Consider the following 57,671-nt stretch of genomic DNA (forward strand, 5'->3'; position numbering starts at 1 on the left):
TTATCCCAGTCTTACAGGCAGGTTACCCACGTGTTACTCACCCGTCCGCCGCTGACTTCCGGGAGCAAGCTCCCTTCTGTCCGCTCGACTTGCATGTATTAGGCACGCCGCCAGCGTTCGTCCTGAGCCAGGATCAAACTCTCCAAAAAAGTTTGACTTGCTCATTTGTTTCCATTAAAACACGGGGTGTTTTTAATGGAAGATAAAAATTTAAAACGTTGACGTTTATTTTGTTCAGTTTTCAAAGATCAATATCCTTCACTGTCGTTTCCGACAGCTGAATAATCATATCATGCAGAAAGTTTTAAGTCAACAACTTTTTATCAAAAATATTATCTCAATAAATCATCATTTAACTAAGTAAACTCATCTTTTTCCGCTGCGTTCTCTTGCAACAGAGATTAAATATAACAACATCCAAACGAAAAGTCAATACCATTCCTTGAAAATAATTATCTTAAAATAGTAATTATCTTTCTTTTGCTTTACCGCTTCGTAAGCGACGTTTAAAAATATACCATAATGTTTTATTTATATCAATGCTCTTTTTATTGTTTTTTGCTTCCTGAACTGGATTTTTACACCTGTAAGCATCCAGGATAAGCTTGCGGATTGGTGGCATTCTAATTCAGCATGCAGTGCTTAAAAATGATGGACAGGAACTTTAATAAAGATGATGCACTTCTTTCATTGTACATAAACAGAAAAGGCGCTATTTCTTCTTCAAAAAGAAGCAGCGCCTCACATCTTTTTATGATTGATGATATTCCAAACAACTTTGCTCATTTATATAACAATTTTCATGCGTGATGAAAAACCTTTTTCTTCATTATTCTTTTGCATGGCCCGCTGAATGCTCATGCATATGCCCTGACTTCATTTCAACGGCCAGCCAGTCCACCCGATAAAAGCGGATCAAAACGGCAATGCCGATAACTGTAGTAAATCCATAAAGCGCCAGCCAGGCACCGATACTTTCCCAGTGAAGAAGGTTTGTACATATATACGTCAGCGGCACAAAAAACAGCCAGGACAAGACGAGCGAAATTTTCAGCAAAAACGTTGTGTCGCCGATACCCCGCAGGCCGCCTGCGTAAAAGTTAAACCACGCATCAAACAACTGGAGGAAAGCAGAAATTTGAATCAACTGCACGGCGAGCCCGTGTACATCCGGGTCGTTTGTATACATCCTAATAATGGAATCTGCAAATATAAATTCAAGAAGCCCCAGAACCAAAATAAATATACTGCCGATAATAGCCGTCTCTGTCCCCATCCGCCTTGCCGATAATGGGTTTCCGCGGCCAATATCCTGGCCGACTAAAATGGTAGCCGTTGTACCAAAAGCAAAAGCCGGCATGAATCCAAAGCTCATGACACTTAAAGCTACTTCATTAGATGCCAGCGCATTAGTGCCCAGCTGTGTCACAAAAATCGTAAAAACAAACATCGCCATACTTTTTGAAAATTCCTCTGCCCCTAATTTTCCGCTTTCCGAGGCAATTAACATAGAATCCGTACGGTCCAGCTTCGCTTTTGAGCGTGTTCGATAGCGTTTATGCAGGACAATAAAATAAACATAGGCAGAAAAAAGAAAAATTGTACATTCTCCGATTAATACAGCCCATGCAGCCCCGATCAAGCCTATTTCAGGAAACCCTGCATTTCCATAAGTTAACGCGTACGTAAAAAACACCATGATGCCGTTCCCAATGAGAGATGTAATCATAGGTGTTCTTGTATCGCCGATCCCCCGGAAAAAGCCATGCAGCACAAAAGTAAACACTGTTGCGGTCATCGCCAGAAAGCGGACCGTTAAATAGCCGGTTCCTTCCCTGATCAGATCCTCTGAAGAACCCATTAAGGATAAAATGGCTTCTGAGGCAAACAAACCAGTGAGAATGACGAGTATGTTGGCGATCACACATAAATAAAGAGCAAGTGCTGTCTGCTTTACGCCTCGCTTCATGTTATTGGATCCATAGTGCTGGGCTACGAGATAATTTACAGTATGGCCAATCCCGGAAAACAATGCCCATACGTTGTACATAATGATATTAGAGACACCAACAATCGCAATGGCTAAAGCACCCAGGTTTCCAACCATAATTAAATTGATCGTACCGGTCGCGGTCATGGCCGCGAAAGAAGCAATCGATGGAAGGGCAAGAACCAATATTTTTTTGTAATTCATGAAAGCAGCTCTCCTGTTCAAACATTTGATAATTTCAATGAGTATCTAGCAACGTGATTGCTGCTTATCTCCGTTTCTCAATTTTACACTACTTTTTATATTTAAAGCGATTTCAAAAAAGCTGTAGTCATTAGAAATGAAGAAAATAGGAATTCAGTTATTAGGCAGCCCAAAAATGTTTACAAGAATGGTCCAACTCTATTATACAAAAAGCTTGCAGACTTTGTCCTCTTTATAAAAATCGTGCCTGCAAGCTGAATCTTGGTTAGTTTTTTATGTGAAGAGAAGCATATTCGAAGGATGAGAAGGTTTTATACTTTCTATAATAGGGGGCATTACTGGAAAAAGGATTTTTTGCTTTTCGTACTTAAAATGTCGCCCATCCAGCCCTTTCTTCTTAAGTAAAAAAAGATTGCCAGCGTACTGGTGACCATTAAGCCGCCTGCAAACAGGTAGCCCAGCTTCCATTCCAGCTCGGGCATATGTTTAAAGTTCATCCCCCACACCGCTCCAAGTACTGTGGCTGGAGCAAATAAGGTCGTAATAACAGTCAATGTTTTCGTAATTTCGTTGCCCCGGTGAGCAGAAACAAGATTTTCAAAGTCAAGCAGAGAATCAATTTCTTCTTCGTACGCTCTCACGAGAAACATCGCCCGTTCAAGCCGGTTTTTGGCCAGTTTATATTGTTTCCCTTCTGTCACTTCTTCTCCAAACGCTTCTTTTAAAGCCATACGGATCTCCACGGCCGGAACAATGAGATTTTTCCAGATGAGCAGCTCCTGATCCGCACGGGCAACCCGGTCCAGTATTTTGATATTATTCCGTTTTTTTATTTTCCAAAATAAATCATGAAGCTCTAATTCAAAAGCATCTATTTTCTTTAAAAAATGAGAAGTAATATGGCTGACCAAAACAAGAAACCCTTCAACGGGATTTTGAGCTCCATGCATTTTTTCCCTCATCGCTTTAACGTTCACATGGTCCAGCTCAAGAAAATCAATATTAGCCGTGATCAGCTGTTCCCTCGTCAAATAAAAGTGAAAAACCGATTTATCTTCTTCTTCCTTGGCGCTCTGCATATATACGAGAGATCCCCAGAAAGCTTCTTTGCCTTCTGTACCCGTGTCCATATCGATAGTGTTTGTTTGATCTTTCGAGAGATTTTTCAGCCATTCCTTACATATATTGTCCGTATTAGGAACCTTTTCTTCTATATTTCCATCATCCAGATTCAATTCGTACCATTTCCATTGTGAAGAATGAAATGTGTGTTTCATTTTAATTTGTGCCCCCCTAGAGAAAAATTTCTGTTCGTTTTATTTGTTTTGCCCCCTCGCTTTCATGCTGATGACTGTCAACTTTTATGTGAAAATTTCCTGCCTTGTTAAACTAGCTTAATCGTTTAAAGGCTGAACATTACGCGGCAGAGATATTACAATTCCATGAGAAGCCGTTAAAGTAAAAAATGCCATTCTTATTGGGTTTTTCCCTCGTATCTTTAAAAATACCCTTAATCCTTTGTCAAAAAACAAGGTTTTATGAATCAGTCTTTTCCTTTGACTAAGTAAAATTTTTTAAAGATTAAACCATCCATCAATAATTTTTTGGCAATTAGAGGTTTAAGTGTCTGCTAAACGGGAGAGTAAGAAAAAAAGGGTGAGGTGATAAGATGATCTATGCAGAAATAGCCCTTAAAATCGTTATCGGGCTGATTGGCTTAATTGTCGTAACCCGGCTCCTCGGAAAAAAAGAGATGTCTCAGGTGACACCTCTTGATTTTGTATATGCCCTTGTCCTTGGCGGCATTTTAGAAGAGGGTATTTACGATGAGCAGGTGTCCATCTGGCAGATTCTTTTTGCAGTTGCTGTATGGGGGATGTCGATCTATGCCATCGAAGTATTTGGGCAGAAAAGAGATGGTGTGAAAGAACTGCTCAAAGGGAAACCTTCTCTTATTATCCGCAATGGCAAGCTGGATCACAAACAACTCAAAAAGAATCATCTAGATTTAGAGCAGCTGCGAACCATGCTTCGAAAACAAGGCGTTTTCACATTACGAGAAGTACGTGACCTTTATCTAGAGCCCGGCGGAGACATCAGTGTAAAACTACATACAAAATCCGACAGTGTCACTCCAGATATACTTGGCCTTATCCCTGAAGACGATGCTCCTTCTACATTAGTGATTGAAGAAGGAGAAATTAAAGTGAAAGAACTTCAATCGATCGGCAAAACAAAAGAATGGCTTCTTCGTGAATTAAAGAAAGAAAACTATGACAGAATTAAAGATATCTTTTACGGAGAATGGTCAGAAACAAATGGCTTTTATATTCAAACCTATTCCCGCTCTAAATAATACTGGCCAAACAAAACACTTTTTAACACACGTTTAGAAGATATGGACATTTGCTTTTAAGACCTTTTCCTTCACGTCTGGCGAGTGTTAGTCGATGGCTTAACAGGATCAAAACAAGCGGCTGTCTGTTTTTAGACAGCCGCTTTCTCTTTGTTTAAGCTTTTCCCCTATGCAGGGAAATAAAAGTATATACTTGATTGAATAAAAAACGCTGCAGGAAGACGTTCTGCTCGATAAGAATTTAACTTCCATTATCAATTTTTCTTAAAAGGTACCGCTTTTTGCTCCTTTATACAAATCATGTAGAAGCTTTTTTTAAAATGATTTAGTATAGTTTTTCAAGCTAAAAGAAAGGGTGAACCGATGACCCGTTTACAGCATTCTAGAACGGTGGTTTTACTGGTTTTTATGATTGGCACATTCGCAATTGGCATGACGGAATATGTAGTTACCGGACTGCTCACTCAATTTGCAAAAGATTTACACGTAGAAGTAGCCACGACCGGGCTGTTGTTAAGTGTGTATGCGATCAGCGTGGCCATATTTGGTCCTCTTGTCAGAATCATCACGATTAAAATGACCCCAAAGCCTTTATTGATAGGCATGATGGCCATCTTTGTAATCAGCAATATCATTGCGGCTACGGCCCCAACGTTTGAGGTACTGCTCGCCTCCCGGCTTCTGTCTGCCTCGATGCACGCACCGTTTTTCGGTCTTTGCATGTCGGTGGCTTTTTACATTTCCGAACCGGAAAAACAGCCGAGTGCGATTGCAGCGGTGCAAGGCGGCCTGACCATTGCGATTATGCTCGGTGTTCCGGCCGGCTCATATATCGGCGGCATTTTTGAATGGCGCTATGTGTTCTGGTTTATTACGCTGCTTGGTGTAGTGTCACTGCTTGGCATTATGCTCACCACACCGAACCAGAAGCATGTGGTCGTGCCAAAACTGAAGGAAGAGCTGAAAATTTTTAAAAACAAAAATGTACTGCTTGTTCTCGCTATTATTGTATTTGGCTTTTCTGGTGTGTTTACAGCCTATACGTTCCTGGAACCAATGCTAAGAGAACTATCCGGATTTGGCGTTAACAGCATTACGATTGGGTTCTTTTTCTTTGGATTAGGTGCCGTAATCGGCAACTTTGTTTCCGGCAGAATTCCAGCAGTCCGTTTAACAGAGCGGCTTATTTTAGCCCTCGTGATTTTAGCGGCTGTTTTAGCGCTGTTCACATTCCTGATTCCGTATTACGTGCTTGCTTTCGCCATGTGCTTTTTGTTTGGCGCCGGAACGTTCGGTACAACACCGCTTTTAAATTCAAAAATCATTATCGCCGGCCGGGAAGCCCCTTCCTTATCAGGAACCATTGCGGCCTCCGTGTTTAACCTGGCCAACTGCATTGGCGCCACACTTGGGACGATTTTCCTAAACAGCGGCCTAAGCTATACGTGGATTACACTGATTGCGGCCGGAATGATCTTATTCGGTACAGTGATTGCGATTGTAACGCACAAAATAGAAGATAAATCTCTTTATATGCCCAGCAGGCAGCCAATAGAATCTTGATCATGCAAAACAACCATCCGCATTTTCTAGCAGGAGACTCGGATGGTTGTTTTTTTGCTTTTTTGTTTTTGAAGAACGCACCTTTTTTCTTCGGATCGCGCACGCTCCTATAAAGCTTCAGCAGGCAGGCCATTTCTCATAAATACACGCATCATGGCTATTTTGGCTTTTTCTTCATCCGGTCCATGTATTTCCAACTTGAAGGTTTTAGAGCTCAGCACACTATAAGTTAAGCCAAGGATACTTTTGGCATCTATATGCTTATCATCTGTACAAATCACAATACTCGACCGAAATGTATTGGCAGTTTGATTAATTTCAACTACCGCTTTTGCCAGAGATTTGTCTAAGTTCATATGCACGGATGCTCCTGTCTTTATTTAATCAAGTGTGCAGCTAGTCGCTGCTCAACTCAAATTCTTTCTAAGTACACAGATGCCCCTTATAACTCCAGAATGCTTCCCGTTTTACGACGCAAAGCATGGATCATTGTAATAAATCACATGTGATAAAACTGCATGGCCGGTCATGTTTTTATAAGCTTCTACTGCCTCTTCTTCCGTATTAAATTCAAACATTTTAATTGCTTCTTTAGAATAAAGCGTAATCACCCACATCGGCGTATTCCTCCTGAATGTTTAGTTAAGAATCAACCAGCTTTCCTCCTGCTTGCTGTTTTTTTCACTTGTAAAGGCTTTAAACTGAAGTTACGCCAGCTGATGAGAAAGCGCATAATTCTTTTTTGTAAACACATTGCCTTCTAAAATCGTTCTTGCTGTGCGAACTACTTTGATGGCACTGATATGGCCAGCAACAAAATCTACTTTCGTTTCCATAATCCCTGCTGGATGAGCCAGCCGGAATACTTCATGTTTAATATCTATCAAGTCTGACAGAATAGTGTCCTCAAGAAAGGCAGCGGCTGTTGTACAAATCGCACCCGTGATAGCCAGCGCCTGATGCGGCTTTTGCATGGACATCATCCGAATTACAATATCTATGTCTGCGGACTGTCTTTGCACCCCTGTACGGTCTGTATAATTTGCAGGTGAAGCCACGATCGTCATTTTAGGGACAGCCGGAGACTTCAAAGCCGCTTCTTTTCGATCTGCGAACCCGCACATCTCAGCTGCGATGGAACGGATCTCTTCCAGCTCTTTTAGCTTGTCAGGGGTGTACTCCATAGGCAGCTCGGTTCCTTTGAGACCAACGTCTTTCGCTCGAACAAAAACAAGCGGATTGGCCACATCTACAATGGAAACCGGAATCAGGCGATCCGCTGTCCGGATCATATCCACCGGCTTCCCTGTTGGAAACAGCTTTCCGGTCACAGCGCCTTCCGCCTGCGTAAACGATAAATAAATCGGAGAGCCTGTACCAGGCACGCCAGGAATGGAACAATTCCCCTCTGCTTTTACCTGCCCATTTTCCACTTCTACTTCAGCAATGATTAATTTTTTCGTATTTGTATTATAAATCCGAACCTTTGTAACCGGCTCTTTTATTGGAACCATGCCTTGCTCAATCGCATACGGTCCAACAGCCGATGAAATGTTTCCACAGTTGCCTTTGAAATCCACCATTTGATGATCAATACTGACCTGTGCAAATGTATACTCCACATCAAACGCTGGAGAATCTGATTTTTTAATAATAGCTGCTTTGCTTGTTAAAGAGTTAGCGCCGCCTAATCCATCAATCTGGCGCTGGTCCGGGCTTCCCATCACATCAAGCAGGAATTCTTCCCAAAGCGCTGGATTTGTCGGCATGTGTTGATGATTCAGAAAAACACCCTTGCTTGTACCGCCTCTCATGATCACTACAGGCACTTTCATCGTCATTACCACCTTTTCACATTCGATAAGTGTATAGTATAATAAAGACACTGATAAATGAAATACATATTTTTTTCGGAAAAAGTAAAAAAAAATTTATAACTAAAAATGGAGGCGGACGGGAATGGATGAAAAAGACTGGGTGGCTCTTCGGGTATTATATGAAGAAAAAAATTTCAGCCGTGCTGCTGAACGTTTATATATTTCACAGCCCGCTCTCACTTATCGTTTGAAAAATCTAGAAAAAGAATTTGGTACAAGCTTGTTTTTTAAAATTAAAAGCGGCATTGAATTTACATCCGAAGGTATTTATTTAGCCGATTACGCAGAAGAAATGATCAAAAAACTGCAAAAAACAAAAGATTACATGCTGAATATGCAAAATGAAGTAAGAGGCACCCTTCGCCTTGGCGTTTCCAGCAATTTTGCCCAGTATAAGCTGCCGAGGATTTTAAAAAATTTCTCCGCCCAGTATCCAAATGTTCAGTTCAGTGTAAACACAGGATGGAGTACGGACATTATGCACCTTTTAAATTCCTCCAGTGTGCAGCTGGGCATTTTACGCGGAAACTATGAGTGGTACGGCATCAAAACACTGCTGCATAAAGAGAGGCTTTGTTTGATTTCAAAAGAAGAGGTTGATTTGGAAGACCTGCCTGAACTTCCTTTTATCAATTATAAAACGGACAGTTCCCTGAAAAACTTAATGAATGGCTGGTGGCATGACCGCTTTCCGGATCCGCCTAGAGTAACGATGGAAAACGACCGGCAGGAAACCTGCAAAGAAATGGTCAAGCAGGGGCTTGGGGTGTCGATCCTGCCGGAAATCTGCCTTCAGCCTTCAGACAACCTCCATACGTATGGATTGTCTTTTAAAAACGGAGAGCCTGTTTTAAGAAATACCTGGCTTATGTACAGCCAGGATGCGTTGCGGCTTTCTACCGTCAAAACCTTTATCGACTTTTTAAACAAAAAAGAAAATATATAATCGTATTGGAAACGCAGGAACACTTCCTGCGTTTTAGATTATAAATAATTTTTATCAAAAAACAAAAAAATAATGTATTTCCTTTATCTCTTTCCTTGTATTACGCTGAATACAGAGCATATCTTACACGGCCTTTTAACTTGTAAGCGATTACTTTATTAGGAGGGATTTTTATTCTTACACTGCTCGGTATATCCATGGTGGTTGTGTTCACGTATTTGATTATGGCTAAACGTTTAACTCCGGTTGCGGCTCTTACTATTGTACCTATCCTCTTTGCGGTGATCGCCGGGTTCGGTTCCAAACTTGGGGATATGATGATGGAGGGATTGAAAACGGTTGCACCATCAGCCGCCCTGCTCCTATTCGCTATCCTGTTTTTCGGTGTTTTAATTGATGCGGGTTTGTTTGATCCTCTTATTCAGAAAATGCTGAAGATCGTAAAAGGGGATCCGGTTAAAATCGCGATTGGAACCGCAGTATTAGCACTAACGGTTGCACTGGATGGAGATGGGACAACGACTCATATGATTACCATCTCCGCTATGTTTCCGCTTTATAAACGTTTAGGGATGAAGCCGCTTGTTCTGGCGACGATTTCCCTGCTTTCTTTAAGCATTATGAGTGGCATGACACCATGGGGCGGTCCTGCCACAAGAGCCATTACCTCGTTAGGCCTTGATGCAGGAGACTTTTTCATTCCACTTCTTCCAACGATGTTTGGCGGCATGGTTTGTGTGATCGGCATTGCTTTTCTTCTAGGCAAAAAGGAACGTGAACGTATTGGAATAATTGAAATTGATCTTGCTGCGCAGAATCAGGCTTCTCTTTCAGAAGCAGCAGCAGCCTATGCTTTGCAGGAAGATATTAAACGCCCGAAATTAGTGTGGATAAACCTGCTGCTGGTTCTTTCGGTTATGGTGATCTTAGTGATGGGGCTTCTTCCGGTACCTGTACTGTTCTTAATTGGTTTTGTACTTGCTTCCATGATCAATTATCCGAATTTAGAACAGCAGAAAGAACGGATGCTGTCACATGCCGGAAATGCTTTAACGGTAGTAACGCTCGTATTTGCTGCAGGCATCTTCACTGGTATTTTTGAAGGAACCAAAATGGTCGATGCCATTGCCAATTCACTTGTAGCCATCATTCCTGAATCATTAGGATCTTTCTTCCCGCTTGTTGTGGCATTAACCAGCATGCCATTTACATTTGTACTGTCAAATGATGCTTACTATTTTGGTGTGCTGCCCATTTTAGCAGAAGCCGCATCCGCTTATGGAATCGATCCTGTTGAAGTAGCGCGGGCTTCCGTTCTTGGCCAGCCGGTTCATTTTTTAAGCCCGCTTGTGGCTTCTACCCTTCTGCTAGTTGGCATGGTGAAAACAGACCTTGGAGAATTTCAGCGGTATGCCATTAAATGGTCAATTCTTTGTTCTATTTTTGTCATTATTGTTGCAGTGCTGACCGGAGCAATTTCCATTTTTTAATATATAAATAAGGGCCGCTCATCCAGAGCGGCCCTTATTGTATGTGATGACACGTACGATTGTTTTAGCGAGCTTCATCACCGTATGCAGGCGGGTATCATTTAAAAACTGCGCGGCTGGCAGCGGATCAAGGTAATTGACAACTCCGGTCAGATGATAATCTCCTACCGCCGGGAGTACTTTTTTTAGCGCCTGACCCGGCAGTAGAGGCCCTTCTTTCAATAAAACGGCCCCTACCTGCTCTTTTTCTCCGAGTCCCGCATCTATACTAATGATCAACGGCTGTCGAAACCGCCTTTTTACGGCTTTTAATGTACTTTCTAAATTAAACGCATGAATGGGGTCTTCGAGTGTACCGTATATACAGTAAGAAACACCTTCTTCTTTTAACATCGTTCCTACTAAGGGGCCCAGCGCATCGCCAATCGACCGATCCGAACCAACACACAAGAAAATAATCTCTCTGCCTTCGTTCAATGACTGCAGAAGAAGATCGTTTAGGATATGAGACATTGCTTCAATCTCCTGGTCCATCGTTCGTGTATGATCGTAAACAGTGCATAGCACTTTCTGCTTTACTTCTTTGTTCTTTTGGCCTCCGAAAAATCCCATCGTCTTCCCCCTTTGTCTCCATTATAAAACGCTTCGAGTCTGAAGGCACCTTCAAACCAGGCGTGGAATGCATTTAAAAACAGAAAAGAACTATGTTTTTTGTATATACTCATATACAAGTCTACATATATTTTTGTATACAAGTATATATGTATATATTCGAGATGATGAACACAAACATAAATAGATATATTTGACAGTCTTTGGACTTCGCTAAAAGTTTAAAAAAGGAACAAAAAAAGAGCTTTTACAAAAGCTCTATTCTTGCTTAGATAAGATTCATGCTTTTCAATAATGTCTTAAATTCTTCTTGTCTTTCCTCATTTTTAAAAGATCGTTTTGGAATAATGTAAGCCTCCACTATGCTGGTAAAAAGAAAAAAATACGCTTCATCTTCGTCTACTCGTTCAATACCAGACCAGTTCGTTTTTTTCTCGCCTGCACGGTTTTTCTCGGTAAAACCTTTTTTATCCATTACAAACGTATGCAGTCCGAACATGTTATCATTTCTGCTCTCATTCAACATTTTGTTTACGTTTCTCTTTATATGCTCATAAAAGTACTTCGGATACAAAGTGACCCATAAGACCGAAGCAGCCGCAAACGTAATGAAAAGCCCTGGCAGCCACTCTTCTGTCACCCAGGAAACAACTAGCGTAAACAGTAAAAAAAGAACAGGTCCCATCAGACGCTGCATTATTAAAGCATGTTTTACCGTTTCCGATTGCTTGGCAACATGTATCTGGAAGGCTAGGTAATCCTCTTTTGTCAGATCGTATTTCAGTTCCATTCTTCTCTCCTTTTAACCCTTTTAAACTATTTATTAGAAAGCTATATTTAATATTTTTAAATAAAATGCCAGTTAGCTCATTTTCCCTCTCCCAGTATGATAAAAACAATGACCGATTTATTTTAACACGGTGAAGCCAACTTTCCTAAAATCTTTTAAGCAGACTGTGATGAACCTATTCCTAACCGCTTTGTATATTCAATGGCTAGTTAATATATTACTTATTTAACGCGATAAAGCTTGAAAGGATCAAAACAGCAAAGCGGTTATGCAGTTCATTGCATGAAAATGAATTTGTCTCTATAATGACCGAAGTGAAAGGAGACGAATTACGTTGTATCAAGTTAAGCAATATTCATTTTTAGTATTAGGTACCTTTATCATTGCAGTATGTTTTAATTTACTGCAAAGTCCGAACCAGATTGCTTCTGGCGGATTAACCGGTGCATCTCTTGTTTTAGGTGATGTATTTCATATTTCTTCAGCTATCATTCTATGGGCAGCCACATTAGTGCTGCTGGTTGGCGGCAGCTGTTTTCTAGGCCTCCATACCATTTTAAAAAATATTATTGGTTCTCTTTTAATTCCTTTTTTCGTTTATGTCACAAAAGAAATTCCTCCGCTTACACATGATCCGCTGCTTGCCGCTATCTACGGTGGATTAGGAGTAGGACTTGGCCTGTCCGTTGTGTTCCGGGCAGAAGGAAATACGGGCGGGTTCACCTTAATTGCGCAAATTCTGCATAAGAAAAAAGCAATCAAACACAGCACTTCCATTATGGTGATGGATGCAGCGGTTATGATTGCAGGAGGCATCGTTTTTTCTCCGGAGAAAGCGTTGTACGCATTAGTCGGCACATTTATCACCCGATTAACGATGGATTATGCAGTGCGGGTTCAACAGAAAAACTCTAAAGTAGCGTACATTATTTCTTCGGCAGAATTTGAAAAGCAGATCAGTGAATCTATTTTAACGGAACTGGATCGAGGATTAACAAAGCTCTCTGGATCAGGCGGCTACACCAATAACGAAAGAATCATGATGGTGACAGTGCTGGCTCCGTCAAAGATCACGACATTAAGAGCTTTGGTTCAAGATATTGATCCGCATGCCTTTATTATTTTATGCGAGGCGACGGAAGTATTCGGTGAAGGATTTACCCAGCCGGTTTCTCCTCCTCCTAAGAAGCTTGTTTCTTCCAATGCCATCTAACTACCTGCGCATGCTTCCTTCCCTCCTCTTTCCTGCTTGAATAAAGCAGGTTACGGCAAAAACGTGGTTGATCGTTATGTTAGTTTGAATACTAAACGGGTAACGAAAACTATTGATGTCTGAACACAATGGGAGGAATGGAATATGGCAGATAAGAAAGCTCGCGATGGATTAACAGTTGTTATAGCCGGCGCTTCGAGCGGACTTGGAAAAGGCACCGTACGCCGGCTTGCTTCCGAAGGAGCAAACCTTGTACTGGGTGCACGCCGTGCGCAGCTGCTTGAAGAACTTGTGGAAGAATGCGGTCCAAACGCAGCCGCTGTTCAGATGGATATTGGAAAAGAAGAAGATGTGAAGAAACTGTTCGATACGGCTATGGAGAAGTTTGGCCGTATTGATGTGTGGATTAACATGGCCGGCGTCGGATTAATTGGCCCTTATACGGAGCTTCCAACCAAGGATCTGCAGCAGATTGTCCAAACGAATATCCTCGGCACTATGTATGGAAGCCATTATGCTCTGCGCCAATTTAAAAAGCAAAAGTCCGGTACGCTTATTAACCTTGGCTCCGTCGCCAGCAAAATCGCTTTTCCATACTATACTGCCTACACGGCGACGAAATACGCCGTAGCCGGGTTGAGCGCGGGTCTGTATCAGGAAATGGAGCTCGAAAACTTTGAGGACATCCATATATGTATGGTCCATCCATGGGCGACCGATACGCCTTGGTTTGACCATGCCGGAAATTACTCTGGCCATGAGGCGCAAATGAAGCCGATGGATGATGCTGAAAATGTAGTAGATGCCATCGTCGAATTGCTTGATAACCCGCAGGAAAGCGTCGAAGTGGGCGTGAAGACAAAAGGATCTTCGATTTCGAGCAACTTAATGCCGGGATTGACTGAAACCCTGAATGCCAAGTATTTAAATAAGGTAATTCAAGATGCTCCTCCTGCCCCTCCAAGCTCAGGCTCTCTGCATGAGCCGATGGAAAGCGGCACTGGCGTTTCAGCCGGCCTCCGAGAGCGGATGAAAAAAGAATAATAAAAGGTTTGTTTATGCGTAAGCATATATGTATATATGTATCATCTTAAGCTCTTGTAAATAGGAAAAGAGAACTTCTTCCTTTTTTAAACATAAAGACGAAGCCCCGCCTGCTTTATGCCGGCGGGGTTTTCTTCTTCCATCTATTTGCTAACCATTTTTAGCACGATCGATAATGTCCTGCAATTCCGGTGTAAAGCCTTTGATGGCCCGGTTCTCCCATACAGTCACCGGCACGCCTAAAAAGCCGAATTCCTCTACTTCCTGCTGGTACTTCTCACTTGCCCTTACGTCTCTTACTTCAAACGGCACTTTTTCTTCAGTCAGCACTCGTTTTACAAATTCACACTCCACACAGTCATCCATTGAGTAGACAATTACTTGTTTGATCATAGTGCGGCCGCTTCCTTTGGTCCATTCACACTTGCTTGCTTTTTCATTTTCTCTTTATCCCTCTATCTTGGCTAAATTTTTTCTTATTGCTTTTATTTTATCATATATGAATGCTGTGTTTTGGTTTGTATTTTCTTCATTATAAATACGCTTTGGTCTTATAAGCACATTCACTATCAGGGAATAGTTCTAATGTTTCTAACGAACAAAAAAAGCCGCTCTGTTTTGCAGAGCGGCTTTTCACGCTTTATACCGTATATCTTTTTGAACTGTTAAGCGATGCTGGCAAAATCAATTTTAAACGGTTCTTTTCTTCAGTTTAATATGTTGAGCTGGCAACTGACTGCTTTTGTCATTTTTAAGAGTAAAAACAGACAAAATCGTTACCACCAACACAACAGCACTTAGAATATAATACGTTTGCTGATAACCAATCTCTGTGTACAGGCTGCCTGCAACGCTTGAAAAAACCATAATGGAAAGCTGCTTAGCAAAATTGAATGCTAATAAATAAATCGTGGCAGATAATCGAAGGTCGAACACACCTGTAATGTATTTAAAAATAGAGATAAGTAATAACGGCATTTCAACGGCTGCAATCAAACGGACAAATGACAAAGAGATCGGGCCAACAGCGACAGCGCTTCCAAATATACGTACAAATGTGAGTATACCAAACAAAATTAATCCATTTTTTGCTCCAATTTTGTTAATCAGAACAGGCATGAAGATCATCACAACGGCTTCCAGTGCCGTTTGAAGGGAAACAAGTTTACTAAATACACTTGTACCTTCTTCAGGAGTATCAAAAAAGTGCTTGTAATAATTCGGAAATTGCTGGTCAAATACATCATATATACAGGCCGTACCAATAATAAAGATCCCCAGCATCCAAAAGTTTTTAATTTTGAATATAGATAAAATAGTTTCTTTGGTTAAAGGTTCGGCGTGTTCATGTTGAATAGTTGTAAGATGATCCTGATTGATTCTTGCCGTATATAACAACAGCCCTAATACAACAGCAGAGCCTGAAGCGAGCCAAAAAATGCTTCCTGGATTTATAACAAAAATGATTCCACCAATAAACGTGGCTGTAGCACCCGCAATGGAGCCAAACAACCGGGCACGTCCATATTCAAAGTGATTGGCCCTGCTGGCTCTTTCAATATAGGATTCCACAACCCCTACACCACCGAAAAATACATAGCTTAAATACACGCTTCCCAGTAAGGCTCCAACATAAATATTGATGTTTAGCAAAGGAATAAAAACAAAGCTGAAAAACGGTCCCATCAGCATTGCCATAAAAACAACACTAGAAAATAAGTGTTTCTTGTAAACTAATTTATCAGAGATGACTCCAAAGAAAGGCTGATAACACAGTGCAACAAGAGACATGGCTGAAAAAACAAACCCAGATTCTTTCGCTGTTAACCCCGCTTGTTCTTCTAACCAAATAGGTAAAAATGTTAAAACGGTCGCCCAGACGAAAAAGTAAAAGAAAAATAAACCGCCGAAGTTCCAGAAATTCTTTTTTGCTGCTTGCATTGTCGTCACTCCTATGATGTCTTTTTAAATGTTTGAATAAGAGACCGGCTTCCCAAAATTCGGCGTCCCATCTTCATTCCACTGGATTACTTGTGCTTTTGTATGACGGTTTGGGTCATAAAGCGGGTCTCCAGTAATCTCTGTATAATCCCGGCAGTGATAAATTAAAATATCTTCTTTTCCATCTTCACTGACAGTAAACGAATTATGACCAGGCCCAAATTGTTTCGTTTCCGCATCACTTTTGAATACAGGCAGAGGAGATTTTCCCCAGGAACGGCTGTCTAACAAATTTGAATCTTGGTTAGCCGTAAGCATGCCCATACAATAATTTTCGTCGGTAGCGCTCGCAGAATACGTCAAGAAAATTTTACCGTTCTTTTTTAAAACTGCCGGTCCTTCATTTACCCAAAAGCCTTTTGTTTCCCAATCAAACTCCGGTTTTGAAAGGAGGACAGGTTCGCCTTTAATGGTCCATGGATTTTCCATTGGTGCGATATACAAATTAGAGTTCCCGCGGATTGCTGGATCCTTCTGTGCCCACACATAATATAGCTCTCCATTATGCTCAAAAGTGGTCGCATCTAAAGAGAACGTATCCATTGTTGTTTTCACCTGGCCTTTTTCAATCCAGTTTGAATCCATAGGATTATCCGAATCATTTTCTATAACATACATACGGTGGGTAAACAGCCCGTCAATAATTTCTTCTGTGTGCGTTGCAGCAAAATAGATGTACCATTTCCCTTGAATAAAATGCAGTTCAGGAGCCCAAATTAATTTGCTCATTTCACCTGATTCATGCTTGTGCCAAACGGTACGCGGCAATGCGTGATTAAGCCCTTGTATAGTTTTTGCCCGGCGAATTTCAATTCGATTGTAAGCCGGAACGGAAGCAACAAAATAGTAGTATCCGTCTGTATGCTTATAAATCCATGGGTCGGCTCGTTGAATCACAATCGGGTTAATAAACTCATAACTGTTTTTAGACATATGTAAAATCCTCCACTATTTCAATATAACTGTTAGAGAAAACGTTTTCTAAAAACAGGATATTACTTATACGTACAAATGTCAACAAACAAAACTAAATTAATAAATATGTACGTACAAAGAATAAAAAAATAGTTTGTAATCGTTCTTTTAAATCAGCACAGGTAAGTCTTTGTACTACATGTTGATTTAGAGACTACAGCCTGAAAAGTTGTGTAGTTTACGTTTTCATTAAAATAAATATCGCTTTAACTATGTTTCTTAATTTCATTTCTATAAGCTTCACGAATTTTTGCGCACTTGTCATTCAGCCTAACAAAGTCTGTTACTACTATTTATGTCTGGCTGGACAGAAAAAAAGGAGATTTTAATACTCGTACTTACAAACCTCATCTTATGGTAAAATTTAGAGGTGTTTTTCATAGGCTGCTAGAAGAACAATAATCATGCTAAAAGATCAGCAGCCCCGGACCAACCAGCCAATCTTTATTTACTGTTTGTTTCCAAAGCCACTTTTATATGAAAGGACGAAATACACAATGCACACAGCGGCAAAACCACAGCAAATACAGCCTGTCACGATGTACCGTATTTTGTTTGCCATTAGTTTAGGGCATTTTTTAAATGACTGTATGCAGTCGGTTGTACCGGCACTATTCCCGATTCTTGAAAAGTCGATGAATCTCAACTATACACAGATCGGCTGGATCGCTTTTGCACTGAATATGACTTCATCCCTTATGCAGCCCGTGTTTGGCGTCGTGGCAGATAAACGGCCGTCTCCCTTTCTGCTGCCCATCTCGATGTGTTTGAGTATGATCGGCATGGTCGGTTTGGCCGTGGCACCAAATTTTTATTTCGTGCTGGCTTCGGTGCTGTTTATTGGATTTGGATCTGCTATTTTTCACCCGGAGGGTTCCCGTGTAGCGTACATGGCTGCAGGAGCAAAAAGAGGACTGGCCCAATCTATTTACCAGGTAGGCGGCAATACCGGCCAATCTATGGCACCCCTTTTTACCGCGTTTATTTTTATTGGGCTTGGCCAGTTTGGAACGATCTGGTTCGTTCTATTGGCGGGTCTTGGTGTTTTGATTTTATATGGCGTATCCAAGTGGTACAAAGGAGAAGTAGCTGTCCGAAAGCATGTTAACAAAAAGCAAGCGTCTGATCCTCTTACCATAAACAAAGAAATTGTGTTTGCGATAAGCCTTCTGATCTTTCTAGTATTCGCCCGCTCATGGTATAGTGCCGGCATTTTAAACTACTTTCAGTTTTACGCCATTGAAAAATTTGATTTATCAATCAAAAGTGCGCAGCTGTATGTATTTTTATTTATGATAATGGGCGTGTTTGGCACATTTTTTGGAGGTCCGTTAGCCGATCGTTTCGGAAAGCGAAATATTTTGCTTTTTTCTATGCTCGGCGCCGTGCCGTTCACTCTATTACTGCCTCATGCTTCTATTGTATTTACTGCGCCGCTGCTTATTCTGGCTGGCTTTATCATTCAATCGAGCTTTAGTGTGACCGTTGTGTATGCGCAGGAACTGCTTCCGGGTAAGATTGGCCTTGTTTCAGGATTAATTGTGGGGCTCGCTTTTGGCATGGGAGCCATCGGCGCAGTGGTTTTTGGCAAGTTAGCTGATGTATATAGCCTTCAGTTTGTGATGCTGTTTTGCAGTTTTTTACCGCTGCTCGGCCTATTAACGTGGCTGCTTCCGAGCGATAAGCGCGTAAAAGAAATCCATGAGATATCTTGAAACGCCCCCGCTCAGCAGGACGGAATTGAGGAATGAGCCGTAGAACATAATAAAAAAGCTGGACAAAAGTCCAGCTTTTTTTAATTATACTTCACTTTCAGCCCTAGAATAATTAAGGCAAAAAATAAGGTAATGGAATTGGCCAGTATAACTGGCAGATCGTTCGTGAAAATCCCGTACACTACCCAAAGAGCCAGGCCTGCTGCAAACATGCTGTACATCAGCAGGGAAATGCCTTCTGTATTTTTTTCTTTGAGCGTTTTAATCGTTTGAGGCAAAAAGGATAAAGTGGTCAGGCTGGCACCTAAAATACCAATGATTGTGAAAAGACTCATCGTTCATCTCTTTTCCTGGCAATTATTTTTTCACCTGGCTTACAGGTTCTAACTGTTTGCCGTTTGTCGCAATGACATTTTTGTACCATTCAAATGAATCTTTCTTGAAACGCTTCATTGAACCGTTTCCTTCATTATCACGATCCACATAAATCATGCCGTAGCGCTTCTTCATTTCACCTGTTGTGAAAGATACGATATCGATAATTCCCCATGGTGTGTAGCCCATCAAGTCAACGCCATCGTATGTCACTGCTTTTTCTAATGCTTCGATATGTGATTTCAGGTAATCGATTCTTTGTGTGTCATGGATAGATCCATCTTCTACTGTATCAATCGCACCAAATCCATTTTCGACGATAAAGAGCGGAACTTGATAACGGTCATAGAAACGGTTCAATGTGTAGCGCAGTCCCGTTGGATCAATGGCCCAGCCCCAGTCGCTTGATTTGATGTAAGGATTTTCTACGCCATTCGGCAGCCCGCCGTTTACGATATCTCCTGCATTATCCTGTTCTACATCGCTTTTAACTGTTGTCGACATATAATAGCTGAAACCTAGGTAATCAACTTTACCGTTGCGCAAGATTTCTTCATCTCCGTCTTCAAACGGAATGTTGTAGCCTTCTCTTTCAAATTCTTTTAGCGCATAGCTTGGGTAATAGCCGCGCACTTGTACATCCGCGAAGAAATAACGCTGTCTCATTTCTTCTTCCGCCAGCATCACATCTTCTGGATTAGATGAGTAAGGATAAATCGGTACGTGAGACACCATCGCGCCGATTTGGAACTCTGGGTTAATTTCTTTCCCTTTTGCGACCGCTAATGCACTGGCAACCAGCTCATGATGCCCAGCCTGATACATGACTTCTTTTGCGTTTTCGCCTTCTTTAACCATCACGCCAGAGTTTGTCCATAAGAACAACGGGTTGTGGACATCCATTTTATTGTTGATTTCGTTAAACGTCATCCAGTATTTCACTTTGTTTTTATAACGCTTAAAGCACACTTCTGCAAACTTAGCAAAGAACTCAACCACTTTCCGGCTTCTGAATCCGCCGTATTCCCGTGCCAGATGAAGCGGCATTTCAAAGTGAGACAGGGTAATCACCGGTTCAATGCCATGCTTTAGAAGTTCATCAAATACATCATCATAAAATTGCAGCCCTTCTTCGTTTGGTTCCGCTTCATCGCCTTTCGGGAAAATGCGGCTCCAGCCAATTGATGTACGCAGGCATTTCAACCCCATCTCCGCAAACAGAGCAATATCTTCTTTGTAGTGATGGTAGAAATCAATCGCTTCATGATTTGGGTAAAATTCGTTTTCTTCAATCGTGTCGGTGATTTTTCTTGGCACTCCATGCGCGCCTGCTGTCATTACGTCTACGACACTTGGCCCTTTACCGGCTTGATCCCATCCGCCTTCGAATTGGTGGGCGGCTAGTGCGCCGCCCCATAAAAAGTCTTTTGGCATGTTTGTCATTGTTTTTCCTCCTTATTTTACGACCGTAAACAGTCTGTCACTTAATTTACTTGTTTGGATGTTTTCAACGATTACTTCTTGATAAGCACTTGAGTTTGTAATGATGATTGGTGTGATCGTTGTCAGCCCTTTACTGTGAACGAAGTCTTTGTCAAATTGGATCAGGATATCACCTTTTTTGAATTTATCGCCATCAGCTACCTTCAGCTCAAACGGCTCTCCATTTAAGTTAACCGTATCAAGGCCAATATGGACAAGCAATTCAACTCCTGACTCTGAACGAAGACCGATTGCATGCTTTGTTGGTGCTACCATTACGACCGTTCCATCAAATGGAGCATGCAGCTTATTTTCTGTCGGCTCAATCGCCAGCCCCTGCCCCATAGCACCTGAACTAAATACTTCATCTGGCACTTCAGAAAGCGGGATCACTTTGCCGTTAAATGGAGCGTATATTGCTTCTTCATTGTTATCAGGGTTAGTTGATTGTGCCAAAACCTCTTTTTGTCCCTCTTCTGTTGCAAGTTCATTGTCTGCTTTTTTGGCTGTATCTTCACCGTAACCAAAGATTTGAATCAATACGATAGGAAGTACGATCGCAATCGCAACACCCAGTAAAATCCCCCAGATAGACATTGGGTACTCTGGATTGATTCCGTTTACAATAGTAAGCGGTCCTGGAAGTCCTGCATAAGCAAAGTAATATGGATTAAAGAAACTTGCTGCAACCGCACCGATCGCACCGGAAACACATCCAAAAATAAATGGCTTTTTAAATCGTAATGTTACCCCGTAAATGGCTGGCTCTGTAATACCAAATAGTCCTGTTACACCAGCTGAAATGCCGACTTTGCGTGTTTCCTGGCTTTTTGCTTTTAAGATTACACCCAGTACTGCACCGACTTGGGCAATAACGGCAATAGTTTGGTACGCCTGGAACGAATCGCGGCCATATAAATCATAGTTTGCCAGTACCATTGGCGTAATACCCCAGTGAACGCCGAAGATCACGATCACCTGCCAGAATCCGCCGATGATGGCTCCCGCTACAGCCGGTGCATTTTCAGCTAAGAAGTTGTATCCGTTTGCAATCCCAGTCGCACCCGCTGTTGTAACAGGGCCGATTAAAAGAATTGTTAGCGGGACCATAATAACTAAACTTAAAAATGGAACAAGCAATGGTCTAACAACTTCGTTAATGTTCTTGTTTAAAAATCTTTCAAGGTAAGACAAAATCCATACTAAAAATAGCGGCGGCAGTACAGACGATGTATACGTCGTTGGAGACAGCGCAAGTCCTAAGAAATTCATGCTGTTTCCTTCTGTGATCTGTGCCGCGATTTCTGCCCATGTTGGACTTACTAATGCCGCACAGCAGGCAACTGCGATGTACAAATTGGTTTTAAAATGATTTGCCGCTGTAATCGCGATAAAAATCGGCAAGAACGTAAACGGTGCCCATGAAATAAAACTGAATACTTGATAAGTCGCTGTTTCAGCAAAGCCGGGAAACAATAAATTAATGATGATGAGTGCACCCTGCAAAATACCCGCTGCAGCCAAAATATAGATAAATGGTGCAAATACGGCTGACATCGTTGCAATAATACGGTTTACAACCGTTCCTTTATTTTCACTTTGTACATCTGTTGTATCGAGCTTTACCAGCCCCGCAAACTTCTCGTACACTTCCCCTACGTGCTGGCCAATGACGACTTGAAACTGGCCGCCGTTTTCTACCACAGTAATAACGCCTGGCATGGATGCTACTTTATCTTTTGCTTTTGGATTTGACCGCTTCAGCACCAGTCTTAGCCGTGTCGCACAGCGTGTCGCTCCAATTACATTTTCTTCTCCGCCAACTGCTTCTAAAATATCTTTTGCAAGCTGAGAATAATCTCTCACTTTTCCGGACATTTAAAACCCTCCTTTAATTGCGTTTTGTTTTTTTAATACGCTTTCATTATAATTGTACCGGTCTAATTTATCAATACCCAAATAAAAATTTTATTTGTAAATAATTTAAAAGAAGGGTCGTTCATCAGTTTATGCTATAATGCTGTTATAAATAAAGTGAATAACACCAATACATAAATGAGGACGGATTATGTTAAAATACCAGCAAATCGCAGCAGAAATTGAAAAATACATCGAAGATCATGCGCTTCAGCAGGGAGATAAACTGCCTGTTTTAGAAACATTAATGGCACAGTTTGAAGTAAGTAAAAGCACAATTACGAAATCATTAGATCTGTTAGAAAGAAAAGGCGTTGTCTTTCAAGTTCGGGGCAGCGGTATTTTTGTCAGAAGGCATAAAAGAAAAGGCTATATCAGCCTGCTTTCTAACCAGGGTTTTAAAAAGGATTTAGAGGATTACAAAATCACGTCTAAAGTGATTGAACTAGAGGTTAGAACACCTACCCAGGAAGCAGCCCATAATTTAAATATTGGACTCGATGAGGAAGTGTATTACGTTAAGCGGGTTCGCTATATTCAGGAGCAGACCCTATGTTTAGAAGAATCCTACTATAATAAATCCATCATTACTTATTTAAATAATGAAATTGTGACCGAATCGATCTTTAACTACATTAAAGAAGGATTGGGATTAAAGGTCGGCTTTTCAGATGTGTACCTTCATGTAGATAAGCTGAACGGGGAAGAAGCGGAATATTTAGGCTTAAAAAATGGAGACCCGAAGCTTTTAGTGGAAAGTGTTTTTCATTTAACGAACGGACAGCCATTTAACTTCTCAAAAGTGACCTATAACTACCAGCAGTCACAGTTCTTCATCCAGGCAAACAGTCATTTTTCTTAAAATGGCTGTTCGCTTTTTTTAATCTGCTGGGTTACATAGCGATAGGGTAAGCTATCTCGACCAAGCATTCTTTCTCTGTCTGGTATGACTATTATACATTCAGAATTTTCAAAAAACTGAACCTCCTATTGGTTGAAGCAACTTGCTTCAAGACAGAGGTCACCCAAATCGTTTTTTAAAATGACATTAGTGGATGAAGTTGCTGCCGATCTAATGAAGTGCAAATTAATGGATGCTTAATCTTATTTGAAATCAAGCCGGTATGATAATTCTTGATACGGCTTGTTGGGAACTCTTTATTTGAATTTTGCACAGTTTGAAATATGTTAATACATTACTGACAGCAGGTCACTTATATATAGATTGGCCACTCATGGATAAAATTAACATTTGTAAATACAGTTTGTTTCAGCAATTAGCCCCTAGAAGTTATAAATTCTTATGGTCAAAACCGAATGAACCCAATCATAAATATAAGGTGTACGTATTTAAACAAACGGATGCACCCGAAAGAGATTTAGCCGCAATTACCGGTCACGACTATGAGAAGGATCGGAGTGAAGCGAATGAAGAAATTGAAGAAAGTTAAAGCTATTCTTGCTTCTGAAACGGCACATGTGATTTATATGACCATTGTTTCAGTTATTATGGTTGTAATAATCATTTATCAACTTAAAATCGGAGCATACCCAGTGAATACGGAATAAACGTAACAAGGATTTAAAACAAACGCCCTTCGTAGGGTTTTTATTTTGTGCCGGTGTTTAGTTCATGTTTATACAGAAAGCGTAATTGTAAAGTATGGCTGTCTTTTATTTCAACCTTTTCAGCCCCTCCCTTTCGCTTAACAAAGTTACATTCGCCCTGTCCCAGCAACAACATGTATATTTGGTATTTGATAGCAGGCAATGACTTTGAGATGGTGTCCGCACCCTGTCAAAGCATCTGGTACCCTTCGCTTTCTCATTAAACCGCCCTTTATTTCTAACAGTTGGCATAACAACGCTTGAAACCATGGTTTATGTTTAATTGCCCCCAATTAAACATAAAAGAGACAGTCGAATAAAAGGCTGCCTCAGTGTGTTGACGAAGGTTGAGAAAGTCTTTCGCTTTTAAAAAAGAGCCGATAAGGGAAGCTTGCCGGCCTTTGTGCATCCTAAGGCCGTGCAGAAGCTTCCCTGGCTGCGCCTGCTGGGTCTTCTGACTCCCTGTGCTTTCCGCAGGAGTCTTCGTCCGGCAGGCTTCATGTAGTGGTGTTGAAGATCGATAAGCAAGGATTGAATACAAATGTACTCTTTTTTTAACAGAAAAATACGACCTTATTAGCTCAGCTCCATACAATCTTGTCGCAAGCCACTTGCTGTTTAAAAAATGAAAGTAAATTACTTGTAATAGTTCCTATATCTACATTTTCGGTCTCACTTGCAAAATTTTTTAATCCGTCATTAGCTGTCAATTATTCATTTGGATTTTCGTAAAGAGACTGTACTTCTTCTGCCGGAAGAGCTACTCCATCATAAACACGCACCTCGTCCATTAACCCTTTGAAAGGAGTATCCCAGTAGTTAACACCTAAGCCAAACACGGCATCCAGGGAGGTAAATACATTTGGAAAGCTTCCTCCTGTATATTTTGCTTCACCATTCATATAAAGAACAGCGTTTCCTTCATTGACCGTGAAAGCCAGATGTGTCCACTCACCTGCCGGGATAGTCTTATCTGTAACGGCATCATACCAAGTGTCGCCATTATGTGACCAAACCATTGTATTTCCCCAAGAGGTTTTTGGTACAATACTGATCCAATTATTAGAGGTTTCTGCGCCAAAGAACGCCGTTGTAAATTCAGTGATTTGATCTGGTTTCACCCATAATGATACAGTGTACGTGTCACCTGTAATTAAACCGTCAGCTAAACGCAGTCCAGAGCTTCCGTTAAACTTAGCGGCTTGTCCCACCCTACCTTCGGCAAATGTAATTTGTCCGCCTGTATTATTAAGACGATCTCCCGTCACGGCTGCTTCTCCTTTATTTCCGGAACGATCTTTAAGCTCATCATTAAAGTCGTAGAAAGCTGATAAACCGCCTTCTGCTTTTGCGATTACTGTTACACTTATTGTGAATGTTTCTATTGCATCCCCCATTTTAATTGTAGCGGTTAAGTCTACCACCGCGTCTTCAGAACCGAAATTTGGCCGTGTGACCACTCCTTCAGTAGAAATGATCTCTGGATTGGAAGATTCCCACGTAATCAGAGCTCCTCTGGCTGCCACTTTTGGAAGTGTAAAGCTGCTAATCACCGTTGATGGCAAACTAGTACTTAACTCTTGTTTAACAGCCTTTACTAATTCTTGATCAGAAGAAGCTTCTACATGACTTCCCCAAACGACAATTCCTTCATCTGACATGGCACTAAACGTCATAACCCAGCTTTGAGAAACAGGGTCATATTGGCGAATAAATACACCATCATACGTACCTTCGTTATCAATCGTTACTTTTGCCCGGTAGTTCCCATAAAGTTCCCATGTACCTGTTGCAGCACCTGAAATAGTATGATCCCTGTTGAATGTTATCCACGTTGATTCTGTCAGTTCGCCTGTAATTTCTTTTCCATGGTTGATGTATTTATAGTCACCTGTTACATCTGTTTCTGAAACTTTTTTAATGGTTTCGCCAGCATAACGATATGGTGTTGGCACCGGCCAGTCGTCTTTGTTTTTAAACGTTTGGTGTACACGTACCTCATGCATCTCCCCTTGCTCCGGGAAACGAGCATGGGTTACGATAAATTCCTTGCTCAGCTCTTGGTCAATTAAATAAGAGTTATGACCCGGAGAAAGATATCCGATACCGTTTCCTGTTCCCGGCTCACCAAGATCTCTTTTAAACAAGAAGTTGCCCATCATTTTGTTACCGATATCTTTATGGTCGTCATTGCCCGGGAAGTTTCCAACTCCAATATCAAATGATTCTGGAAAAACGGCAGGATTTCCTTTTGCATCGACATATGGGCCGGCAGGATTCTTTGATCTAAACTGCCTCATTTGATAGCCGCCATCAGATGCTAAACCACCATACGTGATATAGAGATAATAATAGTCTGTTTCTTTGTCATAAACGGCATATGTTCCCTCTGCAGATCTTCCATAGCCAGAAGCAATTTTTGTACCGAAATATCTGTCAACCATTCTTCCATCTTTTGTTTTCCGATCTTTTCCTGGATACTTTGGCAGCCCTGTTTTCTTATCTAATTCTAAAATAAAGGTCCCGCCAGACCAGGAGCCGTAAGTCATATATAACTTATTGTTTTCAGCCTGGAGGATATTGGCATCAATGGCATTGGTATAAAGTTTATTGTTGTACTCCCCACTTTCAGTAAACCAATTTGGATTTACTCCATCGATACTGCCATCTTCAACAAGATCTTCGATATTTGTATTCTCCCAGTGCTTATTTACCTCACTATTTCGGTCATACGCATCCTTATTGGTAAACCCTGAGTACATAATCGTATCTACATATTTAAACGGGCCTTCAATATTCTTCGACACCGCTATACCGATTGCAGAGCGGATATAAGTAGAAGACACACTGTAGTAGATCATATAAGCACCCTTAGTACCATCCTCATTTACATAGTGTTTATTCCAAAAAATATCTGGAGCCCAAACTGCATAGCCGCCTTTGCTGTCTGCATCATTTTCTCCAGCCCATTCAAACGACTCGGAAAGATTTGCTGACAAATCGCCATATACTTTATTATTTGGCGTCGTATATCCATTCGTAAATTTGTCCCAATTTACTAAATCCGTTGATTTAGCCCCGTCAATGTGTGATCCAAATACATAATAAGTTCCCGTTTTAGGGTCCTTAATGATAGATGGATCATGGACAGAAGCATTTCTCAACTCAATCGGTTCAGCATTACTTGTCTGTTCACTGCCAAGAGCGCTGCCTGGTATTAACAATGGCATTACAAGAAAAGCAGATAGGAACCTTTTAACATACCCTTTCGTCTTCAATCTTTCTCCTCCTTCGTTAACGCACACGAAAATGGATCCACTTCTTCAACTCCCGTTCCACCAAACATATTGACAATGCGAATAAGCTTTGACCTATTAGGTTTTGGTAGTGAATCGTACATAATTTTCCGAACGAACAGAATATTCCTGTGTATCAAAACCAGAGCAGAAAAGGATATTTTCAGATGTGCATATACAAAATTAAGCGGATACATAAATGTACGTACCAATTTAATCACTTACTTAAGGTTATCTTTATAGATACCTCCAATCTCTAAAAGTTATACTTACGATAATAAATCGCTTACATTGAGATTTTATCAGGTTATCCATCATTAAACAATACCGAAAAGTCGGAAAATTTCCGAAATTAACTTCATAACTTGATCGCACAAGTTTACCTTCTAATGAAAAATAAACATACCATTTTTAACAACTTGTCTTATTATAGATGGTATTAAATATACCCCTTATGTAAGGGATTTCATTCTTTAAATACAGTTTGAACTCGGGTTCATGTTTAATTATCTATAATGAAACACAAAAAAGACAGCCAAATAAACGGCTGTCTTTTTTAAAAAATACTATTAACAAGGATATGTTATTGTATCCTTTCACTCACAAGTCTATCGTCAAAAAACAAAACATATTCTGGTTATTTGACTTCTATCAGGTAAAGAGCCTCCCTGCAATCCGGTCCATTCACTGTTTTTTTAAGGTTTCGCATGTCTCCATAATAAGTGAGCGGCGGTTTGTCATTGGCATTGTCGGTAAATGCATATTTCTTTTTCTTTTTTTTAATTTCCGAATAGCCATCCTTTTTCTCATAGCGAACAATAGCTCCCTCATTTACCGCTTTAATGGCTTCTGTCGGGGTGATAAACTTTTTCCTCATATTCTCCATAGCATCCTCCTGTTGTGCAAAATAGGTCCCAGCTGCCTCTGTCACAACACACGTCACGCTACTAAACTTCTCTTTAACTTATTTTTTACCCACCCGCAGACTATATAAACAAAAATATTTTAAATTAGGTACAAAGCGAAATTAATTTTAAGGGTCCAGTTGAACCTCCGCCTACTTATTTAACGGTTGAAGTGGGGTACTCTCTCCAGAAATAAGATTAAACCGGTTAAGAACATAAGTCTTAACCGGTTTAATCTTATTTCATTTAAAGTTAATTCGATTTAAAATTTTTGCTTTTTGATAATGAAAAATGGATTGGGACCATTCAAAAATGGTGCCGTTCGTTAAGCACACTGTATTTTCAACAATCAGGGCTGGATCTTGTGGATTCACCTGAAGTAATTCCCCACTTGCTTCATCAATTTTTCCACAGTTGATGACTTTGTCCGCAAAGCCGATGTTTAATTTTAAGTCGTCTATCAGGTAACTATAAATAGACCTTGCAGCGATCTCTTCATTCAAGTACGGCACAATATCTTTTTTAAAGTAACTGATTTCAATGGAGAAGGGTTCATCATCGACCACGCGCAGCCGTTTAATATAGTAAAGTTTCATACCTGTTTCGCAGCGAAGCTGCTGTGCTTTTGCTTCATCCGCTTCTATTACCTGTAAAGCTAAAATTTTTGTTTCAATGGTTTTTGAAGCCAAATCTTTTGTTAACCCTCTAAGACTCCCCATATTAATATAATCTGTTCCGGATTCTTCTCTTAAAAACATTCCGCTGCCCTGCACCTGATAGATATAGCCGCGATTCACCAGCTGAAGAATGGCTTTTCGAATTGTATTTCGGCTCACTTCAAACTGTTTTATCAATTCATCTTCTGTCGGCAGTTTTTTCGTTTGACCAAACTTTCCTTCTCGAATGTCTGACTCTAAACGATCCGCTATTTCTTTATATTTTACAGCCATATAATCTCCCTATCATTCGTTCAATGCATTTCTGCTTTTATTATACACAAAACCTCTTGATTCGAATCAAGAGGTTTTGTTTTTTCTTATAGTTCTTCGCCTCTCGTTTCAATGATTTGCTTGTACCAATGATACGACAGTTTCTTCTTGCGGTTTAGACCATCATTATGATCAACGTAAATAAACCCGTATTGCTTTTTAAACCCGTTCAGCCAGCTCAGCAGGTCAATGACAGACCATGCGTAATACCCTTTTAAATGAATACCTTCTCCGATGGCACGCTTAATCACTTTTAAATGCTCCTCAATATATTTAATACGCGGAACATCTACGATTTCGCCCTCAATAATCGGATCTTCGTCTCCAAGGCCGTTTTCCGTTACGTACATTTTAATATCACCATAACGGTCTTTTAGCATATGAAGCCCGTCTAAAAATCCTTGAGGCGAGATTTCCCAGCCCCATTTCGTATACGTTTTGTCTTCCATTTTCACCGTCCGGTAAAAGCCATCAAAAGATGGGTTGCCAGGAGCTAACGTGGAGGTTTCTCTTGAATGCTCCACGGATGAAACCGCTTCGTGATTTTTTTCTACACGAATCGGCTGGTAATAATTAAGACCGATAAAATCATTTTTGTCTGCATTTCTTCTTAAGGTATCCAGCTCATCTTCTGTCCAGTTTGGCGTCCAGCCTTTTTCTTTTAATTGCTCTGTCACATAAGATGGATATTCGCCTTTTAAGATCGGATCATAGTACCAAAAAGTTTCATATTCATTAGCATGACGGGCAGCGATGATATTTTCCTCCTGATCATCTACGCTGTAAGCTGGCAGGAATACATGTGTAATCCCGATTTCACCGTATTGATTCAGCTGCTTATACACTTCTACCGCTTTTGCATGGGCATAGAACACATAGTGCGTTGCCTGAAAGTACTTTTTCTCATCGTTCTGGATACCAGGCGGATGCGCGCCTTTTAAATAACCTAATCCACAAAACATTACCGTTTCATTGAACGTAATCCAATGTTTAACACGATCACCGAATGCCCGGAAACAAATGTCTGCGTATTTGACGAAAGCTTCTGCTGTCCGTTTATTTGTCCATCCTCCGTCTTCTTCAAGCGTCAGAGGCAAGTCCCAATGGTAGAGCGTTACAAACGGGACAATTCCATATTTTAAGCATTCATTGATGATATTGTTGTAAAACTCCAAGCCTTTTTCATTTACTTCTCCGTCTCCTGTTGGCAAAATACGTGCCCACGAAACAGAAAACCGGTACGACTCAAGTCCCATCTCGGCCATTAATTTAATATCTTCTTTATAGCGGTGATAATGATCGATCGCTACGTCCCCGTTTGTGCCTTCAAATGTTTTTCCTGGGATCTTTGAAAAGACATCCCAGTTAGTCATTCCTTTACCATCTTCGTTCCATGCTCCTTCTACTTGATAAGAAGCAGAAGCTGCTCCAAATAAAAAATCGTGTGGAAACTTCATTTTAAATCCTCCATTTTTATACTGATTTATTTAATTCATAATTACATATTATATTTATAGGTACAAATTTAAGTTGATTATATCCTTTTTTTCAGTACTTGACTACCCAAATTTCAGACACTGTTACAACTTAAGCCCAGATTATATTGTTGACCTTAATGATGGAATTCCATTCAAGCACCTTCCTAATGGCATGAATGCTGCTCAATCAACATATTCACCAGCCAGCTATTCCTAAAAAATCGGCATGAACAAAATGAAAGGATGTTACGTTTTTTTAAGACGGTGGTATAAATATAAAAAGACCACTATATAAGTGGACTTTTTTTAAAATGTTTTGTTTATAAAAGGTGATAAATGGGCTTTGTGTTTCGTTCTTACTGGATTCGAAGACTAACCATTAGAACACTGAGAGGAGCCTGCCAATATGATGGATAAGAATTATGTAAAAAAATTTAAATCTATTGCTTCACACGAAGGCATGAATATAGGAGATCCTTATGCTTTTATTGACGATGTTGAAGTAGAACTAGCAGATCTTCTTGAAAACGCTTTAGATAATGAAGAACAGGCCATAAAAGTACTAGAAGATCAACAAGAAGGTTTCGAAATACCCTTCTCGATAAAAAGAACCTTTAATAGCCATGATTATCTGGTAATCCACGGCAGCATTATTAAAGACCAAAAAAAATGCGGAAATAAGGAATTTCCATATTTCTCAAACAGCTACAATAAAATAGATTTCATAAAAGATGGAAACTATACAGAGCGCAAATTTCTATACAAGGACTAACGATGGCCATTTTCTTAAACAGCCAGTCACATAAGATGGCATTTTTGAGGACGAAGTTTTAACGGACAGCTCCCCGTTGGTCACTGAAGTCGAAAATTCCTGTTACTCCCTGCGTTTTTAAAAACGTTTATTTCACGAACTAATTTTAGCTTTGATGCTTTGCGGAAACTTTGCGCTTCCCACATTCCTTAGTAAGGCCTTTATCTTCATATATCTCGTTTGCAATCATAATCATTTTTTCTTGGTGCTTATTTTGAAGAATATCAATATGTCATAACTATCACACCCTAACTTCTCACTGCGGCATAATCATTCCTTTTGCCGCTGAGCTCCGTGGCTTTTTTGTGCCATTAACACGAATGATGACTCCTACAGCTGCTTTTCAAACTGTAAATCATAAAAAAGAACCTTTAATCCACAGCAGATTAAAGGTTTGATGTTCTATTTCCAATTATGCTTTATCTGACTTTATTGTTGTGCTGTGGAGCGAAGTATCTCCTCACCCATTACAGCTTTGTGTACGCGTGAACAACTTTGTTAAGCAAGCACCTGCTGCTTGGACGGACTAGCCGGTCTCTAATTGGTATAAGCAGCCAGGGTAGTCAAAGAACACCCTTAATGAAAAATCTAGCTTGTATTATCCCTTTAATGCCTTTGTTTCTATACCCGAAGAATTAACTATGGACCGCTTCTTTTTCGCTTAAACCAAGCACCTGCGCTGTTGAAGCATGAATATCGTGCAGCAGCTCTGGATTCTCCATTAGTGACAAGCCATAAGAAGGAATCATTTCTTTAATTTTCGGCTCCCACTCTTTCATCTGTTCAGGGAAGCATTTTGTGATTACTTCAAGCATAACGTGAACGGCGGTAGAAGCACCCGGAGAAGCGCCAAGCAGCGCTGCGATCGAGCCATCAGCGGCACTTACGACCTCCGTACCAAATTGCAGTGTTCCTTTTCCACCGGCCTCTGTATCTTTGATCACCTGCACCCGCTGTCCCGCTACGACTAAATCCCAATCCTCGCTTTGGGCATTCGGGATAAACTCACGCAGCTCTTCCATGCGTTTTTCTTTTGACAGCATAACCTGCTGGATCAAATATTTCGTTAATGCCATCTCTTTTACGCCTGCCGATAACATCGTTAAAAGATTATCCGGTTTTACGGAAGTGACTAAATCAAGCATTGAACCGGTTTTTAAAAACTTCGGTGAAAAGCCGGCAAACGGCCCGAACAGCAGTGATTTTTGATTGTCGATAAATCGTGTGTCAAGATGCGGCACAGACATTGGAGGAGCGCCAACTTTAGCTTTGCCGTATACCTTTGCATGATGCTGCGCTACAACGTCCGGATTATTGCATACCATAAAGATTCCGCTTACCGGGAATCCTCCAATATGTTTCCCTTCAGGAATACCGGATTTCTGCAGTAAATGTATGCTTCCACCACCGCCTCCAATAAAGACGAATTTCGCCGTGTGAGATTCAACCGTACCGCTGTCGAGATTCCGCACTTTCAATTCCCACAAGCCGTCGCTCGTACGTTTAAGATCATTTACACTATGATTGTAGTGTACATCGACGTTTTTACTTTTCAGGTGACCAAACAGCATACGTGTTAAAGCGCCAAAGTTGACATCTGTGCCAGAGTCGATTTTGGTGGCCGCTATCGGTTCATCCGCTGCGCGGTCCTGCATAATAAGCGGAATCCATTCCATCAGTTTTTTAGGATCCTCCGAAAATTCCATCCCCTGGAACAGCGGGTTATTTGACAGCGCTTTAAAACGCTTTTTTAGAAACGTTACATTTTCTTCCCCCTGCACTAAGCTCATATGGGGCAATGGCATGATAAAGTCCTCTGGATTATGTAACAGCCCGCTCTTTACTAGGTAAGACCAAAACTGCATGGAAACCTGAAATTGTTCATTAATGTTGATGGCTTTGCTGATGTCTACAGAGCCGTCTGGTTTTTCGACTGTGTAGTTCAGCTCACACAGTGCCGCATGCCCCGTTCCCGCATTGTTCCATTCGTTAGAGCTTTCCTCACCTGCTTTTGAGAGCTTCTCAAATACTTTGATATTCCAGTCCGGTACTAATTCTTTCAGAATTGTTCCCAAAGTTGCACTCATGATTCCAGCACCAATTAAGATAACGTCTGTTTTAGCTTCTCTGTTGCTCATGTTTACCTTCCTTATCCCCTGTATTTGTAAAACCTTAGATGTTACAAAAAGCAAGGCGCCACTTAGAAACACACCTTTTCTGTTTTAATTCTAACTATATCATTATCTATTATAATTATTTATAGAGGGAAATATCCACTGTTTTCTGATAATTATAAGCTATTTAATAAGTTTAAAGCTACTCTTTTAAATCATAAGCCAATTATTTTTTTCAAAAACCATAAATGAAGAGTTATGAAATGGTTTTCATTTCACCTGGCAGTTCAAAACATTTCATACACTATATTTAAATTCCATGTAATAATTTTATGCTTTTTATGAAAAATATTACATAAAAAAGTCAATTATTACGAACGTACGTGTGCTATAATAATGAAAAATACACCTATATTAAGAGGAATTGTAAAATGAGTGTAGAGAAAATCCAGGAGATTAACAAACTGAAAGCATTAATGAAAAACTTATTACAATATCGAGAATGTGACATCACCCATAACTTTAGCGGCCTGTCTCTGACGTATTGTAATCAATTCAAAACATTTATCGTTAAACACATAAGCAGCGGGGAAATCGAAAAATATGATGACATTGATACTTGTTCGTTAGCAATATATGAGAAGTTAAATAATGGGGTGAAAGAAGCTGCTGAATAAGTGTCTTTTTTAAAGCTTCAGTATGGCGGAAACAGAAAGTTCCCGGTATTCCTTTGATCTTTTCGCAGGCAACTGTTTTGCGAGTGTCCAACCGGTGGAATGCGCACTTATGATGTACCACAGTCGTTTAATACCTCGGTTCATTCAAATCAGCCTGATTTTGATTATGGTTCTGGGGCTACAATATAAAATTTTTTCTTTTTAGTGGTTTATCTTTTCAACAAAGTGGGTAAAGCGTTAACTGTGGTAACCTACCACCTCCTGATTTCTACATACTGATTACTTTTGCTGCGGATTTTCCGCAGCCTTTTTTTATAACGTTTGTTGACACGTATTACCGCTTTAAACTTCTTCATGCACACGCTGTTTATTCTCTTAAACAAAGCCATCTAACACCCTATCGAATGTACCGTTAAATAGCCCCCTAAATCCGGAATTCTCTTTACCTTAGTCACCATTACAGCCGCCCGAAATACCTTATATCCATCATATTTGACACCTTCCTTCGAATACCTTGTACTTAGTCAGCGGCGTAAAATGCACCTTCTACACGCCAAATAAGCGACTAGTGAGCGTATGGCTACCACAATCGTTGACGAAATAAACTCTTTAAAACGGATGACACTGCGAAGCTCCGTGAGTATTAGTCTTAAGGGAGGTATGAATTTCATGCTCCTCTTTGTCAATTTTCACAGGTGTGGTCGGTCGATCTGCACCAATTTAACAATCTACTGCGTCGTCGAGCTACGTTTAGTTAAATGTCCAAAAGTGCCAGCTTTACAAGTCAAACGGCACTTATATAATGACAAGACAAGGTAATTAAGGGAAATGCCACGCAGATAGCTCGTTTGCCTCGATCATACCAATATACTGGTTAACTGCGGTGATGAGCTTGTTTTATTTTTGAATTTTACAAATAGTGAATTTTGATTTGACTGAACAAAATATCGATCATTTTGAGGGGCTCCATTATAACAACTTTCAGATTTTAAATTAACATTTTTTGATTTTTCATAACCATTAAGATGTACAAATAAAAAACACGTCAATTTGACGTGTTTTTTGAGCTATTTTCACTCACTGACCCGCGTAAAAAGAACCAAATCATTTACTCCACTTTTTCAATAAAAGATCAATCCATTCCACTTTACCGCAGGTCGCATTCATATAGATACGATAATTTTAGCCTCATATAGCAAACGAGTGAAGTGCTGGAAGACATTAAAGTCGAAAGTTTGTTTTGTTAATAAATGAGATACTCAGATGAAACATAAGCAACCTCACCATAATAATCAACTTTTGCCCAGCCGTTCGAGTAAGTCCCGTAAATATAAATATTTTCGTATTTCTGCAGCTGTCCGATCACTTTTCCTTTCTTACTTGGAGATGACCGTACGTTCAAGTTGCTCGCGTTCGAATAACCCCAGTCTCCATAATAATAAAAATAAATATCATTATTTGGCGGAGAATATGTTCCTTGCTCAACCAGGTAGCTTGAGGCTGCATATCCGGCTTTTCCATTATATTTTATCTTCGACCATCCGCCCGGTTCCGTGTTATAAACGAATACTATCGTTCCATTTTTCAATGAGCCTACTACTCTTGCTTTCGGACTTGGCTTTTCACGTACATTTAATTTTGTGTCTACCTTTACTTTATAATGCTTGTTTACAGTTGCTGCTTCAGTCTGTTGTACTGGCAGTAAGGTAACGATTAAAACCAAAGCTGCAATAAGTGCAAAAATCTTCTTCATGATTCGCCTCCTATGTATTTTATTTCCACAAGGATAATAATACCCCAACTATAGTATCGAAAATTAGAATTTTTTGATATTAAGTGAGTATAAATATTCACGCATAAATACAACCCGCTTTTTGATTTTATATTCTTTCATTTTTCTAAAAATATAGGGTTCATTACATGCCTATCATACGGATATAAAATGTTGTTAAAAACGCGTAAGTGATTGTTTATTTCTAAGTTTCTGACTGTCTGTTTTGCCGACCATCATTCTTTTCCGTAAAAAAGACCTCTCCAACTGTCAAACTAACAGTTGAAGAGGTCGTTCAATCACAGACTATAGGATTTTCCTTACCCTGCTTTACGGATCACTATTTTTTTGCCTTTTTTACGCCACTCTTTGTATTCAGCTGCTGCTGTGAAAAGAACGTCTGTAGACGAGTTCAGTGACGTTTCAAATGAGTCTTGCAGGACCCCGATGATAAAACCTACCCCAACGACTTGCATCGCAATATCAGCCGGAATTCCAAACAAGCTGCACGCCAGCGGAATCAGCAATAAGGATCCACCGGCAACCCCTGAAGCACCACAAGCACATATAGCTGAAACGATGCTAAGGAGGATTGCTGTAGGAAGGTCCACTTGGATTCCCAGCGTATGAACCGCCGCAAGTGTCAATACAGAAATTGTCACCGCAGCGCCTGCCATATTGATCGTTGCTCCTAACGGAATGGATACGGAATAACTGTCTTTATCCAGGCCTAAATCTTCACATAGTCTCATATTAACTGGAATATTGGAAGCGGAGCTGCGTGTAAAGAATGCAGTAATACCGCTTTCCTTTAAGCATTTAAATACAAGTGGATAAGGATTTTGGCGGATCACTGCGTATACAATGATTGGATTTACAACGAGCGCTACGAAAACCATACAGCCAATCAACACAGCAAGCAGTTTCCCATAGCTGAGCAGCGACTCAAGACCATTTGTTGTAATGGATTCAATAACCAGACCCATGATTCCTAGTGGAGCAAACTTAATTACCCACGCAACCATTTTTGATACGGCATCTGAAAAATTCGAAATGAGCGTTTTTGTAGTATCAGCGGCATTTCTTAGCGCCAAACCAAGAACAATCGCCCAAGCTAAAATACCAATGTAATTCGCATTCATAATAGCATTTGCCGGATTATCGACAACATTGAGCAGTAATGTTTTCAATACTTCTGTTACACCGCTTGGAGGTGTGACTCCTTCAGCACCCTCTACAAGCGATAAGCCGACAGGAAAAATAAAGCTTACAATAACAGCGATCAAACCTGCCAAAAATGTTCCTAAAAGATACAGAACAATAATCGATTTCATATTCGTCTGGTGGCCGCTTTTATGCTGCGCAATAGCCGACATAACCAGGACGAGCACCAATACAGGCGCGATGGCTTTTAAAGCACCGACAAACAAGGAGCCTAAAATAGCCACTGGTTTTGCTGCTTCTGGAATTGTGACAGCCAGGATAATACCGATCATCAAACCGATGAGGATTTGTTTAACCAGGCTCACCTGATTCCACTTCTGCAGTACACTTCTCATAGATGTTCCTCCTATTTTCTTAAGATAAATTTATAAAATTGCTCCTAGCGAGCGGCTCTTTTATCATTCCACCTCAAAAGGACAACTGTCTTTCTCATAAATAATATTATAATTAATTTGAGATATATTACAATACTATTTACATTATTAAAAAATGTTGTAATTATCGGAACATTCAAACCAATAAAGCGATAGGAAAATTATTCGCATAATAATTTTCCTATCGCTCTTTATTATCTAAATAACATAATGTCCTTGCGGAAGGGCTGAGTGTCCACCTCAACCAGACATATATTCAAAGCCGTAAACTGGAACAAGCTCTCTTATTCGTTTTTCATCGCAAATTTTAGTTTAGTTTCCGATGGAATCCAAATTATCACAAGAGCACATAAAGCAATCGCGGAGCAGGCAGCAAACATGAATGAATAAGAGGCTAACTGCACGATAAATCCCATGACAAGACCCCCAAGCGAAAAACCTAAATCATAAGAGGCTAAAAAAACACCCAATAAAATATGCTTTGTTTCCTTTGGCACTGCAAAGGAAATATAAGTCGTTAAAGCTGGATACAGCATGGCCGCTGCCAATCCGTTAAAAACAGCAGCACTATATGCAAATATGCCTGCCACTGGAAGGATCGCCAGCAGGCTTGTACCGATTATAGAGCTGATTAGTATAAGGGCGATAAATTTCGGATGCCATTTTCCATCTGAGGGAATATGCTTACGGAAAAAGAAACGGCTTGCCACAACCACAATGGCTTGCAGGAACAAATAAAGAGCCGGATTTCCTGTCCCTGTCGTCAGCATGTATAGCGGCAAAAAGGTTGTGATGGCTCCAAAAACACAGGCCCCGATAAGCATCACAACAGATGACAGGATTAAACCATGCTGACTGCGCGCTTCTTTGATTGCTGCAGCCATTTCACGAAATGTAAAAGAAGAGCCATTTTTCTTCGTCTTAGGCAACGGAGATCCTATAAAAAACAATAAAGGAAAAATCGCCAAAAGAAGAATGAATACCCATAAGTAAACAAGATCAAAGCTCGTCCATAAGAGTAATGCCAGTGCTGGTCCGTAGAGCCCCGGCAGAACGGTGGATAAGGAATAAAGAGACATTCCCTGCCCGCGGTCCTGATCTTTTAATAATTCAGCAATGCCTATTTGCATGGACATAGAGAAAAACGCCGTTGTTCCTCCTTGCAGCACACGCACAATATATAAACTGTCCGGCCCCATCCATACATATAACAAAAGTGCAGCCGCGTGAACGAGCAAAAGCCACTGCATAATTTTAAATAAACTGTGTTTTTCGATCATCTGCCCGGCCCAGGGACGTAAAACCATACAGACAAGCATGTACAATCCCATCATGATCCCAATTTCTGCTTCCTCATAGCCTCTTTCTGCTGCTTGCAAAGGAAAAATGATCGTTAATACCGAATTTGCTGTAAAGAAAAATGCAGCGAGTGCGTAGAGTTTTGCCATCTGTGCTGATAACGGCCGATACTTCACGACACAGTCTCCTTTTGGCGTGAATCTTGAATAGAGACGTCACGTTTAATGGATAAACGAGCATCGAGCAAGCGTCGGCTTGTTGGATGCTCCATATAAGATAATTCTTTTATGTCCGTTACATATTCTATAATTTCGCCTTGTTCCATGACTGCGACTTCGTCTGCAAACAATTTTACAGCATGTAAATCATGAGTAATAAAAAGATAGCTAAGGTTCTGTGTTTTTTGAAGGGTTTTTAATAGCTTTAATATGCTGACTTGTACCAATAAATCAAGGCTGTTAATGGATTCATCCAATACAATAAATGACGGGTCAGTGGAAATGGCACGGGCAATGGTTACACGCTGTAGCTGCCCTCCGCTTAACTCATGCGGAAATTTTGCCGCGTCTGCCCTTTGCAGGCCGACCTGTACCAATAATTCTTCAATCTTCTGCTGTAAAGCTTCCTTTGACAGCGATAAATGAACTTGCATCGGTTCAGCTATAATATCCTTTATTTTCATACGCGGATTCACTGCACTATAACAATCCTGAAATACAATTTGTAATTCTTTACGCAGCTGCTTTTTTACGCCTGCATCAGCTTTATGTATATTTCGCGCTTTAAACAGGATTTCTCCGGCATCTGGTTCTTCTATGCCTAGAATCAGTTTTCCAAGTGTCGTTTTTCCTGAGCCGCTTTCCCCGACAAGAGCAAGGCAAATGCCTTCTTTCAGCTTTATATTTATATTCTTAACTGCTTGAATGTCTTTTTTTACTCCAAACCAGCCCTGTTTTCGATAGCTTTTTGAAACATTTTTTATTTCCAGCATTCTTATCCCTCTTCTCTAACCCAGCAGCCAGGTTTATACTCATACAGCGGCCCTATTGTCGTTCCTTCCCAAGAATCAGCTAACTTTTCAAGGTCTCCATGTTCGTCTCTTGCAGCCAGTAATGCTTGTGTATAGGAGTGAGCCGGCTGTGCGAGTATCCACTCTGCCGGACCGTATTCTACAATGACCCCCCGGCGCATTACCACTATGAAATCTGCCATTTTCGCAATAACGCCTAAATCGTGCGAAACAATAAGCATGCTTGTTTTTGTTTTTTGATGAAAATGAAGCAGTTCATCCAAAATATCCATCTGTGTCATCGTATCAAGTGCTGTTGTAGGCTCATCGGCAATTAATAAATTAGGCTGCATACAAGCTGCAAGAGCAATCATGATCCGCTGCAGCATTCCGCCGCTCAGTTCGTGCGGATAACGATCAAGCAGCTCCTCCTCCGGCAATTGAAAACGGGCCAGCTGTTCGGCTGCCCGCTTTCGTGCGTTATGTTTGGATATGCGTTCATGAGATTGTAATGTTTCAACAAAATGATCCCCAATTTTTACAATAGGATTAAACATGGCCATTGGATTTTGCATAATAAGTGATATCTCTTTTCCACGCAAATGACGCATTTCCCGCTCACTTTTTGCTAATAAAGATGTGCCTTTATATACAATATCACCCGTGTAACGCCGGTTTTGGCGAAACAGCTGCATAATTGCATTGCAGAGCATAGATTTTCCGCTGCCACTTTCTCCAACGATCCCAACAATTTTTCCTTGGGGAACAGTCAAATTTACATGTGAGACAACTTCTTTCTCACTATTATTTGTTTGGATAAAAACAGATAAATCCCGTAATTCCAGCATGCTTCTTCCTTCTTTCTACTTCATTTTAGGATCTATAGCATCGCGTAATGTATCACCAAACCAATCAAAGATAAGGACCGTCAACGAGATCATAACCCCCGGCACAAACATAAGCATCGGATTGCTGCTTAAATACATTTTGCTCTCGCTGATCATCATGCCCCATTCTGGCATCGGCGCCGTTACCCCCAGCCCCAGAAAAGACAATTCTGAAATCAGTAAAACTGTACTGCCTGTCCCAATTAATAACAGTAAAAGGATTTGTGGAAAAACAAACGGCAAAATATGACGCTTTACTATTTTTACAGTGGAAACGCCAGTCATTTTTGCATATTGCACGTATGTACTTTCTTTCAAGCTCCGCACCATGTTTCGAATAATACGCGCATACCCTACCCAGGAAACAATAATGATGGCGATAAACATATTCCAAACGCCGCCGCCTAGTGCTCCTACAATAACAAGAGCAAAAATAAAATGCGGAATGGCCATTAAAATGTCGCAGGCACGCATAAGAGCAAGATCCGCTATCCCGCCTAAATATCCTGCTGCAACACCAACAACCATGCTTAGTACAAGCGTCACAGCGAGCACCCCCAGTGCCGTAAACAGGGAAACGCGCGCTCCCATAATAAGGCGTGATAATACACAACGGCCTAAATGATCGGTGCCAAGCGGGTAAGCGGCCGATATGCCTTGCAATTTCATTGCCATATTAGTTGCATACGGATCATTTGGTGCCAGCCACGGTGCAAAAACAGCTGCAGTAACAAGCAGTAAAACGATCGTGCTGCTGATGATTAATGGAATAGATTTTTTCATCATATGTCGCCTCTCTTTAAACGCGCCCGGGGATCTACGATTGCGCAAAGCAAATCCGCCAGAAAATTAAATATGACGTACAGTGTGCCAATTATTAAAATAAAACCCTGCAGCACAGCATAATCTCTCGCTGCCATAGACTCTACAAGATAACGGCCCACACCTGGAATCGCAAAAACCGCTTCAATAATCGCGGCACCGCCCAAAAGCCCTCCGCAAGTCATCGCCAATGAAGTAAAAAGTGCCGGGAGTATTCCTTTAAGCACATGTCTGCGAATAATAATAGACTCTTTTACTCCGCGCGCTCTTGCAAATGCGATATGCGGCTTTTCCATTTCTTCCAGCATGCTTGTCCGGATCAGCCGAATATAATAAGGAATATAACCAAGAGCCAATGTGAATGCTGGCAAAACAGACTGTTCGATTGTTCCCCAGCCCATCAGCGGCAGTATTCCCCATTTTAAAGACACTACATAAACAAGAACAAAGCCTAGCCAAAAGCTTGGCATAGATGCAGTAGCGAAGACAAGAGCACGTGTGAACCTGTCAACCAAACCTCCCTGCTTTACTACCGACCAAATACCAATAATGCCGCTAATTGCGATAACGATAAAAAAAGCGGCTGCAGCAAGGCCCAGTGTGACTGAAAAGCGGCTCAGCAATTCCTCCGCCACGGGAGTCTTTGTGAGAAAAGACTGGCCAAAATCCAATTGCACCGCATTCATCAGCCACGTTCCATATTGAAAAAGCAAAGGTTTATTCAACCCTTGCTCTTCTCGTATTTCTTCAATTGCTTCCTCTGTTATAGGCAGATTATTAATCGCAAAATAGGCTTCTACCGGATCGACTGGTATAAGGCGAATAAGAAAAAAAGAAACCAGTGTCACACCCCAAATAGCAGCAAGCATGCTGCCCGCCCGCTTTAACAAAAAAACGCTCATATGTGTTATTTCACCTCATACGTGTTCAGCGGCACTTCATATTGCTGCATAGAGAATGACGAGTTTTGGACACGTTTATTGGCTGCTAAATAATTGGTCCGGTAAGAGATCGGCATAAAAATCGCTTCATCATGAATAGTCTGTAAAATGTTTTCATACAATTTACGGCGTTCTTCTTCATCTGTTGAACGGATAACTTTTGAAATATTGTCTGTCAGCTGATCAGATGTCGGGATTCCTTTTTGTGCATAGTAGCCGATTTGCTGTTCTCCGGCCATTGTACGGATATACATATGAGGATCATATGGAACGCCCCATGTATCGTTGGCTATTAAATTGAATTCCCCTTTTTTTGCCCGGGCGATCATCAATTGCCATTCCTCGCCGATTAATTGTACATCAATCCCTAATTCACGCCATGCGCCTTGTATATACTCCGCAATGGCTTTATCCACTTGCTCATTGCTGTTATAAGGCATCACCAATGTTAACGTTTCGCCATTTTTCGTGCGGAATTCATTACCAGGCTCAAGTTTCCATCCGGCTTTTTCTAACAGTTCGATGGATTTATCTGTATCGTATTGATAAGGATCAAGTGAAATATCACTGTACGGATAACCAGGTGCAAATAAAGACTGTGCTTCTTTTTCAAGACCGTTTAACACATGTTCAATAATAGTTTTTCGATCAAGTGCGTGCTGCAGTGCCAGCCTCACATTTTTATCTTTTGTCGCGCCGTACGTCGAATTAATCGCTAAAATACGCGTTGAAGACGGATCTGAAATTTTTGTTTCATACTGCCCGCTCTGTGCCAATGTTTGATATTCAATCGGAGCCAGCTGGCCGCTGCCAAAGATCAAATCAATATCGCCGTTTTGAAGCGCCATCGTACGTGCCTGTGAATCTGGGATCACTTTGACTATTACTTTTTTAAGTTTCGGCTTTTCTCCCCAGTAGTTTTCATTACGTGAGAATTCTGCGTAACTATCTTTTTTATAATCGGTTAAAACCCATGGTCCTGTCCCAACCGGCGCTTTGATTCCGTTTTTTGTTCCGTCTTCTAGAAAAGCGCTGTCTGCAAGCATACGCAGCGGACGAATTAACGTCAGCTCTTGCAGGAATGGATAATATGCTTCTTTCAACTGAACTTTTACGGTTGATTTATCTACTGCTTCAACGTGGTCGATGATAGCTACTGCTTCGAGCCAGCTGTGAGCAGCGCTGTTTTCAAGTACGGCATCAAAATTTCGTTTAACGTTTTCAGCCGTTAGGGCTGTGCCATCTGAGTAAAGAACATTTTCACGCAGCTTAAACGTATACGTTTTGCCATCTTCTGAAGTTTCCCAAGACGTGGCAAGTGCCGGCTCTATTTTGCCGTTTTTACCATATGTAACAAGCGGATCATACAGCATTGCCTGCGCAAACATCTCGTTCTCTGCATATACATGCGGATTCCCCGATCCAATATCTTTTGCCCAGGACATCGTTAATACATCGGATTCTTCTGTTTCTGAGTTACTGCTCCCCTGTTCTTTTTCCGTGTTGCTGCATGCAGCAAGTACGCCAACTAATAAAACAAGTATTAAAGTGAACCAATTTTTCATGACCCTTCTCCTCTTCCCCTTCAGCAATGATTATCATTATCAATTATAACGCATATCATAAGGTGTTTTTAGTTATTTGTAAAGGTCTTTTTCCCTGCAAGTGTTAACTAATTTACGATACTGAAAGCATGTTAGAATTAGTGAAGCTAAATGAAAGTAACATAAAAAAACTTTTTAATAGCTTTCCAAAGAATACGTTTAGTCTCCTGCCTGTCATTGCTCTATTGAAGCCTTACACCTGCAGTGCTACAGTTAAACATGTGATCGATCGAAATAAAAACAGGGAGGCTACAACAATGAAATACTACGTGGTAGATGCATTTGCAGAGAAGTTGTTTGAAGGGAATCCTGCCGGGGTTTGTATTATGGAAAGCCGGATTTCTGACGGTCTGATGCAAAACATTGCAGCTGAAAACAACCTTTCAGAAACCGCTTTTGCTGTTAAAGAAGGAGACAGCTATCGATTAAGATGGTTTACCCCAGCTGAAGAAATTGACTTGTGCGGGCATGCGACACTTGCAACAGCATACGTGATTGCGAATTATTATGAACGTGATGCAGAGCGGCTTACCTTCCAGACGATGAGCGGCGAACTGGCAGTAGAGAAAAAAGGAGACCTATATGAGCCGGACTTCCCAAGCAGAATGCCGGAAGAGTTTCCTTTAACAGAGCAAATGGCAGAAGCGCTTGGTGTGACGCCTGTAGAAACGTATGTAAGCCGTGATTTGATGTTTGTCCTGGAAAGTGAGGAAGCCGTTCAAAACGCAGCACCCAATTTTTCTAAACTAAAAGAACTGCCGGACGGAGTGGGTGTTTCCATTACGGCAAAAAGTGAAAAATATGATTTTGCATCTCGAAGCTTTTTTCCAAAGTTAAATGTCAATGAGGATCCTGTATGCGGCTCTGCTCATTGCAACTTCATTCCTTTCTGGGCAAACCGTTTGGGCAAACGTGAACTGACAGCAAGGCAGCTTTCCAAACGGGGCGGCACATTATACTGCAAGCTGGAGGGTGACCGGGTTAAAATCGCCGGCAGAGCAGTTCTGTACTCCATTGCGGATCTGCAAATCAGGCCATAAACAGGCCTGTACATATAACACAAAATATGGGTGAGAAATGATTTGTGATTCTTCACATCTCCTTTTATCGATTTTTTCTCATCCAGAACAAAGCAGGAAAGGATCAACAGAATGAAAAAAGGTATTTTACTCTTGGTCATCGCCACCCTTCTATGGGCAGGCAATTACATATGCGGCCGTTACTTAGGGCCTGCTTTACCCGCAACACTATTGAATACGATACGCTGGGCTATCTCAACCTTGATTCTTTGGGGATTACTAGCACTAAACAAAAAACAGCTTCCTCTTATCGCAAAATGGAAAGAATTTTTCATATTAGGCTTCTTGGGCATCTTTGCTTTTTCCACCTTAAATTACATAGGATTAAAATCGATTAGTGCCTCACAGGCGGGAATGATTTCAGCAGGCATTCCCATTGCCATCTTATTTTTCACCCCCTTCTTTCTTAAGGAGAAAATAAAGCCAAAGGCCTGGATTGGTGCAGTAGTATCCATATTGGGCGTGATTCTGCTTGTCTTAGGCAAACAGGGAGCTTCTTCTGAAGGGTCTATCATGGGCGAAGCCGCCATCCTTTTATCCTGTGTGGCCTGGGGCATGTATACCGTTCTCGGCAAAAAATACGGAAGGCAGATCGATCCGCTGACTATGACAGCAGGAGCCGCTTTTTACGGTACCCTGCTCAGTGCCATCAGCTGTATCGGAACAGTGGATACAGGAGCGATTCATATGACGCCAACTGCATGGCTTTGTATCGTATATGTGAGTACCTTTGCGTCCGTAGCAGCATATTTTGCTTGGAACGCAGGCGTAAAAATCGTGGGGGCCGGACGCGCAGCCCCTTATATTAACCTGCTTCCTGTCTGGACGGTCCTCTTAGGAGTTCTGCTGTTGCAGGAGCAAATATCGGGGCTGACCTTGGCTGGCGGAATCCTTACCATCCTGGGAGCCGTTTTAGCCAGCTTATAACTACGGTCTTTTCTTTTATATTTAGTAAAAGGGCATGTTTTGACTTTTCGAAACATGCTCTTATGTACCTTCGCAAGTATGTACTTTGAGAAATGAAATTTACTATTTTCCTAAAAGTGAATATACACCAGTATAGACAACTATAGGTTGTACATATGAAATCTTTTTTTCGAATGGCTAAAAATCCATTAAAACAGTACTTTAACGGTGAGTTTCCGGAACAGTATCAGGAGCCGCCCGGCCTTCAAAAAGAAATGAGTCCCCTGCCTGACTGCGGCGAAACCAGGTTGCTTATGCCCGCGAAGGTGCAGACGTTGCGATCAACTACCTGCCTGTGGAACAGCCGGATGCAGAAGAAGTTAAAAAGCTGATTGAAAAAGAAGGCCGGAAAGCAATTCTAATCCCGGGCGATCTGCGCAGCGAGGATTTTTGCCAAGAGATGGTTGAAAAAGCCAACAGCGAGCTTGGCGGATTAGATATCCTGGCGCTCGTCGCTGGTAAACAGCAGGCTGTAGAAGACATTATGGATCTTTCGACCGAACAAATCCAAGCGACATTCGAAACAAACGTATTTTCTCTGTACTGGACCGTAAAAGCAGCGATGCCTCATTTATCAGCAGGAGCATCGATTATTACAACCACCTCTATTAAAGTCTTTAATCCGTCGCCGATGCTGTTAGACTATGCAGCATCGAAAGGCACGATTATGAACTTTACAAAAGCTTTCGCCAAACAAGCGGCCTCGAAAGGTATCCGGGTAAACTCCGTTGCACCGGGACCCATTTGGACACCTCTCCAAATTTCTGGAGGACAGCCGACCGAAAACATTCCAAAGTTCGGTCAAGGAACTCCGCCTACCCCGCTGCAGCGCGCGGGACAGCCGGTAGAACTATCAGACGTATATATATTCTTAGCTTCTGACAGTGCCAGCTACGTTACCGGCCAGATCTATAGCGTAGCCGGCGGGATGCCCACTGCTTAAGGGGCCTCTTTTTATTTTTGAATAATATACAAAGCGGTGAATAAGTACCGCTTTGTTTTATGTTGAGTTAAAAAGCAGGAGGTGTCACTGAAAATAAAACACTGACTTCATGGCTGGCTGCGTTTGTCCACCTATGCTCCGTGTGGGCTGGAATTTTAACACTGTCGCCTGTCTGCAGCTCATATTCATCCCCTAACAGCGTTAAACCGATTGGTCCCTCTAATACAAGCGCGACTTCTTCCCCTTTATGAGAAAGCGGCTTTTCAGATGAATGTCTGCCGGGGGCCAAGCGCATTATGGCTGTGGCGAGCTGACTCGTAAAGTCAGGCGAAACCAATTCATAATGAAGTCCGTCAATCACCATTTGCTTACGGTCTTCCTTCCTTACAATCAGCTCTTTTGTATTAATCTCTTCCATAAGAAATGTAAAAACCGGCACATCTAACACTTTCGCCAGAGACTTCAGTGTGTGAATGGACGGATTGGCACTGCCTTTTTCAATCTGGCTTAACATTGAAGGCGTAATCTCTGCCCGCTTCGCCAATTCCCTTAAAGAAAGACCCAAATTTTTTCTTAATTCTTCTACTTTTTGACCAATGGAAGATCGGTTCATGATGCACCTCTTATTAAATTATATTTAATTTTTTAATTTTGATTGAACAATTTATTTTAAGTGTGTTAAATTAAAATTAACATATTTAATAAAAATGAACAATTAATGGAGGGACCACATGCTTGCTTTTATCGTAATGACGCTGTTTGTAGTAATGAGTCCAGGGGTTGATACCGCCCTGATTACAAAGCGTACAATGGCTGATGGACGAAAAGCCGGATTTCAAATGGCGGCGGGCATTACAGCCGGTTCTCTTGGCCACACAATTGCAGCGGCATTAGGCTTATCTGCTCTCCTCGTACAATCTGCTATTGCCTTTAGCCTGATTAAATGGGTCGGTGCTGTGTATTTAATTTATCTGGGGGTCACTGCTTTGCTGCCGAAGAAAAAAGAACCTGCACAAGAAAAGCGAGGGCCTACAAAACAAAGATCCGCTTTCCGGGAAGGACTGCTTTCCAATCTCCTTAATCCAAAAGTAGCGGTATTCTTTTTAACCTTTTTGCCTCAATTTGTTACGAGTTCGGATCGTGCTATGATAGATCTTTTTCTGATGGGCTGTACGTATGCCCTGCTGTCTATTGTCTGGTTTGTGGTGTATGTTTTCTGCCTCCACTTTATCCGCGAATGGCTGCTGTCCCCTGCTGTACAAAGCTGGACGGAGAAAGCAACCGGAATCGTATTAGTTGGATTTGGCATCAAGCTGTTATTCACAAAAGCCGATGCCAGATAAAGTTTATCCAGCGTTCTAACAGCTAAGCTAAAGCAGTTCTCTTCCGTATTAAAACCACCGCTTTAGCGGAAATAAAAAAGACCACTTAAAAAAGCGGTCTACTTTGATGGAGCCTTTGTCAAAAAGAGTTAGCAAGGGTTCTTTCTTCCACTCTCTCCTGCGTATCCATGCTGTTTACTCGGCGGGTCTTGGGCCCGGATCTATGCCAGAACTCTGCACGGTCATAACAGGACGGACCGTCATATCTCCATTCACACGGATCTGGCAGGATAAGCGGATATTGTCTTCCACCAGTCCTTTGTCATCAAACGCTTTTTTCTCAATATTGGTTAAATCATCAAAATCACCTTCCAAGATTTCTACCCGGCAGGTTGTACATCTCGCTTTTCCTCCACACCGGTGCAGAATCCCTACTCCATTATCTTCTAACGCCAGCACCAGCTTCTTCCCTGCTTCCACTTCAAATGTACCTTCTCCTACTACGGTTATGTTCGGCATCATTTTACCTCCTTTAATCATCGTGTTAAAAAAATTTGTACTTCGTCTGCCTTCTCATAAGTTCATTATCTCCAATGAACGCGTCTCTTAAAAACAAAAATACCTTTCAGCTGCTTTTTAGGTATACGATACCCGTTTTCAACTGAAAGGTGTTATTTTCTTAATTAAAGAAGTGCTTTGTTCTGCAGATTATATTTAAACAAGATCTCCAGCTGCAGTCATGGAACCCTTTTGAAGACTATCGGAAAATACACTGTAGGCAATCACTTTATTCTTATACTGCTTCACCACATCAACATGGTCCTCATAGCGGTAGACAAATAGCCGGACATCATTGCGGCCTCTTTTCGTATCGACTACAAATGGAATCCCACCGCTTTCAGGATGCAAAAACAAAGATTCATTCCCCGGAAAAATATAATATTTTCTTAAAACAGACGCTTCATTAAATTGTTGAATCACTTGTGCTTTTTCTTCGCCTTCCAAGCGTATCCCGTCAAATGTAATGGCCGTATTTTCTTCACTGAGTTTGGCATGCATCTCATACTTGCGGATAAGCCGTTCCACTACGCCGGTTGGAAGGCATGTTACTAATATTTTAAACAGACCGAAGACCACTGTTAAAAGCAGAGCCGTCGTTGACATCTTCATCATCTCCATTTTTATTTTAAACATAAAGGTACCTTTTATTCCCTGTTTACTATCATACTAGATTTTCCGAAAAAAGAACCAGCCAATTCATCTCTTTTTAGACCATCCAATTTGAAGAAATAGTGGGCCTGCTTATGTTTAAGACAGGGATTGAACCGCCTTTAAGGCTTCCGCAAACCGTCCAATTCCCTTCCGGATGGCTTCGGGTTCTTCCCTCCCAAATGTAAATCGGACATAACCTGTTTTTGAACCCATAATACTGCCCGGCACAAAAGCGACGCCTCTTTTCATAGACTCATTTAACAGCCCATATTCATCTACTTCTTCTTTTAGTTTGCACCATAGGTGGATACCGCCTTGCGGCACGAAAAATTCCACCTGGTCTCCTAGAATCTTTGTTAGACTTGACGTTATTTCATTTCTATGCGCTTCTAATTTCCCTCTCAGCATGGCAATATGATCGTGAAACTGCTCTGACCCTAGAAATTCTTTCGCCACCCATTGCGGAAAAATACTGTGGCCAAAATCAACCTGCTGTTTGGCATCAGCGAGCCGCTGAATAACTGTGCTTGGGCCAATCACCCAGCCGATCCGCAGCCCTGACGCGACAATTTTGGATAATGAACTCACATACAGCACATTTCCGTTCTCGTCCATTGATTTCAGCGTCGGATGCACTTCTCCACTAAAAGACGTTAAGCTGTACGGATCATCTTCAATAACCGGAATACCAAATTCGGCTGACAGCTCCAGCACTTTCCGGCGTCTTGCCTGAGACAGAACCGTCCCGCTCGGGTTTTGGTAGTCTGGATTCAAGAAAACCATCCGGATCTTATGCTTTTTATGAAGATCCACCAAATCTTGAGGATTCATGCCCTGCTCATCGACAGGCAGATGAAACGTCTTTAAGCCGGCAGACTGAAAAATCGGCAGAGAATAGCAATAAGAGGGATCCTCTATCGCGACAGCATCTCCGGGCTTGAGCAGGCATTGGATAATCAAATGGAGAGCCTGCTGGGCACCTGAAGTAATCAAAACAGAAGCTGGGTCCGCCTTAATCCTTTTGTATTCTTCAACATGAGCACAGATGGCTTCCCTTAAGGATTCGTTTCCTTGCGGATGGTCATAACCAAGGTAACCAGTAAAAGGCTGGCGGGAAAGAATCTCTTGAAATTCGGTATTCGGTAATAGCGCCGCAGTGAGCTCACCGCTGGCCAGATTAATCAAATCGTTCTTGTATGTTTCTGTGCGAATACGCTGAACCATAGGAAGATTCGGTAAGAAAGAACCGTCTTCTACGTAGCGGCCCCAGTTCGGGACCCGCTTGTGGGCGACCCCCCAAATGTTTGTACTGACTCTTGTGCCGCTTCCCTTTTTTCGTTCAACCACGCCCAAAGACTGTAATTCTTCATAAGCCGCCACAACGGTACTTCTATTCACTTGCAGCTCACTGGCCAAGGCGCGTTCGGAGGGGAGCAGGCTGTCAGCTGAAAACGTGCCTTCGGAAATTCCCTGTTCTATGTAATCTGCAATCTGCTTGTAGATCGGTTTTTTGTCCGTTCGGTCCGGTCTCCAGTCCATATACATTCCCTTCTTCCCTGATGCTCTTTTTCATTGTTTACATAAAAAAGAGCAACAATCAAAACCTTTTTATCACTAATGTTATTTTAAACCCTAAGCCATGTAACCATCCACTTTTATCATTTTTCACCCCTCCACTTTATGTCCTTTTATATGTAAATAACCGGATCTGTTACACAATCATCTTGATTGTTTAGCAAAAGAAAAAGGACCTTGTAAGGTCCTTTAGCTGTTCTTCGTTGAGCTGACACCCTCGTTCGTTGAAGAATGTACCGAAAAACAAAGTTACAAAATAAATCGTCCAATTTACTTTCCATAATCCTTTATCGCTTTATCAAGACAGATAAGTCACCCTCGAAAACCTTTTCTTCTTTATGGTTATAGGTAGATAACAATACGGTAAGGATACCCATTTCATTTTTTGCTGCCTGCTTATCTATAACTTCAACAACGGTATGTAATTCATCTCCAGGATAAACGGGTTTTACAAATTTAATATTGTTCATACGTGTTCCAGCAATAACCTCATCACCGTATAACCCTTCTTCAACCCAAAGCTTAAATGAAATGGCCAGCGTATGTATACCGGAAGCAATAATCCCATTAAACCTTCCTTGTTCTGCTTTTTCCTCGTCCAAATGCATATACTGGGGGTCAAATTCACCTGCAAACCTCATAATATCCTCTTTTGTTAATTTGAATGATTTCGTTTGGAACACCTGTCCAAGTGTAAACTCATCTAACTTCATTTCTACACCTCTATTTTGTAATGGTTGAACTCGTTTATGCCAGCGCTGCATACTTAACGAGTGGAAAATAACATCCAAGGTTTCTTTCAAGACACTAGTCTGTTAGTTTTAAAAAAATCGGGATAGCCGGCCAAACAAAAAGAAAAGCCTCTAAAACTGGCTTTTCCATCACTGTATCACAAGAAAGTCGGTTAAAACAAAAAACTTTCTAACTGTAAGATCTATTTCTGCTTTTTCTTAGGTTCCTCAAGTTCAACAAATTGGGGATAAAAATGATATAAAATTAACCCTGAGAATCCAAGTATAACAAGGGTAATGATCCAGCTGCCAATTGAATTCTCCTGGACGACTGCTGTGCTCAAGGCTAATGCTACAACGCCAAAACCTGCCAGTACGCCCTGTTTTGCGTACATAAATAGCAATAGAATAAAGGCGCGAATCCTTTCTAATGCCCCTCCTGTGTTACATTCCTTAAAAAATTGAATCATAAATAGGACAAGATTCCATGAAATTAAAATCGCGATTCCTGCTGCAAAAACTAAATCATATAAACCTGCAAACATATTAATCTCCTTACCATGTCTGTGTTCACTAACACATTTAGTGTTCTTTGCGTTACGGCGAATGCAAAACCTGAATGGCTTAAACTAATCGTCAAAACCCTTTTAACAGCTTTACTGTCATGACGCTGTTCACTTTAAACGAGTCTACTTTTTTACTTTGGGACTGACTGTACGCACAATATCTATCTTACACCAGCTTCAGCAAAATAACACCAGCCAGGATCGATAAGATGGAAAAAAACTTCCTTTTGCTCCGCGATTCTCCAAATACGAAAATACCAAGTAATGTGGTACTTACAATTGTCAGCCCAGCCCAAACTGCAAAGACAACGCCTACCTCTAAATATCGGGTAGATAATGACACAAAATAAATGCAGGTAATAAACAGCCCAAAAGCGCCGATTGTCGGCTTGATTACTTTAAAGCCGTTTGACATCTTCACACATAACTGGCCTGAAACACCTAATAAAATGCTTAGGCTTAAAAACACATATCCCATTATAAACGTTCCCCTTCCAGTGATGATTTTGTGCCAGGCTTCGTATTGATAGCCACGGCACCTACGACAACTAAACCAATGCCAAGTAACTTAATCGCGGATATACTTTCATGAAACAAGAGAATTCCCAGAAGGGTAACCAAAGCTGTTCCAGTTCCTGCAAAAACAGCATTCACGATTCCTACTTCGCGATTTGCCGTGATAAAAATATAAATCGCAATAGATGAACAATAAAAGAAAATTGCTAAAACCGTTGGCACAAAAACAGTGAATCCATCCGCCAGGTTAAGAAAAGTGACCCCAATGACTTCAAATAGGATGGAAAGGAGTAATAAGCTATAATAAGCCATATATAAAAGCCCCATTTCAAGGAAGTGTATGTAGTTGAATAATCTTAAATCAATCGAATACTTTGTTGCTGTGGCAGAATACGGCACGTTGACGAAGGCAGCCCATCATCTTCATGTTACGCAGCCTGCTTTAAGCAAACAAATAAAGTTATTTGAGAACGAACTTGGATATAAGCTGTTTGAACGCTCTCATCAAGGGATGAAGCTTACAGACAAGGGAAGGCATCTGTATGAGGATGTTTCTCCCCTGTTGCTTGCTTTGAAAAATAAAATGAAGGAACACAGTGTAATTAAAAACATCCGCTTCGGCGTTTCTCCTTTTCTGGCTACCTATTACCTTCCTGAGTTAGAAGCAGAACAGAAGATTAAAATAGATTTTACGGTCATACGGGAAGAATGTAGTGAATTTCTTCCTATGCTCGAATCAGGGAAGATCGATTCTGCTATTGTGCAGGATTATGCTTCCTACCCGGGCCTTTTTTCAAAGTTTCTTTACGAAGAAGAGTTCCAGGCCGTGGTGCCTAAAGGGCATCCTTTAACCGAAAAAACATCTATACAAATAAAAGACTGCCTGAATTATCCGCAGGTTTTGCCGCCAGAAGACAGCCAGTTGTATCGTAATATTCAGTCATTCATAAAAGAAAAGAACATCGAACCAGTGAAAATTGTTTGTATGCCCTATCACACTATTACTGATTATGTGATGAAAGGATATGGGATCACCTACCTTCCTGCGCTTATGATTGAACATCTGTCTTACAAAAATCTGCAGTTTATTCGATTAGAAAACAAAGAGCTGATCAGAAAACTCTATCTTTTTGCAAATAGCCGCCACGTTTTTGATATAGTCTGGCAGCAGTTACAGAAAGAATATTCTTTGTAGTTATTTTAGCGGCTTTAAGCCATCAGAAAAATTGACCAATCGATATAAAGGTATAACTCAAAGTTATACCTTTCTGACCATTCCTTTTAGAATTGATTATTCGACGGAAAAGTTCTAAAGGTCCTTTTTCATTTATCTAACTAAAAATCAGGTTAATTTTAAAATATAGAAGACCATCTCTTTAGCACTAGGTAATAATATGAGATAATATGATATAATATAGTGATCATGATCGCATTTAGGAGGCAAATATGGACGATTTATTAAAATTAAAAGATAAAACGATTGTTATTATGGGCGTAGCAAATGAGCGAAGCATTGCTTGGGGAGTAGCAAAATCTCTTCACAAAGCAGGCGCAAAACTTGTTTTTACATACCGAAAAGAACGTTCACTTCAGAAACTAGAAAAGGCTTTAGCTGCTACCAGCATCGAAGCAGAATTGATTGTTCCATGTGATATCAACAGTGACGAAAGCATTCAAGCTGCTTTTTCCCGCATCGGAGAAAAAACAGGTATCATTCATGGTGTTGTTCATTCCATCGCTTTTGCACATGCAGAAGATCTGAAAGGCGCGTTCATCGACACGTCCCGCGACGGCTTTGCGTTCGCGCAGGATACAAGCGCTTATTCCCTAATCGCAGTAGCGAAAGCAGCAAAGCCTTTCATGACAGAAGGCGGCTCAATTATCGCGATGAGTTACCTCGGTGCTGAACGTGTGGTTCCAGGCTACAATGTAATGGGTATCGCTAAAGCGTCACTTGAAGCTTCTGTCAGATATTTAGCAGAAGATTTGGGCGCAAGTGATATTCGAGTAAATGCTATTTCGGCTGGCGCTGTTCGCACTTTAGCGGCAAAAGGCATCCCATCTTTTAACGAGATTCTTCATCAAATCGAAGAAAAGGCACCGCTTAGAAGAAACGTCACACAAGAAGAAGTCGGCGATATGACTTTAGCGATGCTGAGCCACCTTTCAAGAGGCGTTACAGGCGAGATCGTCTATGTGGACTCTGGCTATAACATTCTCGGTTAATCTTTAACCATAGATGCTCACCCTTTAAGAGTGAGTGAATCTTGAATATATAGAGCCCATGCATTTCAAAAAAATGAAAAAATCCACCAAGGTATAAGCTGCCTTGGTGGATTTTTTTATCCGTTCGTTTTTTCACTTTCTTTTTCAATAGCCAGCCTCAATACCAACAACGCAAGCAGGACTGTCAGCGGCGTCATGAGCAGCTTTTCTAAATCTGAATTGGAAGCAGCATTGCCCGCTGAATTCAGCACCATAATTCCAAACATAGTCCATAAACCAACATTTACAGTTTTCTTGAATCTGCCTTTTAGAAAATACCCTAATTTCACAGCAACGATCAAAATAAATACCGTTTGTACCAGGAGCGATATCGTTTCAAAAATGATTAAATCTTCTTGACTCTTTAAGCTTCCTCCCCAGACAAAATCATACGGCAGAATGTTCAAGACGATTAAGATATGCATAAAGAGGGCAGCTGTGTTGATGGCAAGTATGATATTCCCCGCCATCCGCATGCCAAGTACTGTTTTCATTGTGCCTCCTCATTCGATTCGGACATGTTTAATCACACTCAGCACGTAACTTCAAAAATGCAATCGATCACCGTCTGTTTTGCTTATATAGGCAGTGCTATTATTTTTCTAAAGGCAACCACTATAACGCTTTCCCTGCTTTAAGTCCTTTTCAGTGTATTCAGCTGCTAAGAGTTTATGTTTAAAAGGACTGCTGGCAGTAAGCAACCGTGAACATACTTCTTACCAGGCCAGTCGAAGGATGTTTCGCACATCCTCTTCATGCAGTTTTACAAAGTTGCCAAGCGGCCCTCTCTCCGTGCCTTTTTTCCCCATTTCATCAATGCGGTCATCACCAATGTCTACCTGTCTCAAAGAAACAGGCATGCCGATTGAATGGAAAAACTGCTTTGTTTTTTCGATGCCTTTCAGCGCTGTTTTTTCAAGATCATTCAAGTCGATTTCTACATCCCATACTCGATGCGCAAATTGAGCAAAACGGTTGAGATCATGTTTGTATACATACGTCATCCATGCCGGGAACACGATCGCAAGCCCCGCACCGTGGGCAATGTCGTAAATGCCGCTGATTTCATGCTCGATGTCATGGCTTCCCCAGTCACCTACACGCCCTGTGCTTAACCAGTCGTTGTGAGCAACCGTTCCCGCCCACATAATCTCTGCACGCGCATCATAATTCTCAGGCTCATCCAAAACCGTATGCGCATTGTTAATAATGGTTTTTAGTGTCGCTTCACAAAGCCGGTCTGTCAGTTCCACGTTTTTCTCATTCGTAAAATATCTTTCCAGTATGTGGGCCATCATATCCGTTATACCGCAGGCAGTTTGATAAGCCGGCAACGTATATGTAAGTTCAGGATTTAAAATGGCAAATTTCGGTCTCATCGAAGGGTGGCCCGTTGCTCTTTTATACCAGCCGTCCTCCGCCGTAATAACCGTACCGTTACTTGTTTCGCTTCCCGCAGCCGGAATAGTAAGAACGACACCAAGCGGGAGGCAGTCTGTAACAGCACTTTTCCCCGTGAAGAAATCCCATACATCTCCCTCATATTTCACACCAGCAGCAATCGCCTTTGCAGAATCAATGACGCTTCCCCCGCCTACCGCCAGAATAAAATCAATATTGTGCTCCCTGCATAGTGAAATACCTTCCCGAACAAGGCTCACTCTCGGATTGGGCTGTACGCCGCCTAATTCAATAATCTCGATTCCCTGCTCCCGCACGGACTGCAAAACTCTATCGTATAAACCGCTTTCTTTAATGCTTCCCCCGCCGTAATGCAAAAGCAGTTTTTTGCCGTATGCAGCAGCTTCTGATCCTACTACTTGTTCCTGCCCTTTTCCAAAAATAACTTTTGTAGCGTTTTGAAATATAAAATCCTGCATTTGCGTATCCTCCCCTAATGTGAATGATTTCCTTAAAACAAGCATTTTTATCGTATCATCAAATTGGCAAAAAGTAGAGGGACCCTTTTCCCGTTCTACTCGCAGCAGGTTGATTTTATTTTCATTTTTCACGTAGCGATATACCTAATTGGCTTTTTGTCCTTCTTATTAATTAAACTGCTTTCCCGCTGGCTGACCAAACTGGCAGAATTCGCTCTACTGTTATTGTCTCATCAATCTTTTAAACTGCTCTATAT

Annotated in this window: 52 protein-coding genes, 1 rRNA gene and 1 pseudogene; 17 read left to right on the forward strand and 37 right to left on the reverse strand. The window is 41.1% G+C overall.

The window, feature by feature from the left end:
* The 3 genes from RG959_RS14220 to RG959_RS14230 all read right to left on the reverse strand — a co-directional run.
* Positions 1-149, reverse strand: a 16S ribosomal RNA gene (locus tag RG959_RS14220); the annotation flags it as partial.
* A gap of 680 nt (positions 150-829) precedes the next feature.
* A complete protein-coding gene (locus tag RG959_RS14225) occupies positions 830-2,194 on the reverse strand; it encodes an MATE family efflux transporter (protein WP_342797657.1) in 1,365 nt (454 codons plus the stop codon).
* 335 nt (positions 2,195-2,529) lie between these two features.
* Positions 2,530-3,471, reverse strand: a complete 942-nt coding sequence (locus RG959_RS14230) for a magnesium transporter CorA family protein (protein WP_342797658.1) — start codon at positions 3,469-3,471, stop codon at positions 2,530-2,532.
* Between the two features lie 392 nt (positions 3,472-3,863).
* Here RG959_RS14230 and RG959_RS14235 point away from each other — a divergent pair, with 392 nt between their 5' ends.
* On the forward strand, positions 3,864-4,550 hold the full coding sequence (locus tag RG959_RS14235) for a DUF421 domain-containing protein (RefSeq protein ID WP_342797659.1): 687 nt from the start codon (positions 3,864-3,866) through the stop codon (positions 4,548-4,550).
* 363 nt (positions 4,551-4,913) lie between these two features.
* Positions 4,914-6,113: an MFS transporter gene (locus RG959_RS14240; protein WP_342797660.1), complete on the forward strand. Its 1,200-nt coding sequence runs from the start codon at positions 4,914-4,916 to the stop codon at positions 6,111-6,113.
* A gap of 107 nt (positions 6,114-6,220) precedes the next feature.
* On the opposite strand, the gene RG959_RS14245 is transcribed toward RG959_RS14240, so the two are convergent.
* The 3 genes from RG959_RS14245 to RG959_RS14255 form a co-directional block, all read right to left on the reverse strand.
* Positions 6,221-6,469 carry an HPr family phosphocarrier protein gene (locus RG959_RS14245; RefSeq protein WP_251271793.1) on the reverse strand — a complete coding sequence of 83 codons (249 nt, stop codon included), beginning with the start codon at positions 6,467-6,469 and terminating at the stop codon, positions 6,221-6,223.
* Positions 6,470-6,580: 111 nt separating this feature from the next.
* Positions 6,581-6,730, reverse strand: coding sequence for a hypothetical protein (locus RG959_RS14250; RefSeq protein ID WP_342797661.1), 150 nt, complete (start codon positions 6,728-6,730; stop codon positions 6,581-6,583).
* A 90-nt stretch (positions 6,731-6,820) separates the two neighbouring features.
* Positions 6,821-7,948 carry a PrpF domain-containing protein gene (locus RG959_RS14255; RefSeq protein WP_483298890.1) on the reverse strand — a complete coding sequence of 376 codons (1,128 nt, stop codon included), beginning with the start codon at positions 7,946-7,948 and terminating at the stop codon, positions 6,821-6,823.
* 124 nt (positions 7,949-8,072) lie between these two features.
* Between RG959_RS14255 and RG959_RS14260 the strand changes: the two genes are divergently transcribed.
* Both RG959_RS14260 and RG959_RS14265 read left to right on the forward strand, forming a co-directional pair.
* On the forward strand, positions 8,073-8,936 hold the full coding sequence (locus tag RG959_RS14260; protein WP_342797663.1) for a LysR family transcriptional regulator: 864 nt from the start codon (positions 8,073-8,075) through the stop codon (positions 8,934-8,936).
* A 173-nt stretch (positions 8,937-9,109) separates the two neighbouring features.
* On the forward strand, positions 9,110-10,426 hold the full coding sequence (locus tag RG959_RS14265; protein ID WP_342797747.1) for a CitMHS family transporter: 1,317 nt from the start codon (positions 9,110-9,112) through the stop codon (positions 10,424-10,426).
* Positions 10,427-10,444: 18 nt separating this feature from the next.
* Here RG959_RS14265 and yyaC read toward each other — a convergent pair whose 3' ends face one another.
* Both yyaC and RG959_RS14275 read right to left on the reverse strand, forming a co-directional pair.
* Positions 10,445-11,038, reverse strand: coding sequence for a spore protease YyaC (gene yyaC / locus RG959_RS14270; protein ID WP_342797664.1), 594 nt, complete (start codon positions 11,036-11,038; stop codon positions 10,445-10,447).
* Positions 11,039-11,306: 268 nt separating this feature from the next.
* Positions 11,307-11,828 (reverse strand): YcxB family protein, encoded by a 522-nt coding sequence (locus RG959_RS14275; protein WP_342797665.1) that lies wholly within the window; start codon positions 11,826-11,828, stop codon positions 11,307-11,309.
* Between the two features lie 334 nt (positions 11,829-12,162).
* Here RG959_RS14275 and RG959_RS14280 point away from each other — a divergent pair, with 334 nt between their 5' ends.
* Positions 12,163-13,041 (forward strand): YitT family protein, encoded by an 879-nt coding sequence (locus RG959_RS14280; protein WP_342797666.1) that lies wholly within the window; start codon positions 12,163-12,165, stop codon positions 13,039-13,041.
* 144 nt (positions 13,042-13,185) lie between these two features.
* The gene (locus RG959_RS14285) at positions 13,186-14,085 is read left to right on the forward strand and encodes an SDR family NAD(P)-dependent oxidoreductase (RefSeq protein ID WP_342797667.1); all 900 of its coding nucleotides are present in this window, start codon (positions 13,186-13,188) and stop codon (positions 14,083-14,085) included.
* Positions 14,086-14,235: 150 nt separating this feature from the next.
* Here the strand turns inward: RG959_RS14285 and RG959_RS14290 are convergent, their stop codons facing one another.
* The 3 genes from RG959_RS14290 to RG959_RS14300 all read right to left on the reverse strand — a co-directional run bounded on the left by RG959_RS14290 (position 14,236) and on the right by RG959_RS14300 (position 17,019).
* The gene (locus RG959_RS14290) at positions 14,236-14,478 is read right to left on the reverse strand and encodes a glutaredoxin family protein (protein ID WP_342797668.1); all 243 of its coding nucleotides are present in this window, start codon (positions 14,476-14,478) and stop codon (positions 14,236-14,238) included.
* Between the two features lie 297 nt (positions 14,479-14,775).
* Positions 14,776-16,026: an MFS transporter gene (locus tag RG959_RS14295; RefSeq protein ID WP_342797669.1), complete on the reverse strand. Its 1,251-nt coding sequence runs from the start codon at positions 16,024-16,026 to the stop codon at positions 14,776-14,778.
* Between the two features lie 24 nt (positions 16,027-16,050).
* Complete coding sequence (locus tag RG959_RS14300; RefSeq protein WP_342797670.1) at positions 16,051-17,019, reverse strand: glycoside hydrolase family 43 protein; 969 nt, start codon at positions 17,017-17,019, stop codon at positions 16,051-16,053.
* Between the two features lie 539 nt (positions 17,020-17,558).
* On the opposite strand from RG959_RS14300, the gene RG959_RS14305 reads away from it, so the two are divergent.
* Positions 17,559-18,776, forward strand: a complete 1,218-nt coding sequence (locus RG959_RS14305; RefSeq protein ID WP_342797671.1) for an MFS transporter — start codon at positions 17,559-17,561, stop codon at positions 18,774-18,776.
* A gap of 80 nt (positions 18,777-18,856) precedes the next feature.
* Here the strand turns inward: RG959_RS14305 and RG959_RS14310 are convergent, their stop codons facing one another.
* From RG959_RS14310 to RG959_RS14320, 3 genes are read right to left on the reverse strand one after another with little or no spacing between them, the layout of a single operon-like run.
* Positions 18,857-19,111 carry a SemiSWEET transporter gene (locus tag RG959_RS14310; RefSeq protein ID WP_342797672.1) on the reverse strand — a complete coding sequence of 85 codons (255 nt, stop codon included), beginning with the start codon at positions 19,109-19,111 and terminating at the stop codon, positions 18,857-18,859.
* Positions 19,112-19,133: 22 nt separating this feature from the next.
* The gene (gene bglA, locus RG959_RS14315) at positions 19,134-20,594 is read right to left on the reverse strand and encodes a 6-phospho-beta-glucosidase BglA (RefSeq protein WP_342797673.1); all 1,461 of its coding nucleotides are present in this window, start codon (positions 20,592-20,594) and stop codon (positions 19,134-19,136) included.
* Positions 20,595-20,606: 12 nt separating this feature from the next.
* Complete coding sequence (locus tag RG959_RS14320; protein WP_342797674.1) at positions 20,607-22,511, reverse strand: beta-glucoside-specific PTS transporter subunit IIABC; 1,905 nt, start codon at positions 22,509-22,511, stop codon at positions 20,607-20,609.
* A gap of 190 nt (positions 22,512-22,701) precedes the next feature.
* On the opposite strand from RG959_RS14320, the gene RG959_RS14325 reads away from it, so the two are divergent.
* Both RG959_RS14325 and RG959_RS14330 read left to right on the forward strand, forming a co-directional pair.
* Positions 22,702-23,412 carry a GntR family transcriptional regulator gene (locus tag RG959_RS14325; protein ID WP_342797675.1) on the forward strand — a complete coding sequence of 237 codons (711 nt, stop codon included), beginning with the start codon at positions 22,702-22,704 and terminating at the stop codon, positions 23,410-23,412.
* A gap of 566 nt (positions 23,413-23,978) precedes the next feature.
* The gene (locus tag RG959_RS14330) at positions 23,979-24,119 is read left to right on the forward strand and encodes a hypothetical protein (RefSeq protein WP_342797676.1); all 141 of its coding nucleotides are present in this window, start codon (positions 23,979-23,981) and stop codon (positions 24,117-24,119) included.
* A 749-nt stretch (positions 24,120-24,868) separates the two neighbouring features.
* Here the strand turns inward: RG959_RS14330 and RG959_RS14335 are convergent.
* The 4 genes from RG959_RS14335 to RG959_RS14350 form a co-directional block, all read right to left on the reverse strand.
* Positions 24,869-27,388: a lipocalin-like domain-containing protein gene (locus tag RG959_RS14335; protein ID WP_483298893.1), complete on the reverse strand. Its 2,520-nt coding sequence runs from the start codon at positions 27,386-27,388 to the stop codon at positions 24,869-24,871.
* 703 nt (positions 27,389-28,091) lie between these two features.
* Positions 28,092-28,340 carry a hypothetical protein gene (locus tag RG959_RS14340; protein ID WP_342797678.1) on the reverse strand — a complete coding sequence of 83 codons (249 nt, stop codon included), beginning with the start codon at positions 28,338-28,340 and terminating at the stop codon, positions 28,092-28,094.
* 261 nt (positions 28,341-28,601) lie between these two features.
* A complete protein-coding gene (locus RG959_RS14345) occupies positions 28,602-29,309 on the reverse strand; it encodes a GntR family transcriptional regulator (RefSeq protein WP_342797679.1) in 708 nt (235 codons plus the stop codon).
* 86 nt (positions 29,310-29,395) lie between these two features.
* Positions 29,396-30,805: a GH1 family beta-glucosidase gene (locus tag RG959_RS14350; protein WP_342797680.1), complete on the reverse strand. Its 1,410-nt coding sequence runs from the start codon at positions 30,803-30,805 to the stop codon at positions 29,396-29,398.
* Positions 30,806-31,232: 427 nt separating this feature from the next.
* On the opposite strand from RG959_RS14350, the gene RG959_RS14355 reads away from it, so the two are divergent.
* On the forward strand, positions 31,233-31,598 hold the full coding sequence (locus RG959_RS14355; RefSeq protein ID WP_342797681.1) for a hypothetical protein: 366 nt from the start codon (positions 31,233-31,235) through the stop codon (positions 31,596-31,598).
* A 674-nt stretch (positions 31,599-32,272) separates the two neighbouring features.
* Here RG959_RS14355 and RG959_RS14360 read toward each other — a convergent pair.
* Complete coding sequence (locus RG959_RS14360; protein ID WP_342797748.1) at positions 32,273-33,790, reverse strand: malate:quinone oxidoreductase; 1,518 nt, start codon at positions 33,788-33,790, stop codon at positions 32,273-32,275.
* A gap of 392 nt (positions 33,791-34,182) precedes the next feature.
* Between RG959_RS14360 and RG959_RS14365 the strand changes: the two genes are divergently transcribed.
* Complete coding sequence (locus tag RG959_RS14365) at positions 34,183-34,428, forward strand: hypothetical protein (RefSeq protein WP_342797682.1); 246 nt, start codon at positions 34,183-34,185, stop codon at positions 34,426-34,428.
* 1,243 nt (positions 34,429-35,671) lie between these two features.
* On the opposite strand, the gene RG959_RS14370 is transcribed toward RG959_RS14365, so the two are convergent.
* The 8 genes from RG959_RS14370 to nikA all read right to left on the reverse strand — a co-directional run bounded on the left by RG959_RS14370 (position 35,672) and on the right by nikA (position 44,320).
* Positions 35,672-36,181 (reverse strand): SH3 domain-containing protein, encoded by a 510-nt coding sequence (locus tag RG959_RS14370; protein ID WP_342797683.1) that lies wholly within the window; start codon positions 36,179-36,181, stop codon positions 35,672-35,674.
* A gap of 338 nt (positions 36,182-36,519) precedes the next feature.
* Positions 36,520-37,758, reverse strand: coding sequence for a serine/threonine transporter SstT (sstT, locus tag RG959_RS14375; protein ID WP_342797684.1), 1,239 nt, complete (start codon positions 37,756-37,758; stop codon positions 36,520-36,522).
* Positions 37,759-38,081: 323 nt separating this feature from the next.
* Positions 38,082-39,272, reverse strand: coding sequence for a staphylopine family metallophore export MFS transporter CntE (gene cntE / locus RG959_RS14380; protein WP_342797685.1), 1,191 nt, complete (start codon positions 39,270-39,272; stop codon positions 38,082-38,084).
* Positions 39,269-40,087 carry an ABC transporter ATP-binding protein gene (locus RG959_RS14385; protein ID WP_342797686.1) on the reverse strand — a complete coding sequence of 273 codons (819 nt, stop codon included), beginning with the start codon at positions 40,085-40,087 and terminating at the stop codon, positions 39,269-39,271. Before RG959_RS14385 ends, cntE begins: the two co-directional genes overlap by 4 nt.
* A 2-nt stretch (positions 40,088-40,089) precedes the next feature.
* A complete protein-coding gene (locus tag RG959_RS14390) occupies positions 40,090-40,953 on the reverse strand; it encodes an ABC transporter ATP-binding protein (protein WP_342797687.1) in 864 nt (287 codons plus the stop codon).
* A gap of 15 nt (positions 40,954-40,968) precedes the next feature.
* On the reverse strand, positions 40,969-41,778 hold the full coding sequence (locus RG959_RS14395) for an ABC transporter permease (RefSeq protein ID WP_342797688.1): 810 nt from the start codon (positions 41,776-41,778) through the stop codon (positions 40,969-40,971).
* Complete coding sequence (locus RG959_RS14400) at positions 41,775-42,716, reverse strand: ABC transporter permease (protein WP_342797689.1); 942 nt, start codon at positions 42,714-42,716, stop codon at positions 41,775-41,777. Before RG959_RS14400 ends, RG959_RS14395 begins: the two co-directional genes overlap by 4 nt.
* Before the next feature lie 5 nt (positions 42,717-42,721).
* Entirely contained in the window at positions 42,722-44,320 is a 1,599-nt protein-coding gene (gene nikA / locus RG959_RS14405; protein ID WP_342797690.1) for a nickel ABC transporter substrate-binding protein, read from the reverse strand.
* Positions 44,321-44,616: 296 nt separating this feature from the next.
* On the opposite strand from nikA, the gene RG959_RS14410 reads away from it, so the two are divergent.
* The 3 genes and pseudogenes from RG959_RS14410 (at position 44,617) to RG959_RS14420 (ending at position 47,347) form a co-directional block, all read left to right on the forward strand.
* Positions 44,617-45,399, forward strand: coding sequence for a PhzF family phenazine biosynthesis protein (locus tag RG959_RS14410; protein WP_342797691.1), 783 nt, complete (start codon positions 44,617-44,619; stop codon positions 45,397-45,399).
* Positions 45,400-45,510: 111 nt separating this feature from the next.
* Positions 45,511-46,365, forward strand: coding sequence for a DMT family transporter (locus tag RG959_RS14415; RefSeq protein WP_342797692.1), 855 nt, complete (start codon positions 45,511-45,513; stop codon positions 46,363-46,365).
* Between the two features lie 173 nt (positions 46,366-46,538).
* A pseudogene (locus RG959_RS14420) lies at positions 46,539-47,347 on the forward strand (SDR family oxidoreductase).
* Between the two features lie 67 nt (positions 47,348-47,414).
* Here RG959_RS14420 and RG959_RS14425 read toward each other — a convergent pair.
* The gene (locus RG959_RS14425) at positions 47,415-47,960 is read right to left on the reverse strand and encodes a helix-turn-helix domain-containing protein (protein WP_342797693.1); all 546 of its coding nucleotides are present in this window, start codon (positions 47,958-47,960) and stop codon (positions 47,415-47,417) included.
* Positions 47,961-48,078: 118 nt separating this feature from the next.
* Between RG959_RS14425 and RG959_RS14430 the strand changes: the two genes are divergently transcribed.
* Positions 48,079-48,690, forward strand: coding sequence for a LysE family translocator (locus tag RG959_RS14430; RefSeq protein ID WP_342797694.1), 612 nt, complete (start codon positions 48,079-48,081; stop codon positions 48,688-48,690).
* Between the two features lie 174 nt (positions 48,691-48,864).
* On the opposite strand, the gene RG959_RS14435 is transcribed toward RG959_RS14430, so the two are convergent.
* The 7 genes from RG959_RS14435 to RG959_RS14465 all read right to left on the reverse strand — a co-directional run bounded on the left by RG959_RS14435 (position 48,865) and on the right by RG959_RS14465 (position 53,581).
* Positions 48,865-49,188, reverse strand: coding sequence for a 2Fe-2S iron-sulfur cluster-binding protein (locus RG959_RS14435; RefSeq protein ID WP_342797695.1), 324 nt, complete (start codon positions 49,186-49,188; stop codon positions 48,865-48,867).
* Between the two features lie 195 nt (positions 49,189-49,383).
* Positions 49,384-49,833, reverse strand: coding sequence for a YfmQ family protein (locus RG959_RS14440; RefSeq protein WP_342797696.1), 450 nt, complete (start codon positions 49,831-49,833; stop codon positions 49,384-49,386).
* A 144-nt stretch (positions 49,834-49,977) separates the two neighbouring features.
* A complete protein-coding gene (gene pdxR / locus RG959_RS14445) occupies positions 49,978-51,420 on the reverse strand; it encodes a MocR-like pyridoxine biosynthesis transcription factor PdxR (protein ID WP_342797697.1) in 1,443 nt (480 codons plus the stop codon).
* 323 nt (positions 51,421-51,743) lie between these two features.
* Entirely contained in the window at positions 51,744-52,169 is a 426-nt protein-coding gene (locus RG959_RS14450) for a MaoC family dehydratase (protein ID WP_342797749.1), read from the reverse strand.
* A gap of 221 nt (positions 52,170-52,390) precedes the next feature.
* Entirely contained in the window at positions 52,391-52,732 is a 342-nt protein-coding gene (locus tag RG959_RS14455; RefSeq protein ID WP_342797698.1) for a hypothetical protein, read from the reverse strand.
* Between the two features lie 187 nt (positions 52,733-52,919).
* A complete protein-coding gene (locus RG959_RS14460) occupies positions 52,920-53,231 on the reverse strand; it encodes a DMT family transporter (RefSeq protein WP_342797699.1) in 312 nt (103 codons plus the stop codon).
* A complete protein-coding gene (locus tag RG959_RS14465) occupies positions 53,231-53,581 on the reverse strand; it encodes a DMT family transporter (RefSeq protein WP_342797700.1) in 351 nt (116 codons plus the stop codon). The genes RG959_RS14460 and RG959_RS14465 overlap by 1 nt, the downstream gene beginning before the upstream one ends.
* 34 nt (positions 53,582-53,615) lie before the next feature.
* Here RG959_RS14465 and RG959_RS14470 point away from each other — a divergent pair, with 34 nt between their 5' ends.
* Positions 53,616-54,464, forward strand: a complete 849-nt coding sequence (locus RG959_RS14470; RefSeq protein WP_342797701.1) for a LysR family transcriptional regulator — start codon at positions 53,616-53,618, stop codon at positions 54,462-54,464.
* Positions 54,465-54,715: 251 nt separating this feature from the next.
* Positions 54,716-55,495 (forward strand): enoyl-ACP reductase FabI, encoded by a 780-nt coding sequence (fabI, locus tag RG959_RS14475; protein ID WP_342797702.1) that lies wholly within the window; start codon positions 54,716-54,718, stop codon positions 55,493-55,495.
* A 116-nt stretch (positions 55,496-55,611) separates the two neighbouring features.
* Here the strand turns inward: fabI and RG959_RS14480 are convergent, their stop codons facing one another.
* Both RG959_RS14480 and RG959_RS14485 read right to left on the reverse strand, forming a co-directional pair.
* Positions 55,612-56,028: a hypothetical protein gene (locus tag RG959_RS14480; RefSeq protein ID WP_342797703.1), complete on the reverse strand. Its 417-nt coding sequence runs from the start codon at positions 56,026-56,028 to the stop codon at positions 55,612-55,614.
* A 222-nt stretch (positions 56,029-56,250) separates the two neighbouring features.
* Entirely contained in the window at positions 56,251-57,414 is a 1,164-nt protein-coding gene (locus RG959_RS14485) for an iron-containing alcohol dehydrogenase (RefSeq protein ID WP_342797704.1), read from the reverse strand.
* Between the last annotated feature and the right edge of the window lie 257 nt (positions 57,415-57,671).

Origin of the sequence: Domibacillus sp. 8LH (assembly GCF_038806185.1) — a bacterium.
Lineage (GTDB): Bacteria > Bacillota > Bacilli > Bacillales > Domibacillaceae > Domibacillus > Domibacillus indicus_A.

Coding starts and splice junctions, on each gene's coding strand:
- RG959_RS14225 (WP_342797657.1), bottom strand. CDS start 2,194: ATGAATTACAAAAAAATATTGGTTCTTGCCCTTCCATCGATTGCTTCT.
- RG959_RS14230 (WP_342797658.1), bottom strand. CDS start 3,471: ATGAAACACACATTTCATTCTTCACAATGGAAATGGTACGAATTGAAT.
- RG959_RS14235 (WP_342797659.1), top strand. CDS start 3,864: ATGATCTATGCAGAAATAGCCCTTAAAATCGTTATCGGGCTGATTGGC.
- RG959_RS14240 (WP_342797660.1), top strand. CDS start 4,914: ATGACCCGTTTACAGCATTCTAGAACGGTGGTTTTACTGGTTTTTATG.
- RG959_RS14245 (WP_251271793.1), bottom strand. CDS start 6,469: ATGAACTTAGACAAATCTCTGGCAAAAGCGGTAGTTGAAATTAATCAA.
- RG959_RS14250 (WP_342797661.1), bottom strand. CDS start 6,730: ATGTGGGTGATTACGCTTTATTCTAAAGAAGCAATTAAAATGTTTGAA.
- RG959_RS14255 (WP_483298890.1), bottom strand. CDS start 7,948: ATGAAAGTGCCTGTAGTGATCATGAGAGGCGGTACAAGCAAGGGTGTT.
- RG959_RS14260 (WP_342797663.1), top strand. CDS start 8,073: ATGGATGAAAAAGACTGGGTGGCTCTTCGGGTATTATATGAAGAAAAA.
- yyaC (WP_342797664.1), bottom strand. CDS start 11,038: ATGGGATTTTTCGGAGGCCAAAAGAACAAAGAAGTAAAGCAGAAAGTG.
- RG959_RS14275 (WP_342797665.1), bottom strand. CDS start 11,828: ATGGAACTGAAATACGATCTGACAAAAGAGGATTACCTAGCCTTCCAG.
- RG959_RS14285 (WP_342797667.1), top strand. CDS start 13,186: ATGGCAGATAAGAAAGCTCGCGATGGATTAACAGTTGTTATAGCCGGC.
- RG959_RS14290 (WP_342797668.1), bottom strand. CDS start 14,478: ATGATCAAACAAGTAATTGTCTACTCAATGGATGACTGTGTGGAGTGT.
- RG959_RS14295 (WP_342797669.1), bottom strand. CDS start 16,026: ATGCAAGCAGCAAAAAAGAATTTCTGGAACTTCGGCGGTTTATTTTTC.
- RG959_RS14300 (WP_342797670.1), bottom strand. CDS start 17,019: ATGTCTAAAAACAGTTATGAGTTTATTAACCCGATTGTGATTCAACGA.
- RG959_RS14305 (WP_342797671.1), top strand. CDS start 17,559: ATGCACACAGCGGCAAAACCACAGCAAATACAGCCTGTCACGATGTAC.
- RG959_RS14310 (WP_342797672.1), bottom strand. CDS start 19,111: ATGAGTCTTTTCACAATCATTGGTATTTTAGGTGCCAGCCTGACCACT.
- bglA (WP_342797673.1), bottom strand. CDS start 20,594: ATGACAAACATGCCAAAAGACTTTTTATGGGGCGGCGCACTAGCCGCC.
- RG959_RS14320 (WP_342797674.1), bottom strand. CDS start 22,511: ATGTCCGGAAAAGTGAGAGATTATTCTCAGCTTGCAAAAGATATTTTA.
- RG959_RS14325 (WP_342797675.1), top strand. CDS start 22,702: ATGTTAAAATACCAGCAAATCGCAGCAGAAATTGAAAAATACATCGAA.
- RG959_RS14330 (WP_342797676.1), top strand. CDS start 23,979: ATGAAGAAATTGAAGAAAGTTAAAGCTATTCTTGCTTCTGAAACGGCA.
- RG959_RS14335 (WP_483298893.1), bottom strand. CDS start 27,388: ATGCCATTGTTAATACCAGGCAGCGCTCTTGGCAGTGAACAGACAAGT.
- RG959_RS14340 (WP_342797678.1), bottom strand. CDS start 28,340: ATGGAGAATATGAGGAAAAAGTTTATCACCCCGACAGAAGCCATTAAA.
- RG959_RS14345 (WP_342797679.1), bottom strand. CDS start 29,309: ATGGCTGTAAAATATAAAGAAATAGCGGATCGTTTAGAGTCAGACATT.
- RG959_RS14350 (WP_342797680.1), bottom strand. CDS start 30,805: ATGAAGTTTCCACACGATTTTTTATTTGGAGCAGCTTCTGCTTCTTAT.
- RG959_RS14355 (WP_342797681.1), top strand. CDS start 31,233: ATGATGGATAAGAATTATGTAAAAAAATTTAAATCTATTGCTTCACAC.
- RG959_RS14365 (WP_342797682.1), top strand. CDS start 34,183: ATGAGTGTAGAGAAAATCCAGGAGATTAACAAACTGAAAGCATTAATG.
- RG959_RS14370 (WP_342797683.1), bottom strand. CDS start 36,181: ATGAAGAAGATTTTTGCACTTATTGCAGCTTTGGTTTTAATCGTTACC.
- sstT (WP_342797684.1), bottom strand. CDS start 37,758: ATGAGAAGTGTACTGCAGAAGTGGAATCAGGTGAGCCTGGTTAAACAA.
- RG959_RS14385 (WP_342797686.1), bottom strand. CDS start 40,087: ATGCTGGAAATAAAAAATGTTTCAAAAAGCTATCGAAAACAGGGCTGG.
- RG959_RS14390 (WP_342797687.1), bottom strand. CDS start 40,953: ATGCTGGAATTACGGGATTTATCTGTTTTTATCCAAACAAATAATAGT.
- RG959_RS14395 (WP_342797688.1), bottom strand. CDS start 41,778: ATGATGAAAAAATCTATTCCATTAATCATCAGCAGCACGATCGTTTTA.
- RG959_RS14400 (WP_342797689.1), bottom strand. CDS start 42,716: ATGAGCGTTTTTTTGTTAAAGCGGGCGGGCAGCATGCTTGCTGCTATT.
- nikA (WP_342797690.1), bottom strand. CDS start 44,320: ATGAAAAATTGGTTCACTTTAATACTTGTTTTATTAGTTGGCGTACTT.
- RG959_RS14410 (WP_342797691.1), top strand. CDS start 44,617: ATGAAATACTACGTGGTAGATGCATTTGCAGAGAAGTTGTTTGAAGGG.
- RG959_RS14415 (WP_342797692.1), top strand. CDS start 45,511: ATGAAAAAAGGTATTTTACTCTTGGTCATCGCCACCCTTCTATGGGCA.
- RG959_RS14425 (WP_342797693.1), bottom strand. CDS start 47,960: ATGAACCGATCTTCCATTGGTCAAAAAGTAGAAGAATTAAGAAAAAAT.
- RG959_RS14430 (WP_342797694.1), top strand. CDS start 48,079: ATGCTTGCTTTTATCGTAATGACGCTGTTTGTAGTAATGAGTCCAGGG.
- RG959_RS14435 (WP_342797695.1), bottom strand. CDS start 49,188: ATGCCGAACATAACCGTAGTAGGAGAAGGTACATTTGAAGTGGAAGCA.
- RG959_RS14440 (WP_342797696.1), bottom strand. CDS start 49,833: ATGTCAACGACGGCTCTGCTTTTAACAGTGGTCTTCGGTCTGTTTAAA.
- pdxR (WP_342797697.1), bottom strand. CDS start 51,420: ATGGACTGGAGACCGGACCGAACGGACAAAAAACCGATCTACAAGCAG.
- RG959_RS14450 (WP_342797749.1), bottom strand. CDS start 52,169: ATGAAGTTAGATGAGTTTACACTTGGACAGGTGTTCCAAACGAAATCA.
- RG959_RS14455 (WP_342797698.1), bottom strand. CDS start 52,732: ATGTTTGCAGGTTTATATGATTTAGTTTTTGCAGCAGGAATCGCGATT.
- RG959_RS14460 (WP_342797699.1), bottom strand. CDS start 53,231: ATGGGATATGTGTTTTTAAGCCTAAGCATTTTATTAGGTGTTTCAGGC.
- RG959_RS14465 (WP_342797700.1), bottom strand. CDS start 53,581: ATGGCTTATTATAGCTTATTACTCCTTTCCATCCTATTTGAAGTCATT.
- fabI (WP_342797702.1), top strand. CDS start 54,716: ATGGACGATTTATTAAAATTAAAAGATAAAACGATTGTTATTATGGGC.
- RG959_RS14480 (WP_342797703.1), bottom strand. CDS start 56,028: ATGAAAACAGTACTTGGCATGCGGATGGCGGGGAATATCATACTTGCC.
- RG959_RS14485 (WP_342797704.1), bottom strand. CDS start 57,414: ATGCAGGATTTTATATTTCAAAACGCTACAAAAGTTATTTTTGGAAAA.